Below are 56,324 nucleotides of genomic sequence, written 5' to 3' on the forward strand. Positions count from 1 at the left end.
GGCCACGCCCGGCCCGGACGTCGTCGTCACCGCAAGCGACCCGCCAAACGCCGCACCGAGCGCCGCGCCGATCCCCGCGATCTCGTCCTCGGCCTGGAACGTACGCACACCGAAATTCTTGTGCTTCGACAACTCATGCAGAATGTCCGAGGCCGGAGTGATCGGATACGACCCCAGATACAACGGCAGATCCGCCTGCCGCGACGCCGCCACAAGCCCGTACGACAGCGCCAGATTCCCGGAGATGTTCCGGTACGTGCCCGTCGGGAACGCCGCGGCCGCAGGCGCCACCTCGTAGGAGACCGCGAAATCCTCCGTCGTCTCCCCGAAATTCCAGCCCGCACGGAACGCCGTGATGTTCGCCGCCGCGATATCCGGCTTCTTCGCGAACTTCGCCTTCAGGAAATTCTCCGTGCCCTCCGTCGGCCGGTGATACATCCACGACAACAAGCCAAGCGCGAACATGTTCTTACTGCGCCCCGCGTCCTTGCGGGACAGCTCGAACTCCTTCAGCGCCTCCACCGTCAACGTCGTCAACGGCACCGGATGCACCCGATACCCCTCCAGTGAACCGTCCTCAAGGGGGGAATCCGCGTACCCGACCTTCTGCATCGCACGCTTCGTGAACTCGTCCGTGTTCACGATGATCTCCGCGCCCCGCGGCACATCCGCGATGTTCGCCTTCAACGCCGCCGGATTCATCGCCACCAGCACATTCGGCGCATCCCCCGGCGTGAGAATGTCATGATCCGCGAAATGCAACTGGAAACTCGACACACCCGGAAGCGTCCCGGCAGGAGCACGGATCTCAGCCGGGAAATTCGGCAGCGTCGACAAGTCATTACCGAACGACGCCGTCTCCGACGTGAACCGGTCACCCGTCAGCTGCATACCGTCACCCGAGTCACCCGCGAAACGGATGATCACCCGGTCCAGACGGCGCACTTCCTTGTCGCCGGACGGCTTCCGCTGTCCACCCACGACGGCCGAGTCGGCCTGCTCGGCATGGCTACTGACCTGGCTGGTCACTGAACTGGACCTCCCTCGAGGCTGCGGCACGGGAGGCACCGGTCGACCGGTTCTCCCAGGGCCACCCTACGTCTGTGAGGGTGCCCTTCCCGGGGTCGCTCGCATCGTGGACGTGACTTTGAGACTTCTCCGAGCGGGTCTCCGGAGGTGCCTCCGGGGGCCTCTCCGAGGGTCTCTCCGCGATGTCCCTGGCGGCGAACCTGACGGGGGTGAACTTCATATCTGACAGAGTGTCAGCAAACTACGAGTTGAGGTAGGTGAGCACCGCCAGAACGCGACGGTGATCCCCCTCACTCTGGGACAGTCCGAGCTTCATGAAGATATTGCTGACGTGCTTCTCGACCGCCCCGTCGCTCACCACCAACTGCCGGGCGATCGCGGAGTTGGTGCGTCCCTCCGCCATCAGGCCGAGCACCTCGCGCTCGCGCGGGGTCAGCCCCGCCAGGACGTCCTGCTTACGGCTGCGCCCGAGCAGCTGCGCCACCACCTCCGGGTCCAGCGCCGTCCCGCCCTCGGCGACCCGCACCACCGCGTCGACGAACTCCCGCACCTCGGCCACCCGGTCCTTGAGCAGGTAGCCCACGCCGCGGGTCGACCCGGCGAGCAGCTCCGTCGCGTACTGCTCCTCCACGTACTGCGAAAGGACGAGCACACCGAGACCCGAATGGCCGCGCCGCAGCGCGACCGCCGCCCGTACCCCTTCGTCGGTATGCGTCGGCGGCATCCGTACGTCCGCGACCACCACGTCCGGCAGCGCGTCCTGCGCGGCCAGCTCCTCGATGGTCTTGATCAGGGCCTCCGCGTCGCCGACTCCCGCGACGACCTCGTGCCCCCGGTCGGTGAGGAGGCGGGTCAGGCCCTCCCTGAGCAGCACCGAGTCCTCGGCGATGACCACCCGCACACTGTCCTCCACGATCCGTACGCCCCCACTCCGGTCCCGCCCCGACGGAACCAGCATCCCAGCATTCGGTCACAGCTGCGCCCGAGTGCCGGGATTGCTTCGAGTGTCGGCGGGCCGGGTCGACTCCGGGTGGATGCCTGGAGGAGGGGAACCGGGCCTCACCAGCCGTACGCGAACTCTCAGCCGCACCAGGGCAGTTCGGCCGTCACCCGGGTCGGTCCGCCCGCCGGGGAGTCCACGTCCAGGACCCCGTCCACCGCGCCGAGCCGCCCCGCGAGCCCCGCGAGACCCGTACCCGCGGCGGGGTCGGCGCCGCCCCGGCCGTCGTCCGCGACCTGCACGAGCAGCCGGTCCTCGACCCGCCACACCTCCACCGAGGCCGAGCGCGCACCGCTGTGCCTGCTGACGTTCGCGAGGAGCTCGGAGACCGTGAAGTACGCGATGCCCTCGATGGCGGGCGCGGGCCGCTCCCGCAGGTCGACCGTCACCCGGACCGGCACCGTGCAGCGCGCGGCCAGGGCGGAGAGCGCGGCGTCGAGGCCGCGGTCGGTGAGGACGGCCGGGTGGATGCCGCGGGCCAGGTCGCGCAGCTCCTGGAGCGCCAGCTTCACCTCGCCGTGCGCCTCGTCCACGAGCCGGGCCGCCTCCCGCGGGTCCTCGCGCAGCTTGTCCTTCGCCAGGCCCAGGTCCGCGGCCAGGCCGGTGAGCCGGGCCTGCGCCCCGTCATGCAGCTCCCGCTCGATCCGGCGCAGGTCGGCGGCGGCCGTGTCCACGACCGCCCCGCGGTCCGACTCCAGCTCGACCACCCGGGCGTCGAGCCGCGAGGCGCCGAGCAGCCCGGCCACCATGACCCGGTCGACCGTCGTCAGGGCCCGGATCAGCCACGGCGTGACCAGCGTGACGAGCAGCCCGACGGCGGCCGTGACCGCGATCTCGAACGTCGAGTCCAGATAGAACGTGTGCCGCCCGTCCTCGCTGCCGTACAGCTGCAGCCCGTCCACGCCCGCGTACATCGGGAAGACCCACCGCCACAGCGGATAGGTGAGCAGCGACCAGCCGACCGACCAGAACGTCACCGCCAGCGTGAACGCGAACACCGCCCACGGGAAGTGCAGCACCGCGTACAGCAGGCTCCGCCAGGACGTGCCGCTCTTCAGTACCGCCCCGATCCACGCCATCGCGCCGGGCTTGGCCGCCCGCACCGGTCGCGGCTCCGCCACGTCGAGGCGGAGCAGCCCGCGCGCCCGCGCCCGCTCCAGTACGCCGAAACCGCGGCACCCCGCGAGCGCCGCGGCGAGCACCGGCACCCCGAGGAACGTGACGAGCAGTCCCGCGCCGAGCGCGACCATCGTCACCGCGTACGTGAACATCACGATGCTCAACGGCAGGCTGACCAGGAGATACCCGAACTCGCGCCAGGTCCTCGCCTCGACCGGAGCGCGCAGCGCCGGCGGCAGCAGGGGGCGCCGCGCGAGATGTCCGGACCGGGTTCGCTCTCCGTACTCCATGGCCATGAGGTCATCCGTTTCTGCTCGTGGGCCGCTTCCGCTCGTGGGCCGCTTCCGCTCGTGGGCCGCTTCCGCGCGTGGGCCGCTTCCGCGCGTGGGCCGCTTCTGCGCGTGGGCTGCGGGCGCGGCGCGTTCGGTGTTCCGATGGGGTACGTCCACACTCCTCCGCCGCGGGCCCGCCCACCATGAGGACCGTCGCCGTCTTCGACCGGGGGTTTTCCCCACCCCGGGAAGGCAGTTGGGCCGCTGGGTCAGCCGTCCGACGGGCCGCTGGGCCGGTCAGCCGTCCGACCGGTCGCGCCAGGGGAGTTCCGCCGAGACCGTCGTCGGGCCGCCCGCCGGGGAGTCCACGACGAACAGGCCGTCCACCGCGCCGAGCCGGTCCGCGAGCCCCGACATGCCCGTACCGCCGTCGAGCGTGGCACCGCCGCGGCCGTCGTCCTCGACGCGGAGCAGCAGCCGCCGGTCCGCGCGCCACACCTCGACCGAGGCCGAGCGCGCACCGCTGTGCTTGCTGACGTTCTGCAGCAGCTCGGAGACCGTGAAGTACGCGATGCCCTCGATGGCGGGCGCGGGCCGCTCCCGCAGGTCGACCGTCACCCGGACCGGCACCGTGCAGCGCGCGGCCAGCGAGGAGAGGGCGGCGTCGAGGCCGCGGTCGGTGAGGACGGCCGGGTGGATGCCGCGGGCCAGGTCGCGCAGCTCCTGGAGCGCCAGCTTCACCTCGCCGTGCGCCTCGTCGACCATCGCCGCCACGGTCGCGTCGGCCTGCCCCTCGTGCAGTTTCTCCTTGGCGAGGCCGAGCCCCATCGCGAGGTTGACCAGGCGGGCCTGCGCCCCGTCGTGCAGATCGCGCTCGATCCGGCGCAGGTCGGCGGCGGCCGTGTCGACGACCGCGCCGCGGTCCGACTCCAGCTCCGCGATCCGCCGCTCCAACTCGTCGGACGGGCAGAGGAGCCCGCGCACCATCGCCCGGTCCGCGTTGCTCAGCCCGCGTACGACGAACGGCAGCACCGGCCACAGCACGAGCAGCGCGACCAGGGTGAGCGTGAACGTCAGCACGCCCCACGGCAGCCGGATGAATCCGTACAGCAGACTCCGCCAGCCCACCGGGTCCTTCAGGCGCCCCCAGGTCCGGGCGAGGAACCCGTCGTCCTTCCGGAACGGCAGCGGGCTCGGCTCGTCCACGCACGTGCCGAGCAGCCCGCGCGCCCTGGCCCGCTCCATGGCGCCGAGCCCGCGGGCCCCCGCCAGGCCGAGGCCGAGCAGCGGCAGTCCGATCACGGTGACCGCGAGCGCGCTGCCGACGGCCACGACGACCACCACGTACACGAAGGAGAGCAGCGCGAGCGGCAGATTGAGCAGGAGGTGCGCGGCCTCTCTCCACGTCCGGCCCGCGAACGCGAGCCGCGCGGGTGGCAGGGGGCGCTGTCCGGTGGTCATGACGGACAGCCTGCCGGGCGGGCGGACCGGACGCCATGAGGTGTGCCGCCGGGACCGACGGGGGAAACCCCCACCCCCTCATGTGAAGGGGCTGCTTACCCGTTCTTTAACAGGGCCTAGACTCCGATGCGTACAGATCGTCGAACAGGGCCACCGCGCCCTTGACCGGCCGGGACTCTTCCGAACCGCCGGAACAACGAGATCAACGAGATAAACGAGATCAACGAGATCAACGAGATAAACGAGATCAGGGAGCGAGGGGCCGACGTGCCGGGACCGACCGTTCTCGCCGCGGACTACTTCCAGAGCTACTCCGTCGTGGGACTGCTCGGCGTCATCGGCGTGCTCTTCGTAGCCGTCGCCTTCGGCGCGGGCCGTCTCCTTCGGCCCGTGGTACCGACCCCGGAGAAACTCCTCACCTACGAGTGCGGCGTCGACCCGGTCGGCGAGGGCTGGGCCCACACCCAGGTCCGCTACTACGTCTACGCCTTCCTGTACGTGATCTTCGCCGTCGACTCGATCTTCCTCTTCCCCTGGGCCACCGTCTTCGCCGATCCGCAGTACGGCGCGACGACACTGGTGGAGATGTTCATCTTCCTCGGCTTCCTGGCCGTGGGCCTGCTGTACGCATACAAGAAGGGCGTCCTGGCATGGACGTGAACATCGGACCGAAGCCCGGCGAGGGCGAGCGCGGGAACGAGGGCGGCTCCCGGCTCGGCCCGCTGGCCCGGCTCGCTCCCGAGCCCATGAAGGTGGTCCTCAACTGGGGCCGCCGCTACAGCCTGTGGGTCTTCAACTTCGGCCTCGCCTGCTGCGCCATCGAGTTCATCGCCGCGTCCATGGCCCGCCACGACTTCATCCGCCTCGGCGTCATCCCGTTCGCCCCGGGCCCGCGCCAGGCCGACCTGATGGTGGTCTCGGGAACGGTCACCGACAAGATGGCCCCCGCCGTGAAGCGCCTGTACGAGCAGATGCCCGAGCCGAAGTACGTGATCTCCTTCGGCGCCTGCTCCAACTGCGGCGGGCCGTACTGGGACTCGTACTCCGTGACCAAGGGCGTCGACCAGATCATCCCCGTCGACGTCTACGTCCCCGGCTGCCCGCCCCGCCCCGAAGCGCTGCTCCAGGGCATCCTCAAGCTCCAGGAGAAGATCGCCCGGGAGTCCCTCGGCGAGCGCTACTCCGCAGCCGGCCGCCCCTCCGCCGCCGCCCTGCAGAGCGGGCTTGTCGCACCTCCTGCTCCGGGTTCTGGGGAGGGCGAGCGATGACGACCGGCTGGCTTCCCGACGAGGTCACCGAACTCTTCGGCCCGGACGCGACCGCCGAGGAGTCGTACGACCTGCTCACCGTCGACGTCCCCGCCGAGACCTGGACGACGGCCCTGCTCACGGCCCGCACCCGGCTCGGCTGCACGTATTTCGACTGGCTCAGCGCCGTCGACGAGCCGGGCACCGGCTTCCTCGTCTCCGCTCATGTGGTGGCCCTCCATCCGGTACGCCGCCTCCTCGTCCGTACGACCGTCCCGCACGCCGCACCTGTGCTCGCCTCCGCCGTCGAGGTGTACGCGGGCGCCGCCTGGCACGAGCGCGAGACCCACGAGATGTTCGGCGTCGACTTCACGGGACACCCCGGGCTCGACCCGCTGCTGCTGCCCGACGGCTTCGAGGGCCACCCGCTGCGCAAGGACTTCGTGCTCGCGGCGCGGGTCGCGAAGGCGTGGCCGGGCGCCAAGGAGCCGGGGGAGTCCGCGGCGGGGGCTGCGCACGGCGCGCCCAAGCGGCGCCAGATGCTCCCGCCCGGCGTACCCGACCCCAACGAATGGGGCCCGCTGAAGGGCCAGTTGCCCCCGGCGCCTGCCCGGCCGGCGCGCGGTGCGCGTGCGGCTGGTGCTGGTGCTGGTGCGGGTGCGGCTGGTGCCGGTGGCGGGGCCGGGGAGCGTCCGGCTCGGCGGACCCGCTCGGCGAGCGCGGGCTCGGCCAGCCAGACGAGCGCTCCCGGCGAGGCCCCTTCGGGCGAGGCCCCTTCGGGCGAGGTGCCTTCCGGCGAGGTGCCTTCCGGCGAGGCCGCGGCGACACGCCCTCGCCGTACGCGCAGCGCTTCGCAGGGGTCGGCGAGCCAGTCCGCGGCTGAGCAGGCCGGTCAGGGCGGTCAGGCAGGTCAGGGCACGGTCGGCCAGGCTGCGGCCGGGACCGAGTCGGATACGGCGGCGCCCTCGCCCTCACCTGCTGCTTCGTCCCCTCCGCGCCGTTCCCGTAGCGCGAGCCAGGGCTCGGCCTCGCAGCGGGAGACGCCGCCGACGCCGCCGACGGAACCGTCGGAGCGGTCGGAGTCGTCGGATGCGAGTGCCTCGGAGCGGCCCGAGAAGCCCACGCCGCCCCGCACCTCCGACGCCCCATGGCACAACCCTCGGCCCACGTTCGACGAGCCGGATGCCAAGCCCGAGGCCCCGGCCGAGCCCGAGGCTCCGGTTGAGCCCGGGGACCCGGCCGGGCCCGAGGCCCAGGCTGAGTCTCCGGCTGAGCCCGAAACCCCGGCTGAGTCCGAGTCTCCGGGCGAGCCCGAAACCCCGGCCGAGCCCGAGGCTCCGGCTGAGCCCGAGGCTCCGGCCGAGCCCGAGGCTCCGGCCGGGCCCGAGGCCCAGGCTGAGTCGTCGGCCGAGCCCGAAACCCCGGCTGAGTCCAAGTCTCCGGCCGAGCCCGAAACCCCGGCCGAGCCCGAGGCTCCGGCCAGGCCCGAGGCCCAGGCTGAGTCGTCGGCCGAACCCGAGACTCTGGCCAAGCCCGATTCCCCGGCCGAGCCCAAGACCCCGGCCGACCCCAAGACCCCGGCCAAGCCCGAACCCCCGGCCGCGCCCGAGACCCCCGACGAAGACACCCCTGCCGGAGGCGACCCCGCATGAACGACGCCCTCGACGTCGCCCTGCGACTCCTCGTCGTCTTCGCCGTCTTCCTGGTCCTGCCCCTGGTCATCGGTCAGACCGAGCACAAGGTGATGGCCCACATGCAGGGCCGCCTCGGCCCGATGTACGCGGGCGGGTTCCACGGCTGGGCCCAACTCGTCGCCGACGGCGTCAAGTTCGCCCAGAAGGAAGACGTCGTACCCGCGGGCGCCGACCGCCGTATCTTCCAGCTCGCCCCGGCCGTCGCCCTCCTGCCCTACCTCCTGGTCCTCGTCGCCATCCCGATCGGCCCCGGCGAGGGAGCCGTCGGCGAGGTCGTGGACGCGGGTCTCTTCTTCGTACTCGCCGTCATGGGCGTGGGCGTACTCGGATCGCTCATGGCCGGCTGGGCCTCCGCCAACAAGTTCTCCCTCCTGGGCGGCCTGCGTACCGCCGCCCAACTCCTCGCCTACGAACTGCCGATGCTGCTCACCGCCGCCTCGGTGGCGATGGCCGCGGGGACCGTCTCCCTGCCGGGCATCGTCGAGGCCTTCGAGTGGTGGTGGCTGCCCTGGCAGATCGTCGGCGCCCTGGTCTTCTTCGTGGCCGGCCTCGCCGAACTGCAACGCCCGCCGTTCGACATGCCGGTGGCCGACTCGGAGATCATCTTCGGCGCGTACACCGAGTACACCGGCCTCCGCTTCGCCCTCTTCCTCCTCGCCGAGTACGCAGGGATCGTCGTCCTGTGCGGCCTGACCACCGTCCTCTTCCTGGGCGGCTGGCACGGGCCGTGGGGTGCCGACGGGCTCGGCTGGGTGTGGACCCTGCTCAAGACGGCGATCCTCGCCTTCCTCGTCATCTGGCTGCGCGTCTCGTACCCCCGTCTCCGCGAGGACCAGTTGCAGAAGCTCGCCTGGACCACGCTCGTCCCGCTCGCCCTCGCGCAGATCGCGCTCACCGGAATCGTGAAGGTGGCGATCCAGTAATGCCTCCGATCCCCGGGTCCGGCCTGGCCAAGGGCCTCGCCGTCACCCTCCGCACGATGACGCGGAAGACCGTCACCGCGCAGTACCCCGACGTCCAGCCCGAACTGCCGCCGCGCACCCGCGGCGTCATCGGCCTGTTCGAGGAGAACTGCACGGTCTGCATGCTCTGCGCCCGCGAGTGCCCGGACTGGTGCATCTACATCGACTCCCACAAGGAGACGGTCCCCGCCGCCGCCCCGGGCGGCCGCGAACGCAGCCGCAACGTCCTCGACCGCTTCGCCATCGACTTCGCGCTCTGCATGTACTGCGGTATCTGCATCGAGGTCTGTCCTTTCGACGCGCTGTTCTGGTCACCGGAGTTCGAGTACGCGGAGACCGACATCCACGAACTCACCCACGAGCGGGACAGGCTCCGCGAGTGGATGTGGACCGTCCCCGCCCCGCCCGCGCTCGACGCGTCCGCGGAAGAGCCCAAGGAGATCGCCGCGGCCCGCAAGGCGGCCGAGAAACTCGCCACCCAGCAGCAGACCGAGGCCGAGGCCCCGAAGGCGGAAGCCCCGAAGGCGGAAGCCCCGAAGGCGGAAGCCCCGAAGGCGGAGGCCCCGAAGGCGGAGGCCCCGGAGGCCGAGGCCCCGAAGGCGGAGGCGCGCAAGGCCGAGGCCCCGAAGACCGAGCCAGGGGAGGGCAAGCAGTGACCCTCGCCGCAGCAGCCCCGCAGGGCTTCCTCTCGCCGACCGGCGTCGAGGTCGCCTTCGTCCTCGTCGGACTCGTCACCTTCGCGGCGGCGATCGTCACCGTCACCACGAAGCAACTCGTGCACGCCGCCCTGTGGCTGGTCGTCGCGCTCGGCGGCCTTGCCGCCGAATACCTCCTGCTCACCGCCGAGTTCGTCGCGTGGGTGCAGGTCCTGATCTATGTCGGTTCCGTCGTCGTACTCCTCCTCTTCGGACTGATGCTCACCAAGGCGCCCATCGGCCGCTCCCCGGACGCCGATTCGGGCAACCGCTGGGCCGCCCTCACCGTGGCCGTCGCCGCCGCGGCGACGTTGGTGTGGGTGGTCGTGGACGCGTTCCGCACCCAGTGGATCGACCTCGACGCACCGCAGGGCACCACCTCGGTCACCGGCGCGATGCTCTTCCAGCACTGGGTACTGCCCTTCGAAGCCCTCTCCGTCCTCCTCCTCGCCGCCCTCGTCGGCGCGATCGTCCTCTCCCGCAAGTCCGAGGAGCCGTCCGACGAGCGGGTCCGCGATGCGAAGGCCCACGCGAGGGACGACGCGGAAGCAGCCGCCGACAAGGAGCAGCGCTGATGCATCTCGCCTATCCCGCGGTGCTCGCGGTCCTGCTCTTCTGCACCGGCCTGTACGGAGTACTCGCCCGCCGCAACGCGATCCTGGTCCTGATGTCCGTCGAGCTGATGCTCAACGCCGTCAACCTGAACCTGGTCGCCTTCGACGTCTGGCTGCGCGACACCCTGCACGCCGGCCAGGCCCTCACCCTCTTCACCATCGCCATCGCCGCCGCCGAGATCGGCATCGGCCTGTCCATCGTGCTGATGGTGTACCGCAACCGCGGCACGTCCGACGTCGACCGCCTCCGCGACACCGCCGAGTCCCCCGGGCCCGCGGGCCCCGACGATGCGGCACCCGACGGCGCCGCCGACGCGACCCACCCCGACGCGACCGCCGCCGCGCAGAAGGCCGAGGCCACCGCGTGACCACCCCGACCCTCGCCGTTCTCGTCCCCCTTCTGCCGTTCCTCGGCGCCGTCGCCGGACTGCTCCTCGGCCGCAAGGCCCCCGGCTTCGTCCGCCCCCTCGCGGTGCTGCCCACCCTGCTGTCGGCCGTCATCGCCGTACTGATCGCGGTACGTCAGGGCGGCGGCACCGGCGGCGGCATCCGCCCCGTCGACGCGGCCACCGAGCTCACGCCCACCGGCTCCGTGCCGATCGAACTCGCCCTGCACCTGGACGGCTTCGCCGTCCTCGTCGCCGTCCTGGTCGGCCTCGTCGCCTCCTGCGTGCAGATCTACTCGACGGGCTATCTGCGCGACGACCCGCGCTACCCCTCGTATGCCGCTCTGGTCTCGCTGTTCACCTCCGCGATGTTCCTGGTCGTCTACTCCGGCGACCTGATGGTGCTGCTCGTCGGCTGGGAAGTCATGGGCATCTGCTCGTACTTCCTCGTCGGCCACTACTGGGAGACGCCCGAGGCGCGCGCCGCCTCCCTCAAGGCCTTCCTGGTCACCAAGCTCGGCGATGTCCCCTTCCTCATCGGTCTGTTCGCCCTCGCCGCCGACGCCGGGTCCTTCCGCATCACGAAGGTCCTCGACGCCGTCGCGACCGGCGGCCTCGACCACCCCACGCTGATCGCCCTGCTCCTCCTCGCGGGCGTGGCGGGCAAGTCGGCGCAGTTCCCGCTGCACACCTGGCTGCCCGACGCGATGGCCGGCCCCACCCCGGTCTCCGCGCTGATCCACGCCGCGACGATGGTCGCCGCCGGTGTGTACTTCGTGGCCCGTCTCCTCCCGGTCTTCGCCGCGTCCGCCGCCGCGCTGGTCGTCCTCGCCGTGATGGCCGCCGTCACGATGGTCGGCTCGGCCCTCGCGGCCCTCGCGCAGGACGACATCAAGCGCGTCCTCGCGTACTCGACCATCGGCCAACTCGGCTACATGACCGGCGCCCTGGCCGTCGGCGAACGTGGCGCGGCCGTCTTCCACCTCCTCTCGCACGGCGCCTTCAAGGCGCTGCTCTTCCTCGCCGCCGGCGTGATCATCCACGCCGCCGGCACCAACTCCCTTGCCGCGATGTCCCGCATGACGGGTCTGCGCGACCGGATCCCCGACGCGTTCTGGACGATGACCGTGGCGCTGCTCGCGCTCGCCGCGATCCCGCCCTTCAGCGGCTTCTTCTCCAAGGAGGCCGTCCTCGGCGCCGCCGAGCACGCGGCCACCGGCCACACCGGGTCCGTCCCCGGATCGGCGGGCTGGATCGTGCTCGTATCCGGCCTCCTCACCGCCATGCTGACCGCCGCCTACGCGACGCGGCTGTGGCTGCTCGCCTTCCGCCCGCCCGTCACCGGACCCCACCCCGCCCCGGGTGTGGTCGAGGCCCCGGACCACGGCAGGCAGCCGGTCGTGATGAACGCCGTCCTGTGGGTGCTCGCCGTTCCCTCCCTCGCTTTCGGCATCACCGTCGGAGCGCTCCCCGACTGGTTCGACGGCGGCTCGCTCACGCCGACCCTCACCACCTCCGTCCTCGCCACCGGCCTCACCCTGGTCGGCGGCCTCGTCACCTACGGCACCTGGCGGCACACCACCGCCCTGGCCGCCCGCGTCCCCGTGGGCGCCGTCACCGCCCACCCGGGTGCCGAGCCCGCCGTCTCCGAGGCCGAGGCGATCGCCACACACACCCCCGCGTACGGCTCGATCGCCTCCGCACCGGACCCGGCCGACCCGGGCCGCCTCCTGCTCGGCCCGCTGCACCGCCACGCAGCCGTCGGCTTCCGGCTCGACGCGGTCTACACCGCGCTGTTCGTCCGCCCCACCCAGTTCCTGGCCACCGTCGTCCGCTTCCTCGACCGCGAGGTCGTCGACACGTACGTACGCGGCGCGGGCACCCTGCCCCGCTGGCTCGGTGCGGCCGCGCGCCGCGCCCAGACCGGCAATGTGCAGACCTATCTGAGCGCGCTGCTCGCCGGATCCGTCGTCCTGGCCGTCGCCGCCGTACTCGTCGCAGCGGGAGCCTGAGCCGTGATCGATATCAACGACACCGTCATGCAGTACCTCCTCGCTCTCGTGGTGGTCCTCCCGCTCCTCGGCGCGGGCGCCGCCCTGCTGCCCGCCCCGCCCGGGCTGCGGGGCACGTCACCGGACCAGGCCGTGCTGCGGCACGGCGTGACCGTCACCGGAGTCGTGCTCCTCGCCGCGCTCGCCCTCGCCGCGGGCTTCGATCACGACGATCCCGCGCGTATGCAGGCCACGACCGACATCAGCTGGATCCCCGCGCTCGACGTGCGGATCCATCTCGGTGTCGACGGCATCTCGCTCCCCCTTCTCGTCCTGACCGCGCTGCTGACCTTCCTCTGCGCGCTCTACAGCTACTTCAAGATGCCTGCGGGCCCGTCTCCCAAGGCATTTGTCGCGCTGCTCCTTGTCCTCGAGTCCGGCACCCTCGCGACCTTCGCCGTCCTCGATCTGCTGCTGTTCTTCCTCGCGTTCGAGATGGTCCTCATCCCGATGTACTTCCTGATCGCCCGGTGGGGAGGTGATCAACGGCGGGCGGCCGCCTGGAAGTTCATCCTCTTCACCCTCCTCGGTTCGGTCGTGATGCTGCTCGGACTCCTCCTCGTCGGCCTCGACTCAGGCACGTTCGACATGATGGCACTCGCCACTGACAACGGCCGTGGGCTGACCACATCCGTGCAGGTCATCGCCGCTTTGGCGATCGGGATCGGACTGGCCGTCAAAACCCCGATGTGGCCGCTGCACAGCTGGCTCCCGGACGCCCACACGGCCGCTCCCACCGTCGGCTCGGTCCTCCTAGCCGGCGTCCTGCTGAAGATGGGTACGTACGGGTTCGTACGAATCATCCTCCCCATCACCCCTGACGGAATGCGGGAGTTCGCGCCGTACCTCGCCGCCTTCGCGGTCGTCGGGATCATCTACGGGTCGCTCGCCTGCCTCGCGCTCGCCAAGCGCGGCGCGAAGGGCGACCTCAAGCGGCTCATCGCGTACTCGTCCGTCGGCCACATGGGCTTCGTGCTGCTCGGCATTGCCTCGATGACCCCGACCGGCGTGAACGGCGCGCTGTTCGCCAACATCGCCCACGGCCTCATCACCGGCCTGCTGTTCTTCCTCGTCGGCGCGCTCAAGGACCGCACCGGCAGCACCGACCTCGACGCGCTCGCCGAACAGACCGGCGCCGCCCTCTACGGCAAGGCGCCCCGCTTCGGCGCACTGCTCGCCTTCGGCGCCGTCGCCTCGCTCGGACTGCCCGGACTCGCGGGATTCTGGGGCGAGATGCTCGCCCTGTTCGGCGCCTTCGACCCCGCCGAAGGACTGAGCCGGCCGGCCTTTCTCACGTTCATGGCGTTCGGCGCCTTCGGCACGCTCCTGACCGCCGCGTACATGCTGATCGTCGTACGCCGCGTCTGCATGGGCGCCACCCCCGGACCGGCCGCCCCGAAGATCGCCGACGTCCGGGGCTACGAGTTCGCCGCCTGGACCCCGCTCGTCGCCCTCACCGTTCTCGCCGGACTCTGGCCCGCGCTGCTGCTCGGCCTCACCGACCCGGCCGTGCAGCAGCTCCTCGCGGGAGGAAAGGCATGACCGCAGCCGCCGCAAGCCTCGTCCAGAACGTCGACTGGGTCGCGATCGCACCGCCCACCATCGCGGCCGTCGTCGCCCTGGTCGTCCTCGTCGCCGACCTGTTCGTGCGCGAGGGCAACAAGACGCTCCTGGCCTGGATCTCCCTCGCCGGGCTCGTGGCCGCGGGCCTGTCACTGCTGCCGCTGCTCGACGGCGACCGCGCCACGTTCTGCCTGGTCGGCGACGCGGACGTGTGCAGCTACACCGCGGACCGCTTCACCGTCGTCATCCAGTTCCTGGTCATCGCCGGCGCCCTGCTGACGGCCCTGCTCTCCGTGAGCCCGCTGAAGGACAACAAGGCACTCCCCGAAGGGGAGTTCTGGTTTCTGCTGCTCGCCTCCGCGGCGGGCGCGGCCCTGCTGCCCGCGTCGCGCGACCTCGCCACCCTGATCGTGGCCCTGGAGGTCGCCTCCCTGCCGGCCTTCGCCCTCGTCGGCCTCAAGCGCGGCGACCGGCGCTCCTCCGAGGCGGCCCTGAAGTTCTTCCTGTCCTCCGTCGCCGCCACCGCCGTCAGCCTCATGGGCATCAGCTTCGTGTACGCGGCGACCGGCACCCTGCACCTCACGGAGGTCGCCGCCAGGCTCGGCGAGGTCGACGGACAGCTGCACATCCTCGCGCAGACCGGTGTGGCCCTCACCCTCGTCGGCTTCGCCTTCAAGACGGCCGCGGTGCCCTTCCACTTCTGGGTGCCCGACACGTACATCGGTGCCCCGCTGCCGGTCGCCGCGTACCTCTCCGTCGTCGGCAAGGCGGTCGGCTTCACCGGCCTCATCCTGGTCACCGTCGTGGCCTTCCCCGCGTACGCCGACGTGTGGGGCCCCGTGCTCGCCGTCCTGGCCGCGCTCACCATGACGGTCGGCAACGTCGCCGCCCTGCGGCAGGTCGGCACGCGCGCGTACAGCGCGATCCGCCTCCTCGCCTGGTCCTCCGTCGGACAGGCCGGCTACCTCCTGGTGCCGATCGCCTCGGCCGCGTACGCCGACAGCCCAGCCGAGACGGACAAGGCGATCGGCGCCACCGTCGCGTACGCCCTGATGTACGCCGCCGTGAACCTCGGCGCGTTCGCCGTGGCCGCGCTCGTCGCCCGCACCCGGCCCCTGAACCGCATCAGCGACTACCGCGGCCTGTACGCGAACCGCCCGCTCGCGGCGCTCGTCCTCGGCTTCTTCCTGCTCTGCCTGGCGGGACTCCCGCCAGGCATCATCGGCCTGTTCGCCAAGGTGACCGTCTTCGCGGCGGCCGTCGACGCGGGCCTCGGCTGGCTCGCCGTCGTCATGGCGATCAACGTCGTGATCGCCCTCTACTACTACCTGCGGTGGACAGCGGTCCTCTTCCGCGCACCTGAAGGCGCAGCGCCCGAAGGAGCGGCGAAGGCCGAGCGCAAGCACGCGGTGCCGCTCCCGCTGGCGGCGGCGCTCGTGCTCACCACGGTCATCGGCGTCGCCCTGTCCGGAGCCCCTCAGCTCGTCCTGCGGTTCTCGGCGGCTGCTCTCTTTTAAGGAGCCTGTTTCTCGGCTCGGAAAGCGCCTCTGCCCTGCACCCGGCGCGGCGGTGCCCCTTGAGGCGCCGCCGCGCCCCGCACCCGTACGGCCGAACCGAGCCGCGTGCGCACCAGGGAACCAGCACCCTTCGCCTGGCGTTGACCAGGTAGGGAGGGTCCACTGGATGTGGAAGCCAGGAAGACAAGGGTTCCCCCGCCGCACCACCAGGAGGGCGTACCGTGCACCGCCGCTACAACGGTCTGAAGACCGCCGTGCTCCTCGGGGGACTGTCCGCGCTCATCCTCGTCATCGGCAGTTTCTTCGGACGTACGGGCTTGATCGTCGCCCTCTTCGTGGCGCTGGGCACCAATGCGTACGCGTACTGGAACAGCGACAAGCTAGCTCTGAGAGCGATGCGCGCCCGACCGGTGAGCGAGTTCGAGGCCCCCGAGCTGTACCGAATGGTCCGCGAACTCTCCACCCAGGCCCGCCAGCCCATGCCCCGCCTCTACATCTCGCCCACCGAGGCCCCCAACGCGTTCGCGACCGGCCGCAACCCGCGCAACGCGGCGGTGTGCTGCACGGAGGGCATCCTGCGCCTCCTGGACGAGCGCGAACTGCGCGGCGTCATCGGCCACGAACTGAGCCATGTCTACAACCGGGACATCCTGATCTCGTCGGTGGCGGGCGCCCTCGCCTCGGTGATCATGTTCCTGGTCAACTTCGCCTGGCTGATCCCGAGCGGCAACAGCAACCGTGAAGGGCCGGGCATCTTCGGCATGTTGCTGATCATGCTCCTTGGCCCGATCGCCGCCTCGGTGATCCGCCTCGCCATCAGCCGCTCCAGGGAGTACGAGGCGGACTCCTCCGGCGCCCAACTCACCGGCGACCCACTGGCCCTGGCCAGCGCACTGCGCAAACTGGAGCGCGGCACGAAGCAGTTGCCGCTCCCGCCCGAGCCCAAGATCGAGGCGGCCAGCCACATGATGATCGCGAACCCGTTCCGTCCAGGTCAGGGCATGGCGAAACTGTTCTCCACGCATCCGCCGATGGCGGAGCGCATCGCCCGACTCGAGCAGATGGCAGGACGTCACCAGTGAAAACCATCCTCAACATCATCTGGCTCGTGCTGAGCGGCTTCTGGCTGTTCCTCGGCTATCTCGCCGCGGGCCTGATCCTCTGCATCACGATCATCGGTATCCCCTTCGGGATCGCCTCGTTCCGCATCGGTCTCTTCGCTCTGTGGCCCTTCGGGTACATGGCGGTGGAGCGCCGCGACTCGGGCGCGCCCTCCTGCGTCGGCAACGTCCTGTGGCTGGTGCTCGCCGGGTGGTGGCTCGCCCTGGCCCACATCGTCACGGGCATCGCCCAGTGCCTCACGATCATCGGCATCCCGCTGGGCATCGCCAACTTCAAGCTGATCCCGGTCTCCCTGATGCCCCTGGGCCGCGAGATCGTCCCCACCGACCAGCCCTTCGCCTCCCGCTGACGCGCGTGCACCGGCCGCGATACGCCCTGGTGGCGTACGACCCGTGGGAGGTCGAGTACGGCGACACCTGGGCCCACTGCGTCGACGTGGAGGGCCTCTTCACCGACCCGCCGCCACCGGTGCGCGAGCGCGACGAACTCCTCGGGTGCGCCCGGAGAGGGAGTTGAGCGCGGCCGTCGACCTGGCGCGGGCCGAGGGTTCGGCGCCGATCGGTCCGCTGACCCTGGAACTCCTCGACAAGGCCGGTCGTTCAGTGGGGGAGTGGTGTCTGCAGGACGTGCGTATCCTCGGCGCGCGCCGCATGCCCATAACCTGACGCTGCTCGACGTGACCGTGGAGGGGACCCCCGTCCCCGACCAGCCCGACTATCCACAACGCCCGCTGCTGTCCCCGGGTTTCCGCCTCTGCGGGGACGAACCCTGGGACACCGCGAGGGAGTTGCCCTGGGGCACGGCCAGAGACCTCGCCCGCGTGTACGAAGAGCCGCCCACGCAGCAGGAGACGGCCGTACGCCTCCTCGGCTGCACCCCGCGGAACGCCCTGCGCCGCGCCCTGGACGCGGGCGAGGAGGACCTCGGCAGCGCCGTGCTGAGGCGCCTCGACCGCTTCGGCGAACCCGTCCAGGACGCCGTCGAGGGCGAGGTCACCACCTGGATCCCGTCCGCCCGCGGGCCCGGCCGGGTCGACCTCACCCTGCAACCCCTGGCGGAGCGACCGCCGTCGGCCGCCCACGACGTGTGGGAGCTGTGGGCCGACGGCCGCCCAGGCCTGCCCAACCTCTGGGCGCGCTGCGACGAGCCGGGCCGCCGCTTCTGGCTCACCACCGCCCTCGCCAACCGCGCCCGCACCGCCGAGGACGCGGCACCGGGCACCACGTTCCACCTCGACGGCCGGCACATCATCGACGAGGCCGCGTTCTTCTGCGCCCTGGGCGAGGCGGTCAACGGGCCGGGAGGCTACTTCGGTTGGGGCCTCGACGCCCTCGCCGACTGCCTCTGCGGCCACTTCGGCGCGCGTCGCCCCTTCGCCCTCGTCTGGCACGACGCACACATCGCCCGCCGCTGCCTGGCCTTCAGCCCGACAGCCAGGCACCGCCCGTATGCCCAGGCACCGCCCGTATGCCCAGGCACCGCCCGACAGCCAGGCACCGCCCGTGTGTCATGCACCGCACCACGTCGGCCCTCGCAACCACGCGTACCCCGGCCGACGTCTTCACGGATGACACAACGACGACGTGACGACGCGACGGCGCGATGGCGCGACGATGAGACGAAGCCACGTCGCGACGTCGCCGAACCGCACCGCAGACGCACGTAAGGAAAGGCAGGTCACGGCCGTATGGGCATCATCAGCTGGATCGTTCTGGGGCTCATCGCCGGAGCCGTCGCCAAGGTCCTGCTGCCCGGCCGCGACCCGGGCGGCCTGATCGGCACGACCCTCATCGGCATCGCGGGAGCCTTCATCGGGGGCTGGGGCTCCGCCCAGTTCCTCGACCGCCCCATCGCGAAGGACTTCTACGACGCCACGACGTGGGTCGCGGCCATCGGTGGCTCCCTCGTACTGCTCATCGCGTACCGCCTGCTCTTCGGCCACTCCCGCTCCCGCTGAGCCCGGCCCGGCGACGAGACCGCCACCGGCATCCACCAGCGCCATCGGTACGCGAAAGGGCGGACACCCCATCGGTTGTCCGCCCTTTCGCGACTGCTCAGAACGCGCTCAACGCGCGCGTGCTTACCGGTAGTTCACAAACTGCAGCGCGAATTCGAAGTCCTGGCCCTTCAGAAGTGCGATCACGGACTGCAGGTCGTCACGGCTCTTCGAGGTCACCCGCAGCTCGTCACCCTGCACCTGGGCCTTCACGCCCTTCGGGCCCTCGTCGCGGATGATCTTCGCGACCTTCTTGGCGTTCTCCTGGGAGATGCCCTCCTCGATAGAGGCGAAGATCTTGTACTCCTTGCCGGAGACCTGCGGCTCGCCCGCGTCCAGCGACTTCAGCGAGATGCCCCGCTTCACCAGCTTGGACTGGAAGACGTCGAGGATCGCCTTGACCCGCTCCTCGGAGTTCGCCTGCATCAGGATCTTCTCGCCGGACCAGGCGATCGAGGCACCGACGTTCTTGAAGTCGTAGCGCTGGGAGATCTCCTTGGCGGCCTGGTTGAGGGCGTTGTCGACCTCCTGCCGCTCGACCTTCGAGACGATGTCGAAACTGGAGTCGGCCATGTCCTGTGGCTCCTTGTATCGGGGTGCGTAGGGGTGCGGCCGGTAGTGCCGGACCGCACCGCAAGCCTAGTCACCACCCCCGCGCCCGGCCGCGATCTATCGGGTGGCGAAGCACCCCCGGGCATCAGGTATCGTTTACGTCGTTGCCACGGAGCAGCCGCAAGGCCGCTTCACGCAGCACCCCAGGCGGTGTGCCCGAGCGGCCAAAGGGAGCAGACTGTAAATCTGCCGGCTTCGCCTTCCCAGGTTCGAATCCTGGCGCCGCCACACTTGGGGAAAGCCCCCTCCGAACTGCGGAAACGCAGAGCGGAGGGGGTTTCTTCGTATACAGGGGGTTTCTTCGTATACGAGGGGGTTCTTCGTGTACCCGGAGCTCCGCCCTCCGCCGTCCCCGCCCCCGCCATCGATCAAGCCGCAGCAGCCCGGAACGTGCTGGGGCTCAACCCCTTGTGGCGTTTGAACGCGGCGCTGAAGCCGAAAGCGTCGGCGTAGCCCACGGACTTGGCGATCCGGGCGATGCTGAGGTCCGTGTCGGCCAGGAGGGACTCGGCGTCGGCCATACGGCACTCGGTGAGGTAGGCGAGGGGCGGGCGGCCCATCAGTTCGGTGAAGCGCCTGGCGAACAGCGCCCGGGAGACGCCGGATTGAGCGGCCAGCGACGCCACCGTCCATGCCTCGGCAGGCCGGTCGTGGAAGGCGTGCAGGGCAGGGGCGAGGACCGGATCGGCGAGGCCTCGATACCAGCTGGGCGCGTCGGCGCCCGCCTGGTCGAACCAGGTGCGCAGCGTGCACACCAGGGCCCAGTCGAGGAGCCGGTCCATCAGGGCCTGTGAACCGGCGGAGCGCTGGGCGGCGTCGGCCGCGGCGGTCTCCAGCCAGGCGCAGACCTCGACGTCCTCGTTGACCACCAGGACGGGCGGCAGCGCGCGCAGAAGCCGTTCATGGCGATGGCCCGAGGCGCGGTAGGCACCCACGATCAGTGCGGTCGCCCCGTCCGGGTCGGTGCCCCAGTGGATACCGCCGAGCTCCTCGGCCGTGCACTCGGTAGGCGTTGTGAAGCAGGCGATCTCGTACTCGGCATGAGGGCGGCGGACCGTGCCGGGCTCGTCCGCGAGAAGGAACGGTGCGGGGTCGCGCACGATGGCCGTGTCACCCACGCCGACCGCCCGATCGGTGCCGTCGGGCAGCAGCAGAGTGCCACCCCCGCGCAGCACGCTGACCATGGTGAGCGGTGCCTCGTCGGTGAAGCGGATGGTCCAGGGCGCCGTCAGTACGGCGTGGCTGACGACCGAGCCCTCGGCCCGGATGCCGCCCAGCAATGAACTCAAGGGATCCACAGAGACATCGTAGACGCTGTAGACGATCTCCTATGTCTTGGAGGGTTTCTCCCATGGATCATCTACGGGTCCGCGGCTGTACTGGACTCACCGAATGGATCGGGACCACATCGAGCCAGCAGGAGAGACAGTGCCGCAGCACAGCAGTGACGCCAGGAAAGCCCTTGTGGTCGTCGCACACCACCGCAGCGATTCCCTCACCGCGCACACCGCCCGTCGTACGGCCGCACAGCTCGAAACCGCCGGATACCGCATCGACCTGCTCGATCTGCACGCCGAGGGGTTCGACCCGCGGATGAACGTGGCGGACCAGCCGGACTGGGGCAACCGGGAGAAGGCGTACTCGGACGAGACGCACGCCCATATGCAGCGCATTCTCGACGCCGATGTCGTCGTCGCCGTCTTCCCGGTGTACTGGCAGAGCGTGCCCGCGATCCTCAAGGGGTGGATCGACCGCGTATGGAACTACGGCTTCGCGTACGGACGCAGCAAGCCCCGCCTCGCGGGCAAGCGCATGCTGTGGCTCGGCCTGGCCGGCGCCACCGCCGACGACCCCATCGCGGAGGCCATGCAGTCGGTTCTCGAGGCCAACCTCAGTGAAGGCATCGCCTATTACTGCGGTTTCTCCCACTCCTCCGTCGGCCTGCTCCTCGACGCGGAGGAGCGCCCGCAGCGCGTCGACGCCGAGGGTAATCTGCTGGTCGGCGAAGCGGTCGCCGGGGCTGAGCGGGAGGCCCAGTACGCCGATTTCGACCGCCGCGCAGGGGAGTTCGTAGAAGGGTTCCTCACGGAGGAGCTGGTGGCGGCCTGACGGCCCGCGGCGCGAGTTCGTCGGGTGACCGGCTTACGGCGACCGGCTTACGGCGACCGGCTTACGGCGACGGGCTTACGACGACGGGCTTACGACGACGGGCATACGGCGATGGGCTTACGGCGACGGGCTGACGGCGACAGGCGAGACCTGCCGCCGTCAGCCGGTCACCCTGAGGCCTCCGAGTCCCCCGAGTCCCCCGAGTCCCCCGAGTCCCCCGAGTCCCCCGAGCCCCCAGGTCGAGCCAGCGCGAGCATCGCCCCCGCCACCGTGTCCACCGCCTTCTCCGGGATCGCCCCGGCCCCCTCCTCCAGTACGAGCAGCCGGGCCCCGGGGATCTCCCGGGCGGTCGCCTCGCCGTTGCCGACGGGGAAGAAGCGGTCGCGCCGCCCGTGCACGACCAGCGTGGGGACCGCGATCCCGGGCAGCCGCTCGCGCCACCTGGGCGTGCAGTCGAGCCGCGAGAACACCATGCCCAACTGGTTGGCCATCTGGACGGAGGGCGCGACGCCGGGCGTACGGTCCCAGACGCGCGCGGCGGTCGTACGTGCCGCACCGGGGTCGTCGCCGAGGATCTCTGCGCCGGAGGCCGCGAACTCCGCCACCGCATCGCGGTCGGACCAGTCGGGCATCGGCTGTGCGAACAGCCGCCCCATCGCGGCCTCGTCGTGGTCGGGGAGGTCGTTGTCGGGCGGGCCGGGCGCCACCGCGCGCGTACCGGCCAAGGTAAGCGCCGAGAACGCCTCGGGGTGGTCGAGGACCGCCACCTGGGCGACCATTCCGCCGACCCCGATCCCCGCGAGGTGCGCGGGCCCGCCGCCGAGCGCCTCGACCAGTGCGGCGGCGTCGGCGGCCAGGTCGCGCAGGGTGTACGCGGGCGCCTCCGGGTCCGCCGTCGTCGACTCGCCGCTGTCCCGCAGGTCGTAGCGCACTACGCGGCGGCCGCCGGCGGCCAGACGGGCGCAGAGGGCGTCCGGCCAGGAGAGCATCGTCGTCCCGCCCGCGAGCAGGACCAGGGGCGCGTTCTCGTCGCCGAAGGACTCGATGCCCAGGGCGACTCCGTTGGCGTTGACCGTAGTCATCGTTTCACCGTAGGCGCCCGGCATACGGGACGCGCCCGAAACCGCCACACCGGCCGGGCGCCGAACGCCGAACGCCGACCCCGACCCCGACCCCCGAACCACAGCACCGGGAACGCCCCCCGACCGTGATCCCGATCGGGCCACGCGTCAGTTGCCCGCGACGTCCTTGACCGCCACCGTGACCGGCGTCGGGCCGCTCACCAGCTCCAGGGTCAGGCCCACCGTTCCGGGGGTGTCCACCAGCTCCGCGAGCACCGCCGCCACATCGTCGCGGGGGATCGGGCCGCGGCCCGTCGAGGCCTCCAGGCGGACCTGTCCCGTACCGGCGTCGTTGGTGAGCATGCCGGGCTTGAGAATCGTCCAGTCCAGGGCGTCGCGGCCGCGCACGTACGCGTCGGCCTCACCCTTGGCGCGCAGGTACGCGTCGAAGACCTCGTCGCCCTTGTGGCCGGGGTCGGCGCCCATCGACGACACCACCACGTACCGCCGCACCCCGGCCCGTTCCGCGGCCTCGGCGAACAGCACCGCCGCGCCCCGGTCCACCGTGTCCTTGCGGCCCACGCCGCTGCCCGGGCCCGCGCCGGCCGCGAACACCGCCGCGCCCGCGCCCTGCAGATGAGCGGCGACCTCCTCCACCGACGCCGACTCCAGATCGCACAACACCGGCTCGGCGCCCGCCTCCCGCAGGTCGTCGCCCTGCCCGGGGTTGCGGATCAGGCCCGCGACCTCGTATCCGCGAGCGGCGAGCAGGCGCTCCAGCCGCAACGCGATCTGACCATGTCCACCAGCGATGACAATCCGCATGATTCCGACCGTACGCCGCGTCGGCCGAAGCCGCCGTGCAACCCGAGCCGCACCTCGGGCGTCTCATGAATGTTCATCTTCAAGAGGAGCCCGTCATCAGCGCCATACGCAAGACCCTGATCGCCACCGGCTGCGCCGCCGCCGTCCTTACGAGCGCCACCGCCTGCGACCCCGTCGAGAACGCCTCCGCGGCACATCAGGTCGACGAAGCCGTCGAGCAGCTCGGTGAACAGCGTTCGCTCACCGTCGAGTTCGGCCTGGACGCGGACGCGGCCACGCTCGAGAAGCTCATCCAGGACAGCGAGGACAGGCAGGACCCGCAGGAACAGGAAGGGGAGGGCGCGGAGAGCGGTGGCGGCGACGGCCCGCCGCCCGGCTTCGGCGCCTTCCTCAGCAAGGCCCGCGTCCAGATGTCCCTGCAGTCCGAAAAGCCCCTGGCCGACGCGGAGGAGAAGGATTTCACCGGTACGTCGATGCGCATCACCGGCGCCGACGGAACCCTGCTCGAGTACCGCGCCCTGGGCGAAGACATGTACTACCGCGCCGACTTGGCCGCCTTCGGCAAGCTGGCGGACACCCCGATGCCCTCGGCCGCCGACCTCCCCGAGGAGGCGGGTGCCCTGCGCAGCGCTCTCCAGGGCAAGTGGGTCAAGGTCGACCCGAAGATGCTGCCTGGGCCGGCCCGGGATGAGCCCGCCATCGACGAGAAGACGCAGGCCAAGCTCCTCAAGGGCATCCGCCGGGTCCTCGCGCGCGAGGTCAGGTTCAAGGAGCACGGCGACTCCGACGGCACGTCCCGGATCACCGCGAAGGCCAACGCCCGCTCCCTCCTCACGCGCCTCGCCGACAAGCTGGAGCCGATGGCGGGCGATCTGCCCCCGGGCACGGAGCTGCCGACGGCCGAGGACTTCAAGTCGGTCCCGAAGAAGCAGGTGAAGGTCGACTTCGTGCTGAAGGACGGCAAGTTGCGCAAGATCACGTTCGATCTCGCCCAACTCGCGGACAAGTCCGACGGCTTGGAGAAGGGCACCAAGCTGCCGCTGACGATGAAGTTCGGCAAGGCGCCGAAGATCGAGCGCCCGGCCGAGGCCACCGAACTGACCATGTCCGACCTGATGTTCATCGCCGGCTCCCAGTCCGCCATGCGCTGACCCAGCCGCTCGTACCGCAACGCAGCAGTCTGCAGTCTGCACGCGCGCGTGGCACGGACAAGAGCCAGGAAAACCGCCACCGGTCCGTACGCTCGAAAACCGCCACCGGTCCGTACGCTCGAAAACCGTCACCACGCGCGCGTGCAGCCTCAAGCCCGCACCGCACACCCGAACCCGGCACTACGCGCGCGTGCAGCGCCTCAAGCCGTGCCCCCGGCGCCCTTCACCCGCCCCTGCCGCGGCAGATCGAGCGCCACGGCGACCGCCGAGTCGCAGTACTCCCGTACCGCACTGGTCCGCGCCACCACCCGCCCCCGGTGCACCACGATCCGGCTGTACGCGAGCGACAGCACCCCCGAGAGCCGCGCGCCCCGGACCGCGAGCAGCTCGGCGGGGAACCCCGCCTCCACGCGCACCTCCGGCAGGCCCATCGCCTCCCGAGCGACCGAACTCACCGCCGCGTACGCCTCATCGGTGTCGAGGCCGTGCTGCGCGGCAAGGAGGTACGCGGCTTCCATCGGGTCCCCGCGCCCGACCGGGTTGGCCGCGTCGCGCAACGCCCCACTTCCCGCGCCCACCCGCACCCCGGCCGCCCTGAGCAGCCGTACGGGAGCCGCTGAGCAGCCGCGCCGCTCCAGGCCCCCGCAGTCGCCCTGCGGCAGGCACACGACGGAGACACCGGCCGCGGCGAGCGCCTCGGCGCTGCGCGCGGCCACCGCCGCCGGCATCCGTCCGAGCCCGCCGCACGGCCCGACGCTCACCCCGGACCGCAGCCCGCCCGCCACGGCGGCGAGGCGCGCGAGCCGGGCCGGATCCGCGCCGTCGGTGTGCAGGTCCACGGGACAGCCATGCTCGGCGGCGACTTCGAGGACCGCCTCCACGTACCCCGTGGGGTCCGGATCCAGGTCGGGGCAACCGCCCACCACAGAGGCGCCCATTTTCACGGCGTCCCGCAGCATCGCCAGGCCGTCGGCGCCGGCGATCCCGGTGAGCAGCCGCGGAACGGCGACGGTCGTGAGGTCCGTCAGCCCGCGCAGCGACCGGCGGGCCTGCAGCGACGCCTCCAACGCGCCGAGCCCCTGCACGTCCCCGATCCGCACATGGCTGCGCAACGCCGTCGCGCCGTGGCCGAGTTGCAGCAGCGCCGCCTCCGTGGTGCGCCGCTGGACGTCCCGCACCTCGTGACCGACCGGCCCGTCGCCGTCCGCGGTGAGTGCCGTGTCGCTGTGCGCGTGCGGCTCGGCGGGCGCGGGCAGCAGCAGGTACCCGTCGAGGTCCACGCGCGCGGTGTGCGCGGTCAGACTGCCCGCGGTGCCGACCGCCTCGATGCGCCCCCTGCCGAGCCGTACGTCCACGGTCCTGCCGTCGACGAGAGTGGCTCCGCAGAGCAGAAGCGAGGCCGTGTCCTCGGCGGCGCCTTCATGGTGCGGTGGCTGCGGCTGGCTGTCGGGCATCGCGCTCCTGGGCGTGGTTCGAGCGGTCAGGACCACGCGGCGTTCGATCAAGATCACGCAGCGTGTCCCGAGCCTAGGGCGCCGATCACGCCCCTTCGCGGAGGAGCCGAATAGTCGTACCGGTGTGGTGCACGAGCAGGGAAGGGGCCTCGGAGACGGGTGCGGTGACATGCGCGGAGATCGTCGTCCCGGGGCCCCTGAAACGGATTTGGGCGAACGGCAGCCGACCGTGTAATGTCTTCATCGCTCGCCCCAATAGCTCAGTCGGTAGAGCGTCTCCATGGTAAGGAGAAGGTCTGCGGTTCGATTCCGCATTGGGGCTCTGATGTGCGGATCCCTCACCTCCGGGTGAGGGCCTCGCATCAAAGCGGTGTAGCTCAGTCGGTAGAGCAAGCGGCTCATAATCGCTGTGTCACCGGTTCAAGTCCGGTCACCGCTACTGACAGTAGCCGATTGTGGGGTCGGTCCTCCGGTCGGCTACTCTTTTCTGCGTTCATCCGTTTTATTCGTCCATCCGTCCGTCAAGGAGCACTCACGTGGCTGCCACAGACGTCCGCCCGAAGATCACGCTGGCCTGCGTGGAGTGCAAGGAGCGGAACTACATCACCAAGAAGAACCGGCGCAACAACCCGGACCGTCTTGAGATGAAGAAGCACTGCCCGCGCTGCAACTCGCACACGGCGCACCGCGAAACGCGCTGAATCAGGCTCGCATGCGAGGCCGTCCCCTTTTCAGGGGGCGGCCTCGTGTCGTTACCGCCCGTGATCGCCGACGCGGGCGAGCAGGAACTGCGGAATACCGCGAAAAGCACAGGAGGTGCCGAGTCCATGGCGCTCGACCAGTCCTTCGTGGGGCGGACCTACCCGCCCACCGACCCCTATGAGGTCGGCCGCGAGAAGATCCGTGAATTCGCGGAGGCGGTCGGTGACGCGAATCCGGCGTACACCGACACCGAGGCGGCCAAGGCCTACGGCCACCCCGATGTGATCGCCCCGCCGACTTTCGTCTTCGCGATCACGTTCAAGGCGGCCGGACAGGTCATCGAGGATCCCCAACTCGGCCTCGACTACAGCCGCGTGGTGCACGGCGACCAGAAGTTCGCGTACACCCGCCCGGTGCGCGCCGGTGACCGCCTCAGCGTCACCTCGACCATCGAGGCGATCAAGTCCATGGCGGGCAACGACATCCTGGACATCCGCGGCGAGGTGCACGACGAGGCAGGCGAACACGTCGTGACCGCGTGGACCAAACTCGTCGCACGCGCGGCAGAGGAGGCGTGACGATGACCACAGCGAGCACGACGGCGAAGATCCGGTACGAGGACGTCGAAGTCGGCACCGAACTCCCCGCGCAGACCTTCCCGGTGACCCGCGCCACCCTGGTGCGCTACGCGGGCGCGTCCGGCGACTTCAACCCGATCCACTGGAACGAGAAGTTCGCCAAGGAGGTCGGCCTGCCCGACGTCATCGCCCACGGCATGTTCACCATGGCCGAGGCGATCCGCGTCGTCACCGACTGGGTGGGCGACCCGGCGGCGGTCGCGGAGTACGGCGTCCGCTTCACCAAGCCGGTCGTCGTCCCGAACGACGACGAGGGCGCGGTCGTAGAGGTCAGCGCCAAGGTCGCGGCCAAGCTCGACGACGACGCCCGCACCGTCCGCGTCGACCTCACCGCCATGAGCGCGGGCCAGAAGGTCCTGGGCATGTCCCGGGCCGTCGTACGCCTCGCCTGAGGCGCATCGCAAGACCCTCCCACGGTCCGGGACCGGCGCTGTCGGTCCCGGACCGTACCCTTGAGCGCGTGCAGCAACTCCACGACGCCCCGCTCGCCCCGCTGACCACCTTCCGGCTCGGCGGGCCCGCCACCCGCCTGATCACCGCGACGACCGACGCCGAGGTGATCGCCGCCGTGCGCGAGGCCGACGCCTCGGGCACCCCCCTGCTCGTCATCGGCGGCGGCAGCAACCTCGTGATCGGCGACAAGGGCTTCTCCGGCACCGCCCTGCGCATCGCCACCGAGGGCTTCGAACTGCACGGCACCAAGCTGGAGTTGGCCGCCGGCGAGGTCTGGACCGACGCCGTCGCGCGCACGGTCGGGGCCGGACTCGCGGGCATCGAGTGCCTCGCCGGAATCCCCGGCTCCGCAGGCGCGACGCCGATCCAGAACGTCGGGGCGTACGGCCAGGAGGTCTCCACGACCATCACGGAGGTCGTGGCGTACGACCGCAGGGCGGGCGAGACCGTCACCCTGCAGAACGCCGACTGCGCGTTCTCGTACCGCCACAGCCGCTTCAAGGCCGACCCCGAGCGCTATGTGGTGCTGCGCGTCCGCTTCGACCTCGAGGACGCGGACGGCCTGAGCGCCCCCGTGAAGTACGCCGAGACCGCCCGTGTCCTGGGCGTCGAGGCGGGGGACCGCGTGCCGCTGGAGAGCGCCCGCGAGACGGTCCTGAAACTGCGGGCGGGCAAGGGCATGGTGCTCGACCCCGAGGACCACGACACCTGGTCGGCCGGTTCGTTCTTCACCAACCCGATCCTCACGGAGGCGGAGTTCACCGCCTTCCACGCGCGCGTGCTGGACCGCCTCGGCCCGGAGATCGCGCCGCCGGCCTTCCCGGACGGGGACGGTCACGTGAAGACCTCGGCGGCCTGGCTCATCGACAAGGCGGGCTTCACGAAGGGGTACGGCGAGGGCCCGGCCCGTATCTCCACCAAGCACACCCTCGCCCTCACCAACCGCGGCGAGGCCACCACCGAGGACCTCCTGATGCTGGCCCGCGAGGTCGTCGCCGGCGTCCGGGCCGCCTTCGGCATCACGCTGGTCAACGAGCCGGTGACGGTGGGCGTCAGCCTGTAGTCGTACGCGGCCCGCTCAGTACGCGACGCTCACGCCCTGCTTCACCGTCGCCGGGTCGTCGATCATCGCCAGCATCGCGTGCGCCACGTCCGCGCGCCCGATGGTGCTGCCACCGCGCAGATTCACGTTCAGGGCCGTGCGATAGGCCCCGGTGACCGGCCTGTCGAGGAGCCTCGGCGGGCGTACGAGCGTCCAGTCGGTGGCGCTGCGCCGGACCTCCGCCTCCATCACCTTCAGGTCGTCGTACACCGGCTTCAGGAGCGTGCTGATCAGCGGCACCATGACGCGGCGGTGCACGAACCTCTGGTCGTCCGGCTCGGGAGCGAGCGGACCGGCGCTCACCGCGAGGAAACGCCGCGTGCCCGTCGCGTCGAGCGCCCGCAGGACCGGACGGGTCAGAGCCGCCGCGATCCCCGTACGGGCGTCCTTGGTGGAGCGGGCTCCGAGGCCGGACAGCACCGCGTCCCGCCCTTCGACCGCCTCCCGCAGGGCCTCGGTGTCCCGCAAGTCCGAACGGAACAGGTCGAGGGCGTCACCGGCCGGACTGAGCCGCGCCGGATCGCGCACCACGGCCGTGACCTGGTGCCCGGCGGCGAGGGCCTGTCTGACGAGCTCCTGGCCGATCCCTCCGGTGGCACCGAAAACAGTGACTTTCATGGCGCATCCTCCCGGGGTGCGGGGGTGGGTAAGTGTTCACTCACCCTCTAGAGTGGGTAAGTATTCACTCACCCGTCAAGCCTCCAGAGGACAGCCCATGCAGAAACCGGCCCGGGAGCGGATCCTCGACGCGGCCCACGAGCTGATGCGCACGATCGGCCTCGCCCGCACCACCACCAAGGAGATCGCCAAGGCGGCCGGCTGCTCGGAAGCGGCGCTCTACAAGCACTTCGCCAGCAAGGAGGAGCTGTTCGTCAGCGTCCTCAAGGAGCGCCTGCCGCAACTGGCTCCACTGATCCACCGCCTCGCCGAAGACCCGGGCGGGCGCACCGTCGAGGAGAACCTCGTCGAGATCACGCACGCGGCCGCGCTCTTCTACGAGCAGAGCTTCCCGATCGCTGGCTCGCTCTACGCCGAGACCCGGCTGCGCCGGCGCCACGTCGCGGCCCTGCGCGAGATGGGCACCGGCCCGCACATGCCCATCATGGGTCTGGACGAGTACCTCAGGGCCGAACAGCGGGCGGGCCGCGTCGCTCCCGAGGCCGACACCTTCGCCGCCGCCTCACTCCTCCTCGGCGCCTGCGCGCAGCGCGCCTTCGCGTACGACGAGGACGGCCCCCAACCGCCCCCTCCCGTACAGGGATTCGCGACCGCCCTCGTTCGTACGCTCTGGCAGGGCATCGCCCCTGAGTCCAGCCGCGGCCGCCGCCCCTAGGTGAGGGGCAGGGCGCGTCTCAGGCGTCTCCCGAGTACGCCCTAGTCGCGCGCGGTGACCGTCAAGGTCAGGCTGTCCGGCACGGCAGCGACGGCGGCGCGCAGGCCTGACGCCAGCTGCGCGCGCGTGGGGCTGCCCGGCTGCGCCGTCCACTCCGCCAGCGCCCAGTGGAACGCGGCGACGAGCACGTCGAGTGCGAGCCGGGGCCGTGGGTCGCCGGCGGTGTCCAGGCGGAACCTGCGCCGCAGTACGTCGAGGGCGGCTCGGCTGGTGCGGTCGCAGAAGGCCAGCCCGTGCGCCCCCATGGAGGGGGTCTCCTCGGCGAGACGCCGACTGCGCAGCACGCGCCGGGCCCAGCCGTCGTCCGTCATACGGTCGAGCGCCCCGTAGAGGCACCCCTCAAGCAGCTCGACGAGCGTGCCGCCCCGCTCGGGCCGGCGGCGTTCCAGTTCCTCGAGGAAGGCCGTCCACAGCTCCTGGGTGGGTTCCATGGCGACGTCTTCCTTGCTGGTGAACGTACGGAAGAACGTGCGCTTCGAGACGTCCACCGCATCGCACAGCTCGTCCAGCGTCACGCCGTCGAAGCCGCGCTCCGTGAACAGGTCGAGGGCGGTCCCCACGAGCGCCTGCCGCGTGCGCCGTTTCTTGCGCTCGCGCAGCGGCAGCCGCGCCTCGGCGGGTGCGGCCGCGCCAGTGGATGCGGTGGATTCCGTGGATTCGGTCGCTGGGGACGACGCGGTGGTCATGGCGGCAGCGTACGCGAGACTCGCTCACAAGCGCGCCACGGCAGCGAATGCCACTTGCAGGCTTCTGCCACTCAGTGGCATAACTGTCTCAGGCAATTCTCTGCCCGAGGAACTCCCGTGCCCCCAGGCCCGCGGAGCCCCCCATCGCTGCCCGAAAGCCCGAAAGCCCGAAAGCCCGAAAGCCCGAAAGCCCGAAAGGTGTCCCCATGCGCGCCCTGCTCGTCGACCGCTCAGCACCCGCAGGACTCAGGCTCGGCACCGCGCCGGAGCCCGAACCCGCACCTCACCAGGCCCTGATCCGGGTGGCCGCGACCTCCTTCAACTACGGCGAGATCAGCCACCTCGTCCCCGAGGCGCCGGAAGGGACCGTCCTCGGGTGGGACGCCGCAGGCGTGGTCGAGCGCGCGGCCGCGGACGGCTCGGGCCCGGCCGTCGGCACCCCCGTCGTCACCCTCGCCCCCGCCGGGGCCTGGGCCGAACTCCGCGCCGTGGACACGGACTTGATCGGCACCGTCCCCGAGGGCGCCGACCTGGGTGCCGTCAGCACGGTCCCGGTGGCCGGCGCCAGCGCCCTGCGGGCCCTGCACCGCATCGGCCCGCTGCTCGGCCGCCGGGTCCTCGTCACCGGCGCCACCGGCGGGGTGGGGCGGTACGCCGTCCAACTGGCCCGCAGGGGCGGCGCGTACGTCGTGGCCGTGACCGGAGACCCGGAAACGCGCGGCGACACCCTGCGCGCACTGGGCGCGCACGAGGTCGTCGGCACACCCGCCGCCGCGTCCGAACCCGTGCACGGCGTCATCGACCTGGTCGGCGGCAAGCAGCTGGTGGAGGCGTACGAGAAGCTGTCGGAGGGCGGCACGCTCGTCGCCGTGGGCCATTCGGCCGGCGAACCCGAACAGTTCCCGTACGGCGCCCTCTTCGGCAACGAGGGCCGACACGACCGCACCGTCGCGAGCTTCTACCTCCTGGGCTGCACGAACCTGGCGCCCGACCTCAGCCTGCTGGCGCAGCAGGTGGCCGCGGGCGAGCTCGACCCCGGCGTCTCCTGGCGCGGCGGCTGGCAGCGAGCCGGAGAGGCCGCCGACGCCCTCCTCGGTCGCCGCCTGCACGGCAAGGCCGTACTGGACCTCGACGCCGCGGCCGCCTGACGGCAGCCGTCAAACCAGCCAGTCGTCGATGCCCGCGAGCAGCTTCTCCCGCACCTCGGCCGGCGCGGCGGAGCCCCGCACCGACTGCCGCGCCAGCTCGGCCAGCTGCGCGTCGCCGAAGCCGTGGTGCTCCCGCGCGATCTTGTACTGGGCGGCCAGCCGTGACCCGAACAGCAGCGGGTCGTCGGCGCCGAGCGCCAACGGGACCCCGGCGTCGTACAACGTCCGCAGCGGTACGTCCTCGGGCTTCTCGTAGACGCCGAGCGCCACGTTGGACGCCGGGCAGACCTCGCAGGTGACGCCGCGTTCGGCGAGTCGTCGCAGCAGCCGCGGGTCCTCGGCCGCGCGCACCCCGTGCCCGATCCGGGTGGCGTGCAGGTCGTCGAGACAGTCACGCACCGACGCCGGGCCGGTCAGCTCCCCGCCGTGCGGCGCCGCCAGCAGCCCGCCGTCCCGCGCGATCGCGAAGGCCCGGTCGAAGTCCCTCGCCATACCGCGTCGTTCGTCGTTGGAGAGCCCGAAACCGACGATGCCCCGGTCCGCGTACCGCACCGCGAGCCGGGCCAGCGTACGGGCGTCCAGCGGGTGCTTCATGCGGTTCGCCGCGACCAGCACCCGCATCCCGAGCCCGGTCTCCCGCGAGGCCGTGTCGACCGCGTCCAGGATGATCTCGAGCGCGGGGATCAGACCGCCGAGCCGAGGCGCGTACGAGGTCGGATCGACCTGGATCTCCAGCCAGCCGGAACCGTCCGCGAGGTCCTCCTGCGCGGCCTCCCGGACCAGGCGCTGGATGTCCTCCGGCTCGCGCAGACAGGACCGCGCCATGTCGTACAGCCGCTGGAAACGGAACCAGCCGCGCTCGTCCGTCGCGCGCAGCTTCGGCGGCTGCCCGGTGGTCAGCGCCTCGGGGAGATGGACCCCGTACTTGTCCGCGAGCTCCAGCAGCGTCGTGGGCCGCATCGACCCGGTGAAGTGCAGGTGCAGATGGGCTTTCGGCAACAGGCTGACGTCACGCACACGCTCCATCCCAGGATCCTGCCGTACGGACGTGCCGTCCCGATAGCCGCTTTCCGCCAAGGAGCCACCAAGGAGTCCTTGCCCGAACGAACGAACGGGCCCCCGGCCGAAGCCGGAGGCCCGTATCGAAAACAGCCTGTATTGAGTGACGAAAACCGTCACTGCAACGCGAAAACCGTCACCGCAACGCGAAAACCGTCGCTGTCAGCGGGCCTCCGCCAGCAACTTCTGGATCCGCGACACGCCCTCGACCAGGTCCTCGTCACCCAGGGCGTACGAGAGCCGCAGGTAGCCAGGCGTACCGAAGGCCTCGCCCGGCACCACGGCGACCTCGACCTCGTCCAGGATCAGCGCGGCCAGCTCGACGGTGGTCAGCGGACGCTTGCCGCGGATCTCCTTGCCGAGCAGGCCCTTCACGGACGGGTACGCGTAGAAGGCGCCTTCCGGCTCCGGGCACAGCACGCCGTCGATGTCGTTGAGCATCTTCACGATGGTCCGGCGGCGCCGGTCGAAGGCCTTCCGCATCTCCGCCACGGCGGTCAGGTCACCGGAGACGGCGGCGATCGCGGCGGCCTGCGCCACGTTGCTCACGTTGGAGGTGGCGTGCGACTGCAGGTTCGTCGCCGCCTTAACGACGTCCTTCGGGCCGATGACCCAGCCCACGCGCCAGCCGGTCATGGCGTACGTCTTGGCGACGCCGTTCACGACGACGCACTTGTCCCGCAGCTCCGGCACGACCACCGGCAGCGAACTGAACTCCGCCTCGCCGTAGACCAGGTGCTCGTAGATCTCGTCGGTCAGGACCCACAGGCCCTTCTCGGCGGCCCAGCGGCCGATCTCCTCGACCTGCGCGCGCGTGTAGACGGCGCCGGTCGGGTTCGACGGGGAGACGAAGAGCAGCACCTTGGTGTTCTCGGTGACGGCCGCTTCCAGCTGCTCGACCGACACCCGGTACCCGGTGGTCTCGTCGGCGGTCACGAAGACCGGCACACCGCCCGCGAGCTGGATCGACTCGGGGTACGTCGTCCAGTACGGGGTCGGGACGATGACCTCGTCGCCCGGGTCGAGGATCGTCGCGAAGGCCTCGTAGATCGCCTGCTTGCCGCCGTTGGTCACCAGGATGTTCGCGGCCTCGACCTCGTAGCCGGAGTCGCGCAGCGTCTTCGCGGCGATCGCGGCCTTCAGCTCGGGGAGCCCGCCGGCCGGCGTGTACCGGTGGTACTTCGGGTTCTTGCAGGCCTCGACGGCCGCCTCGACGATGTAGTCGGGCGTGGGGAAGTCCGGCTCGCCCGCGCCGAATCCGATCACCGGACGGCCGGCGGCCTTGAGGGCCTTGGCCTTGGCGTCGACGGCGAGGGTGGCGGACTCGGAGATCGCGCCGATGCGGGCGGAGATGCGGCGTTCGGTGGGAGAGGTTGCAGCGCTCATGCGGCCCATCGTTCCAGACCGGAAAGACCCCGGGTACACCGGTTTGCCGGAGGGGTGAGGCCCTTTCTGTTCGACGCCGGGCGCGGGACCACGTACACTCATCGCTCGTTGGCCTTCAACGGTCGGCACCCACCGAGCGCACTCCGTGCATCGGTACGGATGCTGTACGTTGGGGGAAAACCAAAGGGTCGTAGCTCAATTGGTAGAGCACTGGTCTCCAAAACCAGCGGTTGGGGGTTCAAGTCCCTCCGGCCCTGCTACACACACCTTTCGCCAGGATGTGTGCGCATGTACGTACTGCAAAGCACCGCCGTGCGGCTCCACCGGGCGCGGCACGGCCACGACCCGGAATCAGGTGAGAGAGAGTGACGGACGCCGTGGGCTCCATCGACACGCCTGATGCCCCGGACGAGGCGACCGATTCGAAGAAGTCCCGCAAGGGCGGAAAGCGCGGCAAGAAGGGTCCTCTGGGCCGCCTCGCGCTTTTCTACCGTCAGATCGTCGCGGAGCTCCGCAAGGTTGTCTGGCCCACTCGCAGCCAGCTCACGACATACACCAGTGTGGTGATTGTCTTCGTTGTCATCATGATCGCCTTGGTGACCGTGCTTGACTATGGCTTCTCGCAGGCCGTCAAGTACGTCTTCGGCTGACAGCCGAGCGGAGGGCGCCGGTCCCGGCGCCCGTTTCGCGCGTTCCACCCATCTGTATCCAGGAAGAAGCAGCCACCGTGTCTGACCCGAACCTGAACGACGCCGTCGAGTCGGCGGAAGCCGCGGAGTCCGTGGAGGACCAGCTCGACATCGTCGAGGCGGCGGACGCCGAGGAGCCGGACCAGGCCGAGGCTGCCGACCTCGCGGCGGGCGAGCCCGCCGAGGAGGCCGCGGTGCAGATCGAGGACGAGGCCGAGGTCGTGGCGGAGACCGCCGAGGACGAGGCTGCCGTCGAGGCCGTCGAAGAGGCCGAGGAAGCCGAGCCGGTCGACCCGATCGCCGCCCTGCGCGAAGAGCTCCGCACGCTCCCCGGCGAGTGGTACGTCATCCACACCTACGCCGGTTACGAGAACCGCGTGAAGACCAACCTCGAGCAGCGCGCCGTCTCGCTGAACGTCGAGGACTTCATCTTCCAGGCCGAGGTGCCGCAGGAAGAGGTCGCGCAGATCAAGAACGGCGAGCGCAAGACCATCCGTCAGAACAAGCTCCCCGGCTACGTCCTGGTGCGCATGGACCTGACGAACGAGTCCTGGGGCGTCGTCCGCAACACCCCCGGTGTCACCGGCTTCGTGGGCAACGCCTACGACCCGTACCCGCTGACGCTTGACGAGATCGTCAAGATGCTCGCCCCGGAGGCCGAGGAGAAGGCCGCCCGCGAGGCCGCCGAGGCCGAGGGCAAGCCGGCTCCGGCCCGCAAGGTCGAGGTGCAGGTCCTGGACTTCGAGGTCGGCGACTCGGTCACCGTCACCGACGGCCCGTTCGCGACGCTGCAGGCGACGATCAACGAGATCAACGCCGACTCGAAGAAGGTCAAGGGCCTCGTCGAGATCTTCGGTCGCGAGACCCCGGTCGAGCTGAGCTTCGACCAGATCCAGAAGAACTGACCCCACAGGGGATCGGACCTTCCGGACCATACGCTTCCGACCAGGTCAGACAGGCTGCCAAAGCCGGTCTGACCTGCTCGGTTTTTAGCCGCACTGCCATACCCGTTATCGTTGTGCGGTATGCCTCCATCCGGATGATCGGATGGCAGGCGGATCACTCTCACTAGGACCCGGAGAGAGCAATGCCTCCCAAGAAGAAGAAGGTCACGGGGCTCATCAAGCTCCAGATCCAGGCCGGTGCCGCCAACCCGGCTCCGCCGGTCGGCCCCGCGCTGGGTCAGCACGGCGTCAACATCATGGAGTTCTGCAAGGCCTACAACGCCGCGACCGAGTCGCAGCGCGGTTGGGTCATCCCGGTGGAGATCACGGTCTACGAGGACCGTTCCTTCACCTTCATCACCAAGACCCCGCCGGCCGCCAAGATGATCCTCAAGGCCGCTGGTGTCGAGAAGGGCTCCGGCGAGCCGCACAAGACCAAGGTCGCCAAGATCACCGAGGCGCAGGTCCGCGAGATCGCCACCACCAAGATGCCCGACCTCAACGCCAATGACCTGGACGCCGCGTCCAAGATCATCGCTGGCACCGCCCGCTCCATGGGCATCACGGTCGAGGGCTGACCTCACCCCCGTTTGACCTGAGTGGCAGGGCCATGCGCGGCCCGGACCACGAACTCCATACCTGAACCTCAGGAGTAGAAGTGAAGCGCAGCAAGACTCTCCGCGCTGCGGACGCCAAGATCGACCGGGACAAGCTCTACGCCCCGCTCGAGGCCGTCCGTCTCGCCAAGGAGACCTCCGCGACCAAGTTCGACGGCACCGTCGAGGTCGCCTTCCGCCTGGGTGTTGACCCGCGCAAGGCCGACCAGATGGTCCGTGGCACCGTGAACCTCCCGCACGGCACCGGTAAGACCGCCCGGGTCCTGGTCTTCGCGACCGGTGACCGTGCTGCGGCCGCGGAAGCCGCCGGCGCCGACATCGTCGGCTCGGACGAACTGATCGACGAGGTCTCCAAGGGCCGCCTGGACTTCGACGCCGTCGTCGCCACCCCGGACCTCATGGGCAAGGTCGGCCGCCTCGGCCGCGTGCTCGGTCCGCGTGGTCTGATGCCGAACCCGAAGACCGGCACCGTCACCCCCGACGTCGCCAAGGCTGTCAACGACATCAAGGGCGGCAAGATCGAGTTCCGCGTCGACAAGCACGCGAACCTCCACTTCATCATCGGCAAGTCGTCCTTCGACGACACCAAGCTGGTGGAGAACTACGCCGCAGCCCTCGAGGAGGTGCTTCGTCTGAAGCCCTCCGCCGCCAAGGGCCGCTACATCAAGAAGGCCGCGCTCACCACCACGATGGGCCCCGGCATTCCGCTCGACCCGAACCGCACCCGCAACCTCCTCGTCGAGGAGGACCCGGCCGCCGTCTGAGTCGCCTGACTCCCTGGCAGCCGCGTCGCGCACGCGTGTCGCAGACGGGCCCCGCACCTTCCGAGGTGCGGGGCCCGCCCGCGTTGTCGGTGCCACGCGCTACCGTGCAGGCCGAACGGCGAAATCTCTCTAGGGGTGGGACAGATGAACACCAGGACCGTGCGGCGCGCTTGTGTCTCGATCGCGGCAGTCGCTGCCCTGACCGGCGTTGCGGCCTGCGGTGGGGGTTCCGCGGGCAAGAGCGAGAGCAAGGGCGGAGGTGCGGGCGGCGGCTCGTTCAACCCGCTCACGGCGCTGCGTACGGTCGACAGCAAGACCCAGGAAGCCGACTCCGCGAAGGTGGACGGCACGACCACCATGGGCGCCCAGGGCAGCATGGAGATGAAGGGCGGCCTCGACTGGTCGGACGGTGTCACGGGCGTCCTGCGCATCACGTTCACCGACGGCCCGATGGCCGACCAGCTGCAGCAGACCGGCGACACGTCGATCGACTACCGCTACCTGAAGAACGGCTACTACGCGAACATGGGGGACAAGTTCGCGTCCGCCTCGGGCGGCAAGCACTGGATCGAGTACGACTACGAGACGCTCGCCGAGATGGGCGGCGCGTCCGGCCAGGCGCTCAAGAACCAGATGCAGAGCTCCACCCCGAACCAGACGGTGAAGATGCTCCTCGCCTCCGGCGATGTGAAGCGCGTCGGTGAGGAGAAGGTCCGTGGAGTCAACGCCACGCACTACTCCGGCACGGTCGACGTCGCCGACCTGACGGCCAAGAACGCCGACATGGACGAGAAGGACGCCGCCGCGCTGCGCAAGCAGCTCCAGGAGGCCGGCATGACCACCGAGAAGATCGACATCTGGGTCGACGACGGGGACCTGCTGGTGAAGAAGGTCGAAGAGGCCAAGATGAAGAACGGCGAGTTCTCCCAGACGGTCTACTACAGCGACTACGGCGTGGACGTGGCCACCGAGGAGCCCCCGGCCGACGACACCGTCAACGTCAAGGACCTGATGAAGCAGCAGCCGCAGCAGTAGCGCGGCCTTGGAATGACAGTCGCGGCAGGGCCTCAGGAGCCGATTTGCCCGTCGAGGCCCTGCTCGCGTACTCTCCTACAGAAGCCAAAGACCGCTGGTCGTTGCCGCGCGCTCAGTCATGAGGGTGTGGTGGCCGAAGGATCCGCTGACTGCGGACGACCCGCGTAGGTGACTGTGGAAGCGCTCCTGGACGGATTCCGTCTGGTCGAGCTCACGCCCCGTGCACCTATGCCGGGGCGTTTCGTTTTGTGCAGACGCCCCCTTCTACGTGCCTGATTCAGGCGGTCCGGCGTACGCGGCTGATCGAAAGGTCAGTCGAGGATCATCACCCCGGAAGGAGGCCGAGGCACATGGCGACGTCCGACAAGGTCGCAGCCGTCGAAGAGATCACGCAGAAGCTGCGTGACTCCAACGCGGCTGTTGTCACCTCTTACACCGGACTGACCGTGGCGCAGCTCAAGCAGCTCCGCCGTTCTCTCGGCGAGAACGCTCAGTACCGAGTGGTGAAGAACACGCTGACCAAGATCGCGGCCAATGAGGCCGGGATTCAGCTGGACGAGCACCTTCAGGGCTCGACGGCTGTCGCCTTCGTCACCGGTGACCCGGTCGAGGCGGCGAAGGGTCTTCGTGACTTCGCCAAGGACAACCCCTCTCTCGTCATCAAGGGCGGTGTCCTTGACGGCAAGGCGCTGTCCGCCGACGAGATCAAGAAGCTTGCGGACCTCGAGTCCCGCGAGGTTCTGCTCAGCAAGCTGGCCGGTGCCATGAAGGGCAAGCAGTCGCAGGCTGCCTCTGTCTTCCAGGCGCTGCCCTCGAAGTTCGTCCGCACCGCGGAGGCGCTTCGTGCCAAGCAGGCCGAGCAGGGCGGTGCCGAGTAATTCGGCTCGCGTCATGGCCGCTCTCGTCTAGGCACGCCTAGGCAGGTGGCCGCAGCGGGCCCGAACGTACGCCCGCCTCACATGTACATCCGGCACCAGCCGAATTAGTGGAAGGACCGCCATCATGGCGAAGCTCAGCCAGGACGACCTGCTCGCCCAGTTCGAGGAGATGACCCTCATCGAGCTCTCCGAGTTCGTGAAGGCCTTCGAGGAGAAGTTCGACGTCACCGCCGCCGCTGCCGCGCCGGTCGTCGTCGCCGGTGGTGCCGCTGGTGGCGCCGCCGCCGAGGCCGCCGAGGAGCAGGACGAGTTCGACGTCATCCTCACCGGCGCCGGCGACAAGAAGATCCAGGTCATCAAGGTCGTGCGTGAGCTGACCTCCCTGGGCCTGAAGGAGGCCAAGGACCTCGTGGACGGCACCCCGAAGCCGGTCCTCGAGAAGGTCGCCAAGGACGCCGCGGACAAGGCCAAGGAGGCCCTCGAGGGCGCCGGCGCCTCCGTCGAGGTCAAGTGACCTTGCGAGTCGTAGGACTCTTCTGAGCCGAAAGGCTCGCGCGCTGTAACGCGCACACACTGAAGGGCGATCACCCATGTGGGTGGTCGCCCTTCGGCGTTCTCGGGGGTCTCCGTGACGGCTGCCTTGCACTGACGGCATGGCCGAGTATGGTGATCTTCGTTGTGCCTCCGGGGCCCCAGTGGTGACGTTCGCGGCAGCCCGGATGGGCAGGGGGGCCTTGACGAACCGCACGCAGCGCGCAATTCTCAGGACGCGTCGTCACATCGATCCGAATCCGAGGCATGGATCGATGGCGAACAGGGCAGTGTGGATATGCGCCCAGTGGCGAGGGGTCTGCCGCTGGAGCCGACAACAGTAGGACTCTGAGGTGTTCGTGGGTCTCAATAAAAACCCGCTCTGGACATCAGTGGGCCGAGTGGCTACACTGACCCTTTGCGCTGCCTGTTAGCTGCCTCCTGCCCGTCACCAGGGGCATGCCCACACCTGAGCAGAGTCGATTGAACCTCCCTGACCTGGGATTTCTCATTCGTTGCTCGGTATGGGACCGGTACGCGCGTAGTGAGTCCGAGCCCTCGGAAGGACCCCCTCTTGGCCGCCTCGCGCAACGCCTCGACTGCCAATACGAACAACGGCGCCAGCACCGCCCCGCTGCGCATCTCCTTTGCAAAGATCAAGGAGCCCCTCGAGGTTCCGAACCTGCTCGCGCTGCAGACCGAGAGCTTCGACTGGCTGCTCGGCAACACCGCCTGGCAGAGTCGGGTCGAGGCGGCTCTGGAGTCCGGTCAGGACGTCCCCACGAAGTCCGGTCTGGAGGAGATCTTCGAGGAGATCTCCCCGATCGAGGACTTCTCCGGGTCGATGTCGCTGACCTTCCGCGACCACCGCTTCGAGCCTCCGAAGAACTCCATCGACGAGTGCAAGGAGCGCGACTTCACGTACGCCGCGCCGCTCTTCGTCACCGCTGAGTTCACCAACAACGAGACCGGCGAGATCAAGTCCCAGACGGTCTTCATGGGCGACTTCCCGCTCATGACGAACAAGGGCACCTTCTGCATCAACGGCACCGAGCGTGTCGTCGTGTCGCAGCTCGTCCGCTCGCCGGGTGTCTACTTCGACTCCTCCATCGACAAGACGTCCGACAAGGACATCTTCTCGGCCAAGATCATCCCGTCCCGGGGTGCCTGGCTGGAGATGGAGATCGACAAGCGCGACATGGTCGGCGTCCGCGTCGACCGCAAGCGCAAGCAGTCCGTCACCGTCCTCCTGAAGGCGCTCGGCTGGACCACCGAGCAGATCCTCGAGGAGTTCGGCGAGTACGAGTCCATGCGCGCCACCCTGGAGAAGGACCACACCCAGGGCCAGGACGACGCGCTGCTCGACATCTACCGCAAGCTGCGTCCGGGCGAGCCGCCCACGCGTGAGGCCGCGCAGACGCTGCTCGAGAACCTCTACTTCAACCCGAAGCGCTACGACCTCGCGAAGGTCGGCCGCTACAAGGTCAACAAGAAGCTGGGTGCGGACGCTCCGCTCGACGCGGGCGTCCTCACGGTCGAGGACGTCATCGCCACGATCAAGTACCTGGTGAAGCTGCACGCCGGTGAGACCGAGACCGTCGGTGACAACGGCCAGTCCGTGGTCGTCGAGACCGACGACATCGACCACTTCGGCAACCGTCGTCTGCGCAACGTCGGCGAGCTCATCCAGAACCAGGTCCGTACGGGTCTGGCTCGTATGGAGCGCGTCGTCCGTGAGCGCATGACGACTCAGGACGTCGAGGCGATCACGCCGCAGACGCTGATCAACATCCGGCCGGTCGTCGCCTCCATCAAGGAGTTCTTCGGCACCAGCCAGCTGTCGCAGTTCATGGACCAGACGAACCCGCTGTCGGGCCTGACCCACAAGCGTCGTCTGTCCGCGCTCGGCCCCGGTGGTCTGTCCCGTGAGCGGGCCGGCTTCGAGGTCCGAGACGTGCACCCCTCGCACTACGGCCGCATGTGCCCGATCGAGACCCCTGAGGGTCCCAACATCGGTCTGATCGGCTCGCTGGCCTCGTACGGCCGTGTGAACGCGTTCGGCTTCGTCGAGACGCCGTACCGCAAGGTCGTGGAAGGTGTCGTCACCGACGACGTCGACTACCTGACGGCCGACGAAGAGGACCGCTTCGTCATCGCGCAGGCCAACGCCCCGCTCACCGACGACCTGCACTTCGCCGAGGCGCGTGTGCTCGTCCGTCGCCGTGGCGGCGAGATCGACTACATCCCCGGTGACGACGTCGACTACATGGACGTCTCGCCGCGCCAGATGGTGTCCGTCGCGACCGCGATGATCCCCTTCCTGGAGCACGACGACGCCAACCGCGCGCTCATGGGCTCGAACATGATGCGCCAGGCCGTGCCGCTGCTGAAGGCGGAGGCCCCGCTGGTCGGTACGGGCATGGAGTACCGCTGTGCCGTCGACGCCGGTGACGTCATCAAGGCCGAGAAGGACGGTGTCGTCCAGGAGGTCTCCGCCGACTACGTGACGGTGGCCAACGACGACGGCACCTACACCACGTACCGCGTGGCGAAGTTCTCCCGCTCGAACCAGGGCACGTCCTTCAACCAGAAGGTCGTCGTCGACGAGGGCGCGCGCGTCATCGAGGGCCAGGTCCTCGCCGACGGCCCCTCGACCGACGAGGGCGAGATGGCCCTTGGCAAGAACCTGCTCGTGGCGTTCATGCCGTGGGAGGGTCACAACTACGAGGACGCGATCATCCTGTCGCAGCGCCTCGTGCAGGACGACGTCCTCTCCTCGATCCACATCGAGGAGCACGAGGTCGACGCCCGTGACACCAAGCTCGGCCCGGAGGAGATCACCCGGGACATCCCGAACGTCTCCGAGGAGGTCCTCGCCGACCTCGACGAGCGCGGCATCATCCGTATCGGTGCCGAGGTCGTCGCCGGCGACATCCTCGTCGGCAAGGTCACGCCCAAGGGTGAGACCGAGCTGACGCCGGAGGAGCGCCTGCTCCGCGCGATCTTCGGTGAGAAGGCCCGCGAGGTCCGTGACACCTCCCTGAAGGTGCCGCACGGCGAGACCGGCAAGGTCATCGGCGTCCGTGTCTTCGACCGCGAAGAGGGCGACGAGCTGCCCCCGGGCGTGAACCAGCTGGTTCGCGTGTACGTCGCGCAGAAGCGCAAGATCACCGACGGTGACAAGCTCGCCGGCCGTCACGGCAACAAGGGCGTCATCTCGAAGATCCTGCCCGTCGAGGACATGCCGTTCCTCGAGGACGGCACGCCCGTCGACATCATCCTCAACCCGCTGGGTGTCCCGTCCCGAATGAACCCGGGACAGGTCCTCGAGATCCACCTCGGCTGGCTCGCCAGCCGCGGCTGGAAGGTCGAGGGCTCCGAGGAGTGGATGCAGCGACTGCAGCGCATCGGCGCCGACGAGGTCACCCCCGGGTCCAACGTCGCCACGCCGGTCTTCGACGGCGCGCGCGAGGACGAGATCTCGGGTCTGTTCGAGCACACGATCCCGAACCGCGACGGCGAGCGCATGGTGCAGCCGTCCGGCAAGGCCCAGCTGTTCGACGGCCGTTCCGGCGAGCCGTTCCCGGACCCGATCTCGGTCGGGTACATGTACATCCTCAAGCTCCACCACCTGGTCGACGACAAGCTGCACGCCCGGTCGACCGGCCCGTACTCGATGATCACCCAGCAGCCGCTCGGTGGTAAGGCCCAGTTCGGTGGTCAGCGCTTCGGTGAGATGGAGGTGTGGGCGCTCGAGGCTTACGGCGCCGCTTACGCCCTCCAGGAGCTGCTGACGATCAAGTCCGACGACGTCACCGGCCGCGTGAAGGTCTACGAGGCCATCGTCAAGGGCGAGAACATCCCCGAGCCGGGCATCCCGGAGTCCTTCAAGGTCCTCATCAAGGAGATGCAGTCCCTGTGCCTCAACGTGGAGGTGCTGTCCTCGGACGGCATGTCCATCGAGATGCGGGACACCGACGAAGACGTCTTCCGCGCTGCGGAGGAGCTCGGTATCGACCTGTCCCGGCGCGAGCCGAGCAGCGTCGAAGAGGTCTGACGGGTTTGACCGGGGCTCCCCTGTGGAGCCCCGGTCGCCCCGGACCCGTACAGACCATGTTTGACATTCGACCCTGAAAGAGGGATTGACGAAGTGCTCGACGTCAACTTCTTCGACGAGCTGCGGATCGGCCTGGCGACCGCGGACGACATTCGACAGTGGTCTCACGGCGAGGTCAAGAAGCCGGAGACGATCAACTACCGCACCCTCAAGCCCGAAAAGGACGGACTCTTCTGCGAGAAGATCTTCGGTCCGACCCGGGACTGGGAGTGCTACTGCGGCAAGTACAAGCGCGTCCGGTTCAAGGGCATCATCTGTGAGCGCTGCGGCGTCGAGGTCACTCGCGCCAAGGTGCGTCGTGAGCGGATGGGCCACATCGAGCTGGCCGCTCCCGTCACCCACATCTGGTACTTCAAGGGCGTCCCGTCGCGCCTCGGATACCTGCTGGACCTCGCGCCGAAGGACCTTGAGAAGGTCATCTACTTCGCCGCGTACATGATCACGTTCGTGGACGAGGAGCGTCGTACCCGCGACCTGCCGTCCCTGGAGGCGCACGTCTCCGTCGAGCGTCAGCAGATCGAGAACCGTCGCGACTCCGACCTGGAGGCCCGCGCCAAGAAGCTTGAGACCGACCTGGCCGAGCTCGAGGCCGAGGGTGCCAAGGCCGACGTGCGCCGCAAGGTGCGCGAGGGCGCCGAGCGCGAGATGAAGCAGCTGCGCGACCGCGCCCAGCGCGAGATCGACCGTCTCGACGAGGTGTGGAGCCGCTTCAAGAACCTCAAGGTCCAGGACCTCGAGGGCGACGAGCTGCTCTACCGCGAGCTGCGTGACCGCTTCGGCACGTACTTCGACGGCTCCATGGGTGCCGCCGCGCTGCAGAAGCGCCTGGAGTCCTTCGACCTCGACGAGGAGGCCGAGCGCCTCCGCGAGATCATCCGTACCGGCAAGGGCCAGAAGAAGACCCGTGCGCTCAAGCGCCTCAAGGTCGTCTCCGCGTTCCTGCAGACCAGCAACAGCCCCAAGGGCATGGTGCTCGACTGCGTGCCGGTCATCCCGCCGGACCTGCGTCCGATGGTGCAGCTGGACGGTGGCCGCTTCGCGACCTCCGACCTGAACGACCTGTACCGCCGCGTGATCAACCGCAACAACCGCCTGAAGCGCCTTCTCGACCTCGGTGCGCCCGAGATCATCGTGAACAACGAGAAGCGCATGCTCCAGGAGGCCGTGGACGCGCTCTTCGACAACGGCCGTCGTGGTCGCCCGGTCACGGGCCCCGGCAACCGTCCGCTGAAGTCGCTGTCCGACATGCTCAAGGGCAAGCAGGGCCGCTTCCGTCAGAACCTGCTCGGTAAGCGTGTGGACTACTCCGCGCGTTCCGTGATCGTCGTCGGTCCGCAGCTGAAGCTGCACCAGTGCGGTCTGCCGAAGGCCATGGCGCTTGAGCTCTTCAAGCCGTTCGTGATGAAGCGCCTGGTCGACCTGAACCACGCGCAGAACATCAAGAGCGCCAAGCGCATGGTGGAGCGCGGCCGCACGGTCGTGTACGACGTCCTCGAAGAGGTCATCGCCGAGCACCCGGTTCTCCTGAACCGTGCTCCCACCCTGCACCGCCTCGGCATCCAGGCCTTCGAGCCGCAGCTGGTCGAGGGCAAGGCCATTCAGATCCACCCGCTCGTCTGCACCGCGTTCAACGCGGACTTCGACGGTGACCAGATGGCCGTGCACCTGCCGCTGTCCGCGGAGGCGCAGGCCGAGGCCCGCATCCTGATGCTGTCCTCGAACAACATCCTCAAGCCGGCCGACGGCCGTCCGGTCACCATGCCGACCCAGGACATGGTGCTCGGCCTGTTCTTCCTCACGACCGACGAGGAAGAGCGCAAGGTCATCGGTGAGGGCCGTTCCTTCGGCTCCACGGCCGAGGCGATCATGGCGTTCGACGCCCGTGAGCTCTCCCTGCAGGCCAAGGTCGACATCCGCTTCCCGGTGGGCACCATCCCGCCGCGCGGCTGGACTCCGCCGGCGCAGGAGGAAGGGGACGACGGCGTCGGGGCAGGTGAGTGGCAGCAGGGTGACTCGTTCCGTCTGCGTACGACCCTGGGCCGCGCGCTCTTCAACGAGCTGCTGCCCGAGGACTACCCGTTCGTCGACTACTCGGTGGGCAAGAAGCAGCTCTCCGAGATCGTCAACGACCTGGCGGAGCGCTACCCCAAGGTCATCGTGGCGGCGACGCTCGACAACCTGAAGGCGGCCGGCTTCTACTGGGCGACCCGTTCCGGCGTCACCGTGGCCGTCTCCGACATCGTGGTCCCCGAGGCCAAGAAGGAGATCGTCGCGGGCTACGAGGCTCAGGACGAGAAGGTCCAGAAGCAGTACGAGCGCGGCCTCATCACCAAGGACGAGCGCACCAACGAGCTCATCACCATCTGGACCCGCGCGACCAACGAGGTCGCCGAGGCGATGAACGCGAACTTCCCGAAGACCAACCCCATCTACATGATGGTGAACTCGGGTGCTCGCGGAAACATGATGCAGATGCGTCAGATCGCCGGTATGCGTGGTCTGGTGTCCAACGCCAAGAACGAGACGATTCCGCGTCCCATCAAGGCGTCGTTCCGTGAGGGCCTGTCCGTACTCGAGTACTTCATCTCGACGCACGGTGCCCGTAAGGGTCTGGCGGACACCGCCCTGCGTACCGCCGACTCCGGTTACCTGACCCGTCGTCTGGTGGACGTCTCGCAGGACGTCATCATCCGCGAGGAGGACTGCGGCACCGACCGCGGTCTGAAGCTGCGGATCGCCGAGCGCGGCGCCGACGGTGTGCTGCGGAAGGCCGAGGACGTCGAGACCTCGGTGTACGCCCGCATGCTCGCCGAGGACGTCGTCATCGACGGCAAGGTCATCGCGCCGGCCAACGTCGACCTCGGTGACGTGCTCATCGACGCCCTGGTCGCCCACGGCGTGGAGGAGGTCAAGACCCGCTCGGTCCTGACCTGTGAGTCCGCGGTCGGCACGTGTGCGTACTGCTACGGCCGTTCGCTCGCCACCGGCAAGCTGGTCGACATCGGTGAGGCGGTCGGCATCATCGCCGCCCAGTCCATCGGTGAGCCCGGCACGCAGCTCACGATGCGTACCTTCCACACCGGTGGTGTGGCCGGTGACGACATCACCCAGGGTCTGCCCCGTGTCGTCGAGCTCTTCGAGGCTCGTACGCCGAAGGGTGTCGCCCCGATCTCCGAGGCCGCGGGCCGTGTCCGCATCGAGGAGACCGAGAAGACCAAGAAGATCATCGTCACCCCGGACGACGGCAGCGACGAGACGGCGTTCCCGATCTCGAAGCGCGCCCGTGTCCAGGTGGCCGAGGGCGACCACGTCGAGGTGGGCCAGAAGCTCACCGTGGGTGCCACCAACCCGCACGACGTGCTGCGGATCCTCGGTCAGCGTGCGGTCCAGGTCCACCTGGTCGGCGAGGTCCAGAAGGTCTACAACTCGCAGGGTGTGTCGATCCACGACAAGCACATCGAGATCATCATCCGGCAGATGCTGCGCCGCGTGACGATCATCGAGTCCGGCGACGCCGAGCTGCTGCCCGGCGAGCTGGTCGAGCGCTCGAAGTTCGAGCACGAGAACCGTCGTGTGGTCCAGGAGGGCGGTCACCCGGCCTCCGGTCGTCCGCAGCTCATGGGTATCACCAAGGCCTCGCTGGCCACGGAGTCCTGGCTGTCGGCGGCGTCCTTCCAGGAGACGACGCGAGTCCTCACGGACGCGGCGATCAACGCCAAGTCCGACTCGCTCATCGGCCTCAAGGAGAACGTCATCATCGGTAAGCTCATCCCGGCCGGTACGGGCCTGTCCCGCTACCGCAACATCCGGGTCGAGCCGACCGAGGAGGCCAAGGCCGCGATGTACTCGGCCGTCGGCTACGACGACATCGACTACTCGCCGTTCGGCACGGGCTCCGGCCAGGCCGTTCCGCTGGAGGACTACGACTACGGTCCGTACAACCAGTAAGCGAGCAGCTTGAGTTGAAGGGCGGTCACCCTTGCGGGGGTGGCCGCCTTTCGGCGTGTGCGGGGGAGTGGCCGCCGGCGGCCTGAGCTGCTGCGGAGGGGCGTTCTCAGGAGGGCCTGCGCGGTTGTCGCGGGGGTCTGTTCAGGTAAGCCGTGGCAAGGGACATGTCCGGCGTGTCGCGCGCGATCGCATTTGTTTTGACCCAGCTCCGTGAGGTAGGTACGCTCAGACCTTGTGCCTGGGGTGTGCCCTGGCTCCCGTGCGTGTCTTCTGCCGCAGGGGATGTCGCTCACGGCCACCGCAATCCGTGCCCCTCTCGTCTTACGGCTGGAGTCTGCGGGATTCGACACACCCGACCGCGTGGGTCGGCAAAGTTCCAGGTTAGCTTTACTCATACGGCACACAGAAACCGGAGAAGTAGTGCCTACGATCCAGCAGCTGGTCCGTAAGGGCCGGCAGGACAAGGTCGAAAAGACGAAGACGCCGGCTCTTGAGGCTTCGCCTCAGCGTCGTGGCGTCTGCACGCGTGTGTTCACCACCACCCCCAAGAAGCCGAACTCGGCGCTGCGGAAGGTCGCGCGTGTGCGTCTGACCTCGGGCATCGAGGTCACGGCCTACATCCCGGGTGAGGGGCACAACCTGCAGGAGCACTCCATCGTGCTCGTGCGTGGCGGTCGTGTGAAGGACCTGCCGGGTGTTCGTTACAAGATCATCCGTGGTGCGCTCGACACCCAGGCGGTCAAGAACCGCAAGCAGGCCCGCAGCCGCTACGGCGCCAAGAAGGAGAAGTAAGAATGCCTCGTAAGGGCCCCGCCCCGAAGCGCCCGGTCATCATCGACCCGGTCTACGGTTCTCCTCTGGTGACGTCGCTCATCAACAAGGTGCTGCTGAACGGCAAGCGCTCCACCGCCGAGCGCATCGTGTACGGCGCCATGGAGGGCCTGCGCGAGAAGACCGGCAACGACCCGATCATCACCCTGAAGCGTGCGCTTGAGAACATCAAGCCCACCCTCGAGGTCAAGTCCCGCCGTGTCGGTGGCGCGACCTACCAGGTGCCGATCGAGGTCAAGCCCGGCCGCGCCAACACCCTCGCGCTCCGCTGGCTCGTCGGCTACTCGCGCGCTCGCCGCGAGAAGACGATGACCGAGCGTCTGATGAACGAGCTGCTCGACGCCTCCAACGGCCTCGGCGCAGCCGTGAAGAAGCGCGAGGACACGCACAAGATGGCCGAGTCCAACAAGGCCTTCGCGCACTACCGCTGGTAGTCGCAACCCACATCGAGACCGAGAGAAGACTGAAGCCTTATGGCTACCACTTCGCTTGACCTGGCCAAGGTGCGCAACATCGGCATCATGGCCCACATCGACGCGGGCAAGACGACCACCACCGAGCGGATCCTGTTCTACACCGGCGTCTCTTACAAGATCGGTGAGGTCCACGACGGCGCTGCCACGATGGACTGGATGGAGCAGGAGCAGGAGCGTGGTATCACCATCACCTCCGCTGCCACCACCTGTCACTGGCCGCTCGAGAACGTCGACCACACGATCAACATCATCGACACCCCGGGGCACGTCGACTTCACCGTCGAGGTGGAGCGCTCCCTGCGTGTGCTCGATGGCGCTGTGACCGTGTTCGACGGCGTGGCCGGCGTCGAGCCCCAGTCCGAGACTGTCTGGCGTCAGGCGGACCGCTACGGCGTTCCGCGTATCTGCTTCGTCAACAAGCTCGACCGCACGGGTGCCGAGTTCCACCGCTGCGTCGACATGATCGTCGACCGCCTGGGTGCGACCCCGATCGTCATGCAGCTGCCCATCGGTGCGGAGGCTGACTTCAAGGGCGTCGTCGACCTGGTGACGATGAAGGCGTACGTCTGGTCGGCCGAGGCCGCCAAGGGCGAGGCCTACGACACCATCGACATCCCGGCGACGCACACCGAGGCCGCCGACGAGTGGCGCGGCAAGCTGCTCGAGACGGTCGCCGAGAACGACGAAGAGATGATGGAGCTGTACCTGGAGGGCACCGAGCCCACCGTGGAGCAGCTGTACGCGGCGATCCGCCGCATCACCATCGCCTCCGGCAAGGGCGGCGACACGACCGTCACCCCCGTGTTCTGCGGCACCGCGTTCAAGAACAAGGGCGTTCAGCCCCTGCTCGACGCGGTCGTGCGCTACCTGCCGTCCCCGCTGGACGTCGAGGCCGTCGAGGGCCAGGACGTCAAGGACGCGGAGAAGGTCATCGCGCGCAAGCCGTCCGACTCCGAGCCGCTGTCGGCCCTCGCGTTCAAGATCGCGAGCGACCCGCACCTCGGCAAGCTCACCTTCATCCGGGTCTACTCGGGTCGCCTGGAGGCCGGCACCGCGGTGCTGAACTCCGTCAAGGGCAAGAAGGAGCGCATCGGCAAGATCTACCGCATGCACGCGAACAAGCGTGAGGAGATCGCGTCGGTGGGCGCCGGTGACATCGTCGCCGTCATGGGCCTGAAGCAGACCACCACCGGTGAGACGCTGTGCGACGACAAGAACCCGGTCATCCTGGAGTCCATGGACTTCCCGGCGCCGGTGATCCAGGTCGCCATCGAGCCCAAGTCCAAGGGTGACCAGGAGAAGCTGGGTGTCGCCATCCAGCGTCTCGCGGAGGAGGACCCCTCCTTCCAGGTGCACTCGGACGAGGAGACCGGCCAGACCATCATCGGTGGTATGGGCGAGCTCCACCTCGACGTCCTGGTCGACCGCATGAAGCGGGAGTTCAAGGTCGAGGCCAACGTCGGCAAGCCGCAGGTCGCGTACCGCGAGACGATCCGGAAGGCCGTCGAGCGCGTGGACTTCACGCACAAGAAGCAGACCGGTGGTACCGGTCAGTTCGCGAAGGTCCAGATCGCGGTCGAGCCCATCGAGGGCGGCGACTCGTCGTACGAGTTCGTCAACAAGGTCACCGGTGGCCGCATCCCCAAGGAGTACATCCCCTCGGTGGACGCGGGTGCGCAGGAGGCCATGCAGTTCGGCATCCTGGCGGGCTACGAGATGACGGGCGTCCGCGTCACGCTCATCGACGGTGCCTACCACGAGGTCGACTCCTCCGAGCTGGCGTTCAAGATCGCCGGTTCGCAGGCCTTCAAGGAGGCCGCGCGCAAGGCCAGCCCTGTGCTGCTCGAGCCGATGATGGCCGTCGAGGTCACCACGCCCGAGGACTACATGGGTGAGGTCATCGGCGACATCAACTCCCGCCGTGGCAACATCCAGGCCATGGAGGACCGCGCCGGCGCCCGCGTCGTGAAGGGCCTCGTGCCGCTTTCGGAGATGTTCGGCTACGTCGGAGACCTCCGCAGCAAGACCTCGGGTCGCGCAAGCTACTCGATGCAGTTCGACTCCTACGCCGAGGTTCCCCGGAACGTCGCCGAGGAGATCATCGCGAAGGCCAAGGGCGAGTAACTCACCCGAGTTCACGCTTTAGGCTTGTCACCGGAGCCTGCTGGGGCATTCCGTCCGATTCCGTGACGGAGTGCCCCGGGCCCCGGCATCCCAGCAAAGATCACCTGGCGCCGATGAGTAAGGCGTACCAGAACCACTCCACAGGAGGACCCAGTGGCGAAGGCGAAGTTCGAGCGGACTAAGCCGCACGTCAACATCGGCACCATCGGTCACATTGACCACGGTAAGACGACCCTCACGGCCGCCATTACCAAGGTGCTGCACGACGCGTACCCGGACCTGAACGAGGCCTCGGCCTTCGACCAGATCGACAAGGCTCCTGAGGAGCGCCAGCGCGGTATCACCATCTCCATCGCGCACGTCGAGTACCAGACCGAGGCGCGTCACTACGCCCACGTCGACTGCCCGGGTCACGCGGACTACATCAAGAACATGATCACGGGTGCCGCGCAGATGGACGGCGCCATCCTCGTGGTCGCCGCCACCGACGGCCCGATGCCGCAGACCAAGGAGCACGTGCTCCTGGCCCGCCAGGTCGGCGTTCCGTACATCGTCGTCGCCCTGAACAAGGCCGACATGGTGGACGACGAGGAGATCCTGGAGCTCGTCGAGCTCGAGGTCCGTGAGCTCCTCTCCGAGTACGAGTTCCCGGGCGACGACGTTCCGGTCGTCAAGGTCTCGGCTCTGAAGGCCCTCGAGGGCGACAAGGAGTGGGGCAACTCCGTCCTCGAGCTCATGAACGCCGTCGACACCGCGATTCCGGAGCCGGAGCGCGACGTCGACAAGCCGTTCCTCATGCCGATCGAGGACGTCTTCACGATCACCGGTCGCGGTACGGTCGTCACCGGCCGTATCGAGCGTGGTGTCCTGAAGGTCAACGAGACCGTCGACATCATCGGCATCAAGACCGAGAAGACCACCACCACGGTCACCGGCATCGAGATGTTCCGCAAGCTGCTCGACGAGGGCCAGGCCGGTGAGAACGTCGGTCTGCTCCTCCGTGGCATCAAGCGCGAGGACGTCGAGCGCGGCCAGGTCATCATCAAGCCGGGCTCGGTCACCCCGCACACGGAGTTCGAGGCTCAGGCGTACATCCTGTCCAAGGACGAGGGTGGCCGTCACACGCCGTTCTTCAACAACTACCGTCCCCAGTTCTACTTCCGTACGACTGACGTGACCGGTGTTGTGGAGCTCCCCGAGGGCACCGAGATGGTCATGCCCGGCGACAACACTGAGATGACGGTCAACCTCATCCAGCCCGTCGCCATGGAGGAGGGCCTGAAGTTCGCCATCCGTGAGGGTGGCCGGACCGTGGGCGCCGGCCAGGTCACCAAGATCATCAAGTAATTGATGCTCTGACCTGGTAGCTCCTTGGAGCTACAGCTCAAGTCGAAGCCCCCGTGCGCTTGTTGCGTACGGGGGCTTCGGCCGTTCTTCAACTGTTCGGCGGGGCGCCGGGTTTGACAAGTCCTCTTCGAGGGGTACGCTTCCGGGCCCCGATTGGCGCCCGGTGCGACCCATATGGCACACTGTCCAGGTTGCTCGGTTGAGTGCCGATGCTGCGCGCCTCCCGCCGGGAGGACCGGAAGCGAGTCCCACAGTACTCGTCGCCCCAACTGCCGTGAGGCAGCGCTGGAGCGGACGTACGGGAATCTTTCGGGAAGCGCAGCGCGGGGCTCCACCAGGCGCCTGGTGGGTTTCTTCCCCCAGCTCGTGCGGCCCTGGGCCGCGGTTCCTGTAGCAGGGAAATCCGTACGGATATTCCTGACAGCGGGACCGCGACACGCCCGACCGCGTGGGTCGGAGGAAGTGTGAAACAGGGCCCCCGGGAGCCAGGGCGTTTCGAGACAAAGGACTACTAAGTAGCCATGGCGGGACAGAAGATCCGCATCCGGCTCAAGGCCTACGACCACGAGGTCATCGACTCCTCGGCGAAGAAGATCGTCGAGACGGTGACGCGTACTGGTGCGTCGGTCGCGGGCCCGGTGCCGCTGCCTACCGAGAAGAACGTGTACTGCGTCATCAAGTCGCCGCACAAGTACAAGGACTCGCGCGAGCACTTCGAGATGCGCACGCACAAGCGCCTGATCGACATCCTCGACCCGACGCCGAAGACCGTTGACTCCCTGATGCGACTCGACCTCCCGGCCGGTGTCGACATCGAGATCAAGCTCTGAGGGCCGGTGATCTGAGAGATGGCTAAGCAGATCAAGGGCATCCTGGGCGAGAAGCTCGGCATGACTCAGGTGTGGGACGACAACAACCGCGTTGTCCCCGTCACCGTCGTCAAGGCCGGCCCGAACGTCGTGACCCAGGTCCGTACGAATGACACCGACGGCTACGAGTCGGTCCAGATCGCCTTCGGCGAGATCGACCCTCGCAAGGTGAACAAGCCCCTCAAGGGCCACTTCGCCAAGGCCGACGTGACCCCGCGCCGCCACCTGGTGGAGCTCCGTACCTCCGACGCCAGCGAGTACACGCTCGGCCAGGAGATCACTGCCGAGGTCTTCGAGTCCGGCGTCAAGGTCGACGTCACGGGCAAGACCAAGGGCAAGGGCTTCGCCGGTGTCATGAAGCGTCACAACTTCAAGGGCGGCAAGTCGTCCCACGGTGCCCACCGTGTGCACCGTATGCCCGGTTCCATCGGTGGCTGCGCCACCCCCGGTCGTGTCTTCAAGGGCATGCGGATGGCCGGTCGCATGGGCAACGAGCGGGTCACCACCCAGAACCTGACCGTCCACGCCGTTGACGCGGAGAAGGGTCTGCTGCTCATCAAGGGCGCGGTTCCTGGTCCGAACGGCGGCCTCGTCCTGGTCCGTACCGCGGCCAAGGGGGCCTGAGGTAACCGATGAGCACCATTGACATCCTTTCGCCGGTTGGTGACAAGGCCGGGTCCGTCGAGCTCCCCGCGGAGATCTTCGACGCCAAGGTCAGCGTTCCGCTGATCCACCAGGTTGTTGTCGCGCAGCTGGCCGCTGCCCGCCAGGGCACGCACAAGACCAAGACTCGCGGCGAGGTCCGCGGCGGTGGCCGTAAGCCCTACCGCCAGAAGGGCACCGGCCGCGCGCGCCAGGGTTCGACCCGTGCGCCGCAGTTCGCCGGCGGTGGCGTGGTCCACGGCCCCGTGCCGCGTGACTACTCGCAGCGCACCCCGAAGAAGATGAAGGCCGCCGCCCTGCGCGGTGCCCTCACCGACCGGGCCCGTCACGACCGCATCCACGTCGTGTCCGACGTGGTCGAGGGCGACATCTCCACCAAGGGCGCCAAGACCCTCCTGGGCAAGATCTCGGAGCGCAAGAACGTGCTCCTGGTCGTCACCCGCGAGGACGAGAAGGCCCTGCTGTCCGCCCGTAACCTGCCCCAGGTGCACATCCTGGAGCCGGGCCAGCTGAACACGTACGACGTGCTCGTCTCGGACGACGTGGTCTTCACCAAGGCCGCCTTCGACTCCTTCGTCGCTGGCCCCAAGGCCGCTGAGACCGAAGGGAGCGAGGCCTGATGAGCGAGGCCGTCGTCACCAGCAAGACCTTCACGGACCCGCGCGACGTTCTCGTCAAGCCGGTCGTGTCGGAGAAGAGCTACGCCCTCCTCGACGAGAACAAGTACACGTTCATCGTCGACCCGCGTGCCAACAAGACCCAGATCAAGCAGGCCGTCGAGGCGGTCTTCTCGGTCAAGGTCACCGGGGTCAACACGATCAACCGGCAGGGCAAGCGCAAGCGCACCCGCACCGGTTTCGGCAAGCGCGCCAACACCAAGCGCGCCATCGTGACCCTCGCCGAGGGCGACCGTATCGACATCTTCGGCCAGGCCTCCTAACGGAGTGCCCTGGTCCGATATCGGACGAGGACTGAGAAATGGGAATCCGCAAGTACAAGCCGACGACGCCGGGCCGCCGTGGCTCCTCCGTCGCCGACTTCGTCGAGGTCACGCGGTCCACGCCGGAGAAGTCGCTGGTCCGCCCCCTGCACAGCAAGGGCGGCCGTAACAATTCCGGTCGTGTGACCGTCCGCCACCAGGGCGGTGGCCACAAGCGCGCCTACCGAGTGATCGACTTCCGTCGTCACGACAAGGACGGCGTGCCGGCGAAGGTCGCGCACATCGAGTACGACCCCAACCGCACCGCGCGCATCGCGCTGCTGCACTACGCAGACGGCGAGAAGCGCTACATCATCGCTCCGCGTGGCCTGAACCAGGGCGACCGGATCGAGAACGGCCCCGGCGCCGACATCAAGCCCGGTAACAACCTGGCGCTCCGCAACATCCCGGTCGGTACCACGATCCACGCGATCGAGCTCCGTCCCGGTGGTGGCGCGAAGTTCGCCCGCTCCGCGGGTGCCTCCGTGCAGCTGCTCGCGAAGGAGGGCTCGATGGCCCACCTCCGCATGCCGTCCGGAGAGATCCGTCTGGTCGACGTCCGCTGCCGCGCCACCATCGGCGAGGTCGGCAACGCCGAGCAGTCGAACATCAACTGGGGTAAGGCCGGCCGCAAGCGCTGGCTGGGCGTCCGTCCCACCGTTCGCGGTGTCGTGATGAACCCGGTTGACCACCCGCACGGTGGTGGTGAGGGCAAGACCTCCGGTGGTCGCCACCCGGTCTCGCCCTGGGGCAAGAAGGAAGGCCGTACTCGTTCGCCCAAGAAGGCGTCGAACAAGTACATCGTCCGCCGCCGCAAGACGAACAAGAAGCGCTAAGGACGGGTTGAGATGCCTCGTAGCCTGAAGAAGGGGCCCTTCGTCGACGACCACCTGAGCAAGAAGGTGGACGCCCAGAACGAAGCCGGTTCCAAGAACGTCATCAAGACCTGGTCCCGACGCTCCATGATCGTGCCGGCCATGCTCGGCCACACGCTCGCGGTGCACA

At 69.1% G+C, this 56,324-nt stretch carries 56 protein-coding genes and 4 tRNA genes (1 of these 60 running past the window's edge); 47 read left to right on the top strand and 13 right to left on the bottom strand.

Features of this window, described 5'->3' with window-relative positions; all coding sequences use genetic code 11:
* The 4 genes from QIT00_RS13735 to QIT00_RS13750 all read right to left on the bottom strand — a co-directional run.
* On the bottom strand, positions 1-1,029 hold a 1,029-nt coding region (locus tag QIT00_RS13735; RefSeq protein ID WP_282535521.1), incomplete at its 3' end, for a 2-oxoacid:acceptor oxidoreductase family protein.
* A gap of 241 nt (positions 1,030-1,270) precedes the next feature.
* On the bottom strand, positions 1,271-1,942 hold the full coding sequence (locus tag QIT00_RS13740; protein ID WP_282535682.1) for a response regulator transcription factor: 672 nt from the start codon (positions 1,940-1,942) through the stop codon (positions 1,271-1,273).
* 167 nt (positions 1,943-2,109) lie between these two features.
* Positions 2,110-3,444 carry a sensor histidine kinase gene (locus QIT00_RS13745; RefSeq protein ID WP_282535522.1) on the bottom strand — a complete coding sequence of 445 codons (1,335 nt, stop codon included), beginning with the start codon at positions 3,442-3,444 and terminating at the stop codon, positions 2,110-2,112.
* Positions 3,445-3,717: 273 nt separating this feature from the next.
* Positions 3,718-4,881 (bottom strand): sensor histidine kinase, encoded by a 1,164-nt coding sequence (locus QIT00_RS13750; protein WP_282535523.1) that lies wholly within the window; start codon positions 4,879-4,881, stop codon positions 3,718-3,720.
* 237 nt (positions 4,882-5,118) lie between these two features.
* Here QIT00_RS13750 and QIT00_RS13755 point away from each other — a divergent pair, with 237 nt between their 5' ends.
* The 16 genes from QIT00_RS13755 (at position 5,119) to QIT00_RS13830 (ending at position 18,689) form a co-directional block, all read left to right on the top strand.
* Positions 5,119-5,541: an NADH-quinone oxidoreductase subunit A gene (locus QIT00_RS13755; protein ID WP_408909774.1), complete on the top strand. Its 423-nt coding sequence runs from the start codon at positions 5,119-5,121 to the stop codon at positions 5,539-5,541.
* The gene (locus QIT00_RS13760; RefSeq protein WP_282535525.1) at positions 5,532-6,149 is read left to right on the top strand and encodes an NADH-quinone oxidoreductase subunit B; all 618 of its coding nucleotides are present in this window, start codon (positions 5,532-5,534) and stop codon (positions 6,147-6,149) included. The genes QIT00_RS13755 and QIT00_RS13760 overlap by 10 nt, the downstream gene beginning before the upstream one ends.
* Positions 6,146-7,780 carry an NADH-quinone oxidoreductase subunit C gene (locus QIT00_RS13765; RefSeq protein ID WP_282535526.1) on the top strand — a complete coding sequence of 545 codons (1,635 nt, stop codon included), beginning with the start codon at positions 6,146-6,148 and terminating at the stop codon, positions 7,778-7,780. The genes QIT00_RS13760 and QIT00_RS13765 overlap by 4 nt, the downstream gene beginning before the upstream one ends.
* Positions 7,777-8,745 carry a complex I subunit 1/NuoH family protein gene (locus tag QIT00_RS13770; protein WP_282535527.1) on the top strand — a complete coding sequence of 323 codons (969 nt, stop codon included), beginning with the start codon at positions 7,777-7,779 and terminating at the stop codon, positions 8,743-8,745. Before QIT00_RS13765 ends, QIT00_RS13770 begins: the two co-directional genes overlap by 4 nt.
* The gene (locus QIT00_RS13775) at positions 8,745-9,440 is read left to right on the top strand and encodes a NuoI/complex I 23 kDa subunit family protein (RefSeq protein ID WP_282535528.1); all 696 of its coding nucleotides are present in this window, start codon (positions 8,745-8,747) and stop codon (positions 9,438-9,440) included. The genes QIT00_RS13770 and QIT00_RS13775 overlap by 1 nt, the downstream gene beginning before the upstream one ends.
* Entirely contained in the window at positions 9,437-10,054 is a 618-nt protein-coding gene (locus QIT00_RS13780; RefSeq protein WP_282535529.1) for an NADH-quinone oxidoreductase subunit J family protein, read from the top strand. The genes QIT00_RS13775 and QIT00_RS13780 overlap by 4 nt, the downstream gene beginning before the upstream one ends.
* Complete coding sequence (gene nuoK, locus QIT00_RS13785) at positions 10,054-10,461, top strand: NADH-quinone oxidoreductase subunit NuoK (protein WP_282535530.1); 408 nt, start codon at positions 10,054-10,056, stop codon at positions 10,459-10,461. Before QIT00_RS13780 ends, nuoK begins: the two co-directional genes overlap by 1 nt.
* Positions 10,458-12,491, top strand: a complete 2,034-nt coding sequence (locus tag QIT00_RS13790) for an NADH-quinone oxidoreductase subunit 5 family protein (RefSeq protein ID WP_282535531.1) — start codon at positions 10,458-10,460, stop codon at positions 12,489-12,491. The genes nuoK and QIT00_RS13790 overlap by 4 nt, the downstream gene beginning before the upstream one ends.
* A gap of 3 nt (positions 12,492-12,494) precedes the next feature.
* On the top strand, positions 12,495-14,072 hold the full coding sequence (locus tag QIT00_RS13795; protein ID WP_282535532.1) for an NADH-quinone oxidoreductase subunit M: 1,578 nt from the start codon (positions 12,495-12,497) through the stop codon (positions 14,070-14,072).
* Entirely contained in the window at positions 14,069-15,610 is a 1,542-nt protein-coding gene (locus QIT00_RS13800; RefSeq protein WP_282535533.1) for an NADH-quinone oxidoreductase subunit N, read from the top strand. The genes QIT00_RS13795 and QIT00_RS13800 overlap by 4 nt, the downstream gene beginning before the upstream one ends.
* 221 nt (positions 15,611-15,831) lie before the next feature.
* Positions 15,832-16,692: a zinc metalloprotease HtpX gene (gene htpX / locus QIT00_RS13805; RefSeq protein WP_282535534.1), complete on the top strand. Its 861-nt coding sequence runs from the start codon at positions 15,832-15,834 to the stop codon at positions 16,690-16,692.
* Positions 16,689-17,081 (top strand): YccF domain-containing protein, encoded by a 393-nt coding sequence (locus tag QIT00_RS13810; protein ID WP_282535535.1) that lies wholly within the window; start codon positions 16,689-16,691, stop codon positions 17,079-17,081. The genes htpX and QIT00_RS13810 overlap by 4 nt, the downstream gene beginning before the upstream one ends.
* Positions 17,082-17,086: 5 nt before the next feature.
* Complete coding sequence (locus QIT00_RS13815) at positions 17,087-17,248, top strand: hypothetical protein (protein ID WP_282535536.1); 162 nt, start codon at positions 17,087-17,089, stop codon at positions 17,246-17,248.
* Positions 17,227-17,397, top strand: a complete 171-nt coding sequence (locus tag QIT00_RS13820) for a hypothetical protein (protein ID WP_282535537.1) — start codon at positions 17,227-17,229, stop codon at positions 17,395-17,397. The genes QIT00_RS13815 and QIT00_RS13820 overlap by 22 nt, the downstream gene beginning before the upstream one ends.
* Before the next feature lie 11 nt (positions 17,398-17,408).
* A complete protein-coding gene (locus QIT00_RS13825; protein ID WP_282535538.1) occupies positions 17,409-18,398 on the top strand; it encodes a barstar family protein in 990 nt (329 codons plus the stop codon).
* 21 nt (positions 18,399-18,419) lie between these two features.
* A complete protein-coding gene (locus QIT00_RS13830; protein ID WP_282535539.1) occupies positions 18,420-18,689 on the top strand; it encodes a GlsB/YeaQ/YmgE family stress response membrane protein in 270 nt (89 codons plus the stop codon).
* 123 nt (positions 18,690-18,812) lie between these two features.
* Here QIT00_RS13830 and QIT00_RS13835 read toward each other — a convergent pair whose 3' ends face one another.
* Positions 18,813-19,301, bottom strand: coding sequence for a YajQ family cyclic di-GMP-binding protein (locus tag QIT00_RS13835; RefSeq protein ID WP_282535540.1), 489 nt, complete (start codon positions 19,299-19,301; stop codon positions 18,813-18,815).
* Positions 19,302-19,486: 185 nt separating this feature from the next.
* On the opposite strand from QIT00_RS13835, the gene QIT00_RS13840 reads away from it, so the two are divergent.
* A tRNA-Tyr gene (locus QIT00_RS13840) sits at positions 19,487-19,568 on the top strand.
* A gap of 140 nt (positions 19,569-19,708) precedes the next feature.
* On the opposite strand, the gene QIT00_RS13845 is transcribed toward QIT00_RS13840, so the two are convergent.
* Entirely contained in the window at positions 19,709-20,638 is a 930-nt protein-coding gene (locus tag QIT00_RS13845) for an AraC family transcriptional regulator (protein WP_282535541.1), read from the bottom strand.
* Between the two features lie 94 nt (positions 20,639-20,732).
* Here QIT00_RS13845 and QIT00_RS13850 point away from each other — a divergent pair, with 94 nt between their 5' ends.
* Entirely contained in the window at positions 20,733-21,449 is a 717-nt protein-coding gene (locus QIT00_RS13850) for an NAD(P)H oxidoreductase (RefSeq protein WP_282535542.1), read from the top strand.
* A gap of 167 nt (positions 21,450-21,616) precedes the next feature.
* On the opposite strand, the gene QIT00_RS13855 is transcribed toward QIT00_RS13850, so the two are convergent.
* Positions 21,617-22,531, bottom strand: coding sequence for an alpha/beta fold hydrolase (locus tag QIT00_RS13855; protein ID WP_282535543.1), 915 nt, complete (start codon positions 22,529-22,531; stop codon positions 21,617-21,619).
* A 147-nt stretch (positions 22,532-22,678) separates the two neighbouring features.
* Positions 22,679-23,335 (bottom strand): SDR family oxidoreductase, encoded by a 657-nt coding sequence (locus QIT00_RS13860; RefSeq protein WP_282535544.1) that lies wholly within the window; start codon positions 23,333-23,335, stop codon positions 22,679-22,681.
* Between the two features lie 65 nt (positions 23,336-23,400).
* Between QIT00_RS13860 and QIT00_RS13865 the strand changes: the two genes are divergently transcribed.
* Positions 23,401-24,486 carry a hypothetical protein gene (locus QIT00_RS13865; RefSeq protein ID WP_282535545.1) on the top strand — a complete coding sequence of 362 codons (1,086 nt, stop codon included), beginning with the start codon at positions 23,401-23,403 and terminating at the stop codon, positions 24,484-24,486.
* A 200-nt stretch (positions 24,487-24,686) separates the two neighbouring features.
* Here QIT00_RS13865 and QIT00_RS13870 read toward each other — a convergent pair whose 3' ends face one another.
* Positions 24,687-25,940 carry an amidohydrolase family protein gene (locus tag QIT00_RS13870; protein ID WP_282535546.1) on the bottom strand — a complete coding sequence of 418 codons (1,254 nt, stop codon included), beginning with the start codon at positions 25,938-25,940 and terminating at the stop codon, positions 24,687-24,689.
* A 249-nt stretch (positions 25,941-26,189) separates the two neighbouring features.
* Between QIT00_RS13870 and QIT00_RS13875 the strand changes: the two genes are divergently transcribed.
* From QIT00_RS13875 to QIT00_RS13900, 6 genes are all read left to right on the top strand, one after another.
* Positions 26,190-26,262 (top strand) — tRNA-Thr (locus tag QIT00_RS13875).
* Between the two features lie 44 nt (positions 26,263-26,306).
* A tRNA-Met gene (locus QIT00_RS13880) sits at positions 26,307-26,379 on the top strand.
* A 97-nt stretch (positions 26,380-26,476) separates the two neighbouring features.
* Positions 26,477-26,641: a 50S ribosomal protein L33 gene (gene rpmG / locus QIT00_RS13885; RefSeq protein WP_003956487.1), complete on the top strand. Its 165-nt coding sequence runs from the start codon at positions 26,477-26,479 to the stop codon at positions 26,639-26,641.
* 126 nt (positions 26,642-26,767) lie between these two features.
* Positions 26,768-27,220: a MaoC family dehydratase N-terminal domain-containing protein gene (locus QIT00_RS13890; protein WP_282535683.1), complete on the top strand. Its 453-nt coding sequence runs from the start codon at positions 26,768-26,770 to the stop codon at positions 27,218-27,220.
* Between the two features lie 2 nt (positions 27,221-27,222).
* A complete protein-coding gene (locus QIT00_RS13895) occupies positions 27,223-27,672 on the top strand; it encodes a MaoC family dehydratase (RefSeq protein WP_282535547.1) in 450 nt (149 codons plus the stop codon).
* A 68-nt stretch (positions 27,673-27,740) separates the two neighbouring features.
* Complete coding sequence (locus tag QIT00_RS13900) at positions 27,741-28,796, top strand: UDP-N-acetylmuramate dehydrogenase (RefSeq protein WP_282535548.1); 1,056 nt, start codon at positions 27,741-27,743, stop codon at positions 28,794-28,796.
* Between the two features lie 15 nt (positions 28,797-28,811).
* Here the strand turns inward: QIT00_RS13900 and QIT00_RS13905 are convergent, their stop codons facing one another.
* On the bottom strand, positions 28,812-29,453 hold the full coding sequence (locus tag QIT00_RS13905) for an NAD(P)-dependent oxidoreductase (protein ID WP_282535549.1): 642 nt from the start codon (positions 29,451-29,453) through the stop codon (positions 28,812-28,814).
* Positions 29,454-29,550: 97 nt separating this feature from the next.
* On the opposite strand from QIT00_RS13905, the gene QIT00_RS13910 reads away from it, so the two are divergent.
* Positions 29,551-30,168, top strand: coding sequence for a TetR/AcrR family transcriptional regulator (locus tag QIT00_RS13910; protein ID WP_282535550.1), 618 nt, complete (start codon positions 29,551-29,553; stop codon positions 30,166-30,168).
* 41 nt (positions 30,169-30,209) lie between these two features.
* Here the strand turns inward: QIT00_RS13910 and QIT00_RS13915 are convergent, their stop codons facing one another.
* Positions 30,210-30,914 carry a TetR/AcrR family transcriptional regulator gene (locus QIT00_RS13915; protein WP_282535551.1) on the bottom strand — a complete coding sequence of 235 codons (705 nt, stop codon included), beginning with the start codon at positions 30,912-30,914 and terminating at the stop codon, positions 30,210-30,212.
* A gap of 206 nt (positions 30,915-31,120) precedes the next feature.
* Between QIT00_RS13915 and QIT00_RS13920 the strand changes: the two genes are divergently transcribed.
* Entirely contained in the window at positions 31,121-32,062 is a 942-nt protein-coding gene (locus QIT00_RS13920) for a zinc-binding dehydrogenase (protein ID WP_282535552.1), read from the top strand.
* Positions 32,063-32,071: 9 nt separating this feature from the next.
* On the opposite strand, the gene QIT00_RS13925 is transcribed toward QIT00_RS13920, so the two are convergent.
* Both QIT00_RS13925 and QIT00_RS13930 read right to left on the bottom strand, forming a co-directional pair.
* Positions 32,072-33,088: an adenosine deaminase gene (locus QIT00_RS13925; protein ID WP_282535553.1), complete on the bottom strand. Its 1,017-nt coding sequence runs from the start codon at positions 33,086-33,088 to the stop codon at positions 32,072-32,074.
* Positions 33,089-33,283: 195 nt separating this feature from the next.
* Entirely contained in the window at positions 33,284-34,507 is a 1,224-nt protein-coding gene (locus tag QIT00_RS13930) for a pyridoxal phosphate-dependent aminotransferase (protein WP_282535554.1), read from the bottom strand.
* A gap of 184 nt (positions 34,508-34,691) precedes the next feature.
* On the opposite strand from QIT00_RS13930, the gene QIT00_RS13935 reads away from it, so the two are divergent.
* The 20 genes from QIT00_RS13935 to rpsS form a co-directional block, all read left to right on the top strand.
* A tRNA-Trp gene (locus QIT00_RS13935) sits at positions 34,692-34,764 on the top strand.
* Positions 34,765-34,872: 108 nt separating this feature from the next.
* On the top strand, positions 34,873-35,157 hold the full coding sequence (secE, locus tag QIT00_RS13940) for a preprotein translocase subunit SecE (protein ID WP_282535555.1): 285 nt from the start codon (positions 34,873-34,875) through the stop codon (positions 35,155-35,157).
* Between the two features lie 77 nt (positions 35,158-35,234).
* Positions 35,235-36,101, top strand: coding sequence for a transcription termination/antitermination protein NusG (nusG, locus tag QIT00_RS13945; RefSeq protein ID WP_282535556.1), 867 nt, complete (start codon positions 35,235-35,237; stop codon positions 36,099-36,101).
* Positions 36,102-36,283: 182 nt separating this feature from the next.
* Positions 36,284-36,718, top strand: a complete 435-nt coding sequence (rplK, locus tag QIT00_RS13950; protein ID WP_016645192.1) for a 50S ribosomal protein L11 — start codon at positions 36,284-36,286, stop codon at positions 36,716-36,718.
* Positions 36,719-36,798: 80 nt separating this feature from the next.
* Positions 36,799-37,521, top strand: a complete 723-nt coding sequence (rplA, locus tag QIT00_RS13955) for a 50S ribosomal protein L1 (protein ID WP_282535557.1) — start codon at positions 36,799-36,801, stop codon at positions 37,519-37,521.
* Positions 37,522-37,665: 144 nt separating this feature from the next.
* The gene (locus tag QIT00_RS13960) at positions 37,666-38,556 is read left to right on the top strand and encodes a hypothetical protein (protein WP_282535558.1); all 891 of its coding nucleotides are present in this window, start codon (positions 37,666-37,668) and stop codon (positions 38,554-38,556) included.
* A 350-nt stretch (positions 38,557-38,906) separates the two neighbouring features.
* A complete protein-coding gene (gene rplJ, locus QIT00_RS13965; RefSeq protein ID WP_282535559.1) occupies positions 38,907-39,434 on the top strand; it encodes a 50S ribosomal protein L10 in 528 nt (175 codons plus the stop codon).
* Between the two features lie 124 nt (positions 39,435-39,558).
* Positions 39,559-39,948, top strand: a complete 390-nt coding sequence (rplL, locus tag QIT00_RS13970; protein ID WP_282535560.1) for a 50S ribosomal protein L7/L12 — start codon at positions 39,559-39,561, stop codon at positions 39,946-39,948.
* Positions 39,949-40,539: 591 nt separating this feature from the next.
* Positions 40,540-44,022, top strand: a complete 3,483-nt coding sequence (gene rpoB / locus QIT00_RS13975) for a DNA-directed RNA polymerase subunit beta (protein WP_282535561.1) — start codon at positions 40,540-40,542, stop codon at positions 44,020-44,022.
* A gap of 93 nt (positions 44,023-44,115) precedes the next feature.
* Positions 44,116-48,030 carry a DNA-directed RNA polymerase subunit beta' gene (locus tag QIT00_RS13980; RefSeq protein WP_282535562.1) on the top strand — a complete coding sequence of 1,305 codons (3,915 nt, stop codon included), beginning with the start codon at positions 44,116-44,118 and terminating at the stop codon, positions 48,028-48,030.
* A 420-nt stretch (positions 48,031-48,450) separates the two neighbouring features.
* A complete protein-coding gene (rpsL, locus tag QIT00_RS13985) occupies positions 48,451-48,822 on the top strand; it encodes a 30S ribosomal protein S12 (protein WP_007265893.1) in 372 nt (123 codons plus the stop codon).
* Positions 48,823-48,824: 2 nt separating this feature from the next.
* The gene (gene rpsG / locus QIT00_RS13990; protein ID WP_003948651.1) at positions 48,825-49,295 is read left to right on the top strand and encodes a 30S ribosomal protein S7; all 471 of its coding nucleotides are present in this window, start codon (positions 48,825-48,827) and stop codon (positions 49,293-49,295) included.
* Positions 49,296-49,334: 39 nt separating this feature from the next.
* Positions 49,335-51,461: an elongation factor G gene (fusA, locus tag QIT00_RS13995; protein WP_282535563.1), complete on the top strand. Its 2,127-nt coding sequence runs from the start codon at positions 49,335-49,337 to the stop codon at positions 51,459-51,461.
* A 153-nt stretch (positions 51,462-51,614) separates the two neighbouring features.
* Positions 51,615-52,808 (top strand): elongation factor Tu, encoded by a 1,194-nt coding sequence (tuf, locus tag QIT00_RS14000; RefSeq protein ID WP_282535564.1) that lies wholly within the window; start codon positions 51,615-51,617, stop codon positions 52,806-52,808.
* Between the two features lie 521 nt (positions 52,809-53,329).
* A complete protein-coding gene (gene rpsJ / locus QIT00_RS14005; protein WP_003948644.1) occupies positions 53,330-53,638 on the top strand; it encodes a 30S ribosomal protein S10 in 309 nt (102 codons plus the stop codon).
* Between the two features lie 18 nt (positions 53,639-53,656).
* Positions 53,657-54,301, top strand: a complete 645-nt coding sequence (rplC, locus tag QIT00_RS14010) for a 50S ribosomal protein L3 (protein ID WP_282535565.1) — start codon at positions 53,657-53,659, stop codon at positions 54,299-54,301.
* An 8-nt stretch (positions 54,302-54,309) separates the two neighbouring features.
* A complete protein-coding gene (gene rplD / locus QIT00_RS14015; RefSeq protein WP_282535566.1) occupies positions 54,310-54,960 on the top strand; it encodes a 50S ribosomal protein L4 in 651 nt (216 codons plus the stop codon).
* Positions 54,960-55,280, top strand: a complete 321-nt coding sequence (gene rplW, locus QIT00_RS14020; protein WP_282535567.1) for a 50S ribosomal protein L23 — start codon at positions 54,960-54,962, stop codon at positions 55,278-55,280. The genes rplD and rplW overlap by 1 nt, the downstream gene beginning before the upstream one ends.
* A gap of 38 nt (positions 55,281-55,318) precedes the next feature.
* Positions 55,319-56,155, top strand: coding sequence for a 50S ribosomal protein L2 (rplB, locus tag QIT00_RS14025; protein ID WP_161692948.1), 837 nt, complete (start codon positions 55,319-55,321; stop codon positions 56,153-56,155).
* A 12-nt stretch (positions 56,156-56,167) separates the two neighbouring features.
* Positions 56,168-56,324, top strand: the 5' portion of a protein-coding gene (gene rpsS / locus QIT00_RS14030) for a 30S ribosomal protein S19 (RefSeq protein ID WP_282535568.1). The gene runs 125 nt beyond the window's last position; 157 of the gene's 282 nt are visible here — the first part of the coding sequence; the start codon lies at positions 56,168-56,170; its stop codon lies off the right edge, out of view.

Origin of the sequence: Streptomyces luteolus (assembly GCF_029968015.1) — a bacterium.
Classification (GTDB): Bacteria; Actinomycetota; Actinomycetes; order Streptomycetales; family Streptomycetaceae; genus Streptomyces; species Streptomyces luteolus.

Excerpts from the sequence above, each read along its gene's own strand:
- rpsJ (WP_003948644.1), top strand. The coding sequence starts at position 53,330 with ATGGCGGGACAGAAGATCCGCATCCGGCTCAAGGCCTACGACCACGAG.
- QIT00_RS13800 (WP_282535533.1), top strand. The coding sequence starts at position 14,069 with ATGACCGCAGCCGCCGCAAGCCTCGTCCAGAACGTCGACTGGGTCGCG.
- rplB (WP_161692948.1), top strand. The coding sequence starts at position 55,319 with ATGGGAATCCGCAAGTACAAGCCGACGACGCCGGGCCGCCGTGGCTCC.
- QIT00_RS13765 (WP_282535526.1), top strand. The coding sequence starts at position 6,146 with ATGACGACCGGCTGGCTTCCCGACGAGGTCACCGAACTCTTCGGCCCG.
- rplW (WP_282535567.1), top strand. The coding sequence starts at position 54,960 with ATGAGCGAGGCCGTCGTCACCAGCAAGACCTTCACGGACCCGCGCGAC.
- QIT00_RS13895 (WP_282535547.1), top strand. The coding sequence starts at position 27,223 with ATGACCACAGCGAGCACGACGGCGAAGATCCGGTACGAGGACGTCGAA.
- QIT00_RS13960 (WP_282535558.1), top strand. The coding sequence starts at position 37,666 with ATGAACACCAGGACCGTGCGGCGCGCTTGTGTCTCGATCGCGGCAGTC.
- QIT00_RS13865 (WP_282535545.1), top strand. The coding sequence starts at position 23,401 with ATGAATGTTCATCTTCAAGAGGAGCCCGTCATCAGCGCCATACGCAAG.
- rpsG (WP_003948651.1), top strand. The coding sequence starts at position 48,825 with ATGCCTCGTAAGGGCCCCGCCCCGAAGCGCCCGGTCATCATCGACCCG.
- QIT00_RS13870 (WP_282535546.1), bottom strand. The coding sequence starts at position 25,940 with ATGCCCGACAGCCAGCCGCAGCCACCGCACCATGAAGGCGCCGCCGAG.
- QIT00_RS13910 (WP_282535550.1), top strand. The coding sequence starts at position 29,551 with ATGCAGAAACCGGCCCGGGAGCGGATCCTCGACGCGGCCCACGAGCTG.
- QIT00_RS13930 (WP_282535554.1), bottom strand. The coding sequence starts at position 34,507 with ATGAGCGCTGCAACCTCTCCCACCGAACGCCGCATCTCCGCCCGCATC.
- QIT00_RS13905 (WP_282535549.1), bottom strand. The coding sequence starts at position 29,453 with ATGAAAGTCACTGTTTTCGGTGCCACCGGAGGGATCGGCCAGGAGCTC.
- QIT00_RS13830 (WP_282535539.1), top strand. The coding sequence starts at position 18,420 with ATGGGCATCATCAGCTGGATCGTTCTGGGGCTCATCGCCGGAGCCGTC.
- rplK (WP_016645192.1), top strand. The coding sequence starts at position 36,284 with ATGCCTCCCAAGAAGAAGAAGGTCACGGGGCTCATCAAGCTCCAGATC.
- QIT00_RS13925 (WP_282535553.1), bottom strand. The coding sequence starts at position 33,088 with ATGGAGCGTGTGCGTGACGTCAGCCTGTTGCCGAAAGCCCATCTGCAC.
- nuoK (WP_282535530.1), top strand. The coding sequence starts at position 10,054 with ATGCATCTCGCCTATCCCGCGGTGCTCGCGGTCCTGCTCTTCTGCACC.
- QIT00_RS13775 (WP_282535528.1), top strand. The coding sequence starts at position 8,745 with ATGCCTCCGATCCCCGGGTCCGGCCTGGCCAAGGGCCTCGCCGTCACC.
- QIT00_RS13850 (WP_282535542.1), top strand. The coding sequence starts at position 20,733 with ATGGATCGGGACCACATCGAGCCAGCAGGAGAGACAGTGCCGCAGCAC.
- QIT00_RS13745 (WP_282535522.1), bottom strand. The coding sequence starts at position 3,444 with ATGGCCATGGAGTACGGAGAGCGAACCCGGTCCGGACATCTCGCGCGG.
- QIT00_RS13860 (WP_282535544.1), bottom strand. The coding sequence starts at position 23,335 with ATGCGGATTGTCATCGCTGGTGGACATGGTCAGATCGCGTTGCGGCTG.
- QIT00_RS13890 (WP_282535683.1), top strand. The coding sequence starts at position 26,768 with ATGGCGCTCGACCAGTCCTTCGTGGGGCGGACCTACCCGCCCACCGAC.
- QIT00_RS13760 (WP_282535525.1), top strand. The coding sequence starts at position 5,532 with ATGGACGTGAACATCGGACCGAAGCCCGGCGAGGGCGAGCGCGGGAAC.
- QIT00_RS13770 (WP_282535527.1), top strand. The coding sequence starts at position 7,777 with ATGAACGACGCCCTCGACGTCGCCCTGCGACTCCTCGTCGTCTTCGCC.
- QIT00_RS13835 (WP_282535540.1), bottom strand. The coding sequence starts at position 19,301 with ATGGCCGACTCCAGTTTCGACATCGTCTCGAAGGTCGAGCGGCAGGAG.
- QIT00_RS13855 (WP_282535543.1), bottom strand. The coding sequence starts at position 22,531 with ATGACTACGGTCAACGCCAACGGAGTCGCCCTGGGCATCGAGTCCTTC.
- QIT00_RS13920 (WP_282535552.1), top strand. The coding sequence starts at position 31,121 with ATGCGCGCCCTGCTCGTCGACCGCTCAGCACCCGCAGGACTCAGGCTC.
- QIT00_RS13750 (WP_282535523.1), bottom strand. The coding sequence starts at position 4,881 with ATGACCACCGGACAGCGCCCCCTGCCACCCGCGCGGCTCGCGTTCGCG.
- rplL (WP_282535560.1), top strand. The coding sequence starts at position 39,559 with ATGGCGAAGCTCAGCCAGGACGACCTGCTCGCCCAGTTCGAGGAGATG.
- rplC (WP_282535565.1), top strand. The coding sequence starts at position 53,657 with ATGGCTAAGCAGATCAAGGGCATCCTGGGCGAGAAGCTCGGCATGACT.
- rplD (WP_282535566.1), top strand. The coding sequence starts at position 54,310 with ATGAGCACCATTGACATCCTTTCGCCGGTTGGTGACAAGGCCGGGTCC.
- fusA (WP_282535563.1), top strand. The coding sequence starts at position 49,335 with ATGGCTACCACTTCGCTTGACCTGGCCAAGGTGCGCAACATCGGCATC.
- rplJ (WP_282535559.1), top strand. The coding sequence starts at position 38,907 with ATGGCGACGTCCGACAAGGTCGCAGCCGTCGAAGAGATCACGCAGAAG.
- QIT00_RS13915 (WP_282535551.1), bottom strand. The coding sequence starts at position 30,914 with ATGACCACCGCGTCGTCCCCAGCGACCGAATCCACGGAATCCACCGCA.